Source organism: Exiguobacterium sp. UBA1053 (assembly GCF_002316465.1).
In the GTDB taxonomy this organism is placed as follows: Bacteria; Bacillota; Bacilli; order Exiguobacteriales; family Exiguobacteriaceae; genus Exiguobacterium_A; species Exiguobacterium_A abrahamii.
On sequence record NZ_DCDO01000003.1, the window covers coordinates 229431 to 287101 of the forward strand.

The following is a 57671-nucleotide window of genomic DNA, read 5'->3' on the forward strand; positions in this document are numbered from 1 at the left end:
TCCATTGCAAGTCACTGCCGACCTTATCCTCGATCATATGAATCAGTGTCTCCGTATCGAACCGGTTTAAGTTCTCGCGGACGAGTCCACCGATTTTTTGGTGATTTTGTTCAACGAAACGAACGAGTTGCTCCTTCATCCATTGATCACTGCTATCCTTGAACGTCGGATGCTGTTCCCAGTCGTCTAAAGCGCGCGAAAGCATCGGCATCGCCCGTTCCGTCCAGAAGGCATCTGACGTCAAGTAGCGTTCGAGTTCGATCAGACCAGCATCATACGCGCGTTCAATGACCGGAACGAAGTCAAACCGGTCGACCTCGCTTGCCTTCCAGGCATCGATTTTCGCTAGACGCTCTTCATCAATCGACAACTGTGCCAGATTTCGACGCAGATGATCAAGAATCGCTAAACGATTCGGGTGATGGACGTGTCGCATATCTTGAATGACCGTCAGCAAGACACCTTGAATGACAAGACTGAGTTTTTCTTCTGAATAGACTTTTTGGACGGTTCGCGCCGTCACCCGCAAGAACGTATTCTTTTCTTGATCGATCATCGCCGTATAGGCAAGGCGCCCAATCTGATCGCGGATGACGGGGTCTTCGAGCAGACGTTGCCCATAATCGAGTAACTGATCCATCAGCCACTCGTCGAGGCGACGTTCCTCGTTTAACTCCATCGCCCGTATCGCTAGCCGTTTTGACGGATACGCTTTGATCGTCTCCGTCACCCGTGTATTCGCAAACTCAAGAATCGCCTCTTTCGGTAGTTTCCGTATTAGACCAATCAACAGTTCGGTGACGGTCGCTCGAAAAGCAGGCAGAACGAGAATCGAACGTAAGATTTTGATGACACGATCTGCGAGCGTCATGTGCTGGAGTTTCGCGACGATACTCTCTTTATTGAGCAAGTCCGTCTCGAGCATATGAACGATTGATTCGATGACCCGTTCCCGATTTTTCGGCAACAGGTTCGTATGGGGAATCTTTAAGCCAAGCGGATGGCGAAACAACGCCGTGATCGCGAACCAGTCGGCAATCCCACCGACGAGTCCGGCTTCAAAACCACTCTGGAGCCAAAAGACCCACGCATTTTCTTTAAATGGCAATGAGACGACGAATCCGACCGCCATGAAAATCAACGAGACGGTCGCAAGCCGCCGTGTCGATGTTTTAGGTTGTTCAAGTGATGACACATCGTTTCCTCCTTCAACTGAGTCACTTATCTACCTTACGAACGGGACAAGGATTAGGTTTCGACACGAAAGAGCCCCAGTCATCGACTGGGACTCCCTATGTACTTAAAACGTGTATTCACCAAAACGGTCGCCATCCCATGTCGCGGTTGCCGTTGAGACAAAATAGACCAGTCCGTTGCCGAATGTATTTTCCATTAATGAAACGAGTTGTTGACCATTCGTCTGCTCGACGAACGCTAATCGGACTTCTTCTTTCCCTTGATAAATCCGTTCGTAGACACTTAAACCGCGTGCATTGAGAAACGTACGCGCCGACTCGAATTGAATCGGACCGACTTCAGGTCGTCGTTCCTGAATGAACGACTGACATTTTTGTTCGAATGTCTCCATGGTTCTTCACTCCTTCTCTCTTTCTGTTCATGGATATCATGTTCCCGACTCTTCCTCATCATAATCCTCAAATGTGAAAAAAGCGACAGATGCGTCGCTTCTTTCATCATTTTACGACGATTTCTCATAATCTGACGTCAAACTGTCGGGCAACATGAATCGCAGACGTCGTCGCCCCAATCGTCCCGGCACCCGGAAAGATCGTGTCCCCGATTGCAAAGAAGTGATTGATGCCCGTACGAAACGGCGCTGCGAACAAGAGACTTGTACTCGGACGTTGCGGATATCCCCCGACTCCACCATCCGGACGGAACGTATAGCGTACCCACGCACCGGGTCCACCCGGATGGCGTTCGATCGCCTGTTGCACGAAGCCAGGAAACTGTTGTTCAAGAATAGCTTCGAAGATCGCCGACATCACCTCGACCTGTTCGTCGTAGCGTTTCCGGTCCGTCTTATTAAACGTACCAATCGGAACATGACATGACATCGTCAGCGTCCGCTGACCGGCTGGTGCACGTAACCGGTCGTCCGGACGGGAGAGGGAGATGAAGGCATGACCTGAAGGTAAGGACGGATCATGAACTTGCCGGAATGCTTCGTCAGACAAAATGATCGACTCCGGAATCGCCGCATAATACGTAAACGTCGCCCATTGCTGTAGCTTTTCTTGTCGCTGATACGTCCGTCGTAACGTTCGTCGCATATCCGAACTGACGACTTCCCTGATGCCTTCAAGCGGAACTGCGCAGATGACAGCATCAGCAAGCATCAAGCGTCCGCGACGATCCTCGATCAAGAAACCATCCGGTGTCTTTCGAATCGACGTGACTTTTCGCCCAAGGAGACAGGTTGCCCCGCTCGCCTCGGCTATCTCTTTCAATTGCTCGGCCAGTCGGTATAATCCACCCGGGACATAATAAGCACCTTCATGGTAAATCGATAAGGCGACGGCTCCTAGTAAAGCTGACGCCTCCTGTCCTGTCTGCATGCTGTCGAGTAAGATCCCGTCGATCACTTGTGCGAACAGCGTATCCGCTAGTCGATGTTTGCGTAACAGATGACCAATCGTCAGCGGAAAATACGGTAAGAGGACGACACTTTTCGTGTGACGGACTAACCGCCGGACGTCGGCTAAATCTTGAAGTGGCAATGCCGGCAGTTCTGCCATCAGTGGACGAATTGCCTCGTGTATCTGCTCGATTTCAGCAAAGAATGCCCGAATCGACGATGCCTGCTCCGGAAAATGTGAAGTCAATTCGGTTAGAAACGCATCACGATTTTGATAATAATGAATCAATCGTCCTTCGATGCGAATCGTCATGACGACGTCGAGTGGCTTGACCTGGTGCGTCACTCCGAGATGATCGAGCACACGGGCATGAATGCCACCCGGTTCAAATCCCATCCCAAGGGTCGCTCCAACTGGATACGTCAAGTCCCGGCGCGTGAACTTCCCGGCTGATCCTCCCCATTCACGGCTTCCCTCAAGTACCGTGACGGCATGTCCTTCTTGTGCAATCAATGCCGCAGCCGTTAGACCGGCAATTCCTCCGCCGACGATGACGACCTGTTTCATGATGGTTCCTCCTCCGTGACTCGATTTTCTTTAAACAGGAAATTGCGGATTTCGCGGAAGACCGGCTCCCGGCGATGAATCGTGAAGTGATCATACTTATAGGATTTCGTCTGAATGTTATCCGTGTAGTTCTCGAGTGCAAACGAACTCTTCAACGAAATCAGATTGAAGTCGCCTCCTTTGGCACCAAACGAATAGACGAGTACGTCGCGTGGCCACGTCTCAAGCCGTTGGGTCAGATTGTTCATCGCTGGAGAACCTTTCGCAAGATCACGTATGGCAGGACTGTTCGTATTCGTGCCGAGTGGCGCAAGTGTCAAGCCAAGCTTCGCGTAATCGGAGCCGGCGATCGGTGAGTCGAGCGTCACGACTTTTCGGACGTGATACGGCATCTCCTCTTGGACCGTGTAGGCGACGACATCGACACCACCCATGCTGTGCCCAACGAGCTGAATATCGGCAAAGGTCGCTTTTTGTTTCGCATCGTAAGCTGCAATCGCCGCATTCAACCACTTTTGCTGATCGACAAGGCTTGCCTCATCATCTGCGAAGACGATTCGGACAAGTGGGTAGCCGGTCGATGATGGTTTGACGCTACAGGTCGCTTTCCCGGAACGGGTCACGTCACATCGACCGCCATCATCGGCGACTTTTTTATTCGTGAAGTTTTGAATCATCGGCACGAACGTCCGCTCCGTACCGAATAACCCGTGGACGAGGAACGTCGGCACGATTTCACTCTTTCCTTGCGTGACGATCTGACGCGTTGGTGGCGGCGCACTTGACGTATCTTCCGCGAACACCCACCACGCTCCTCCCCCGACAATCAAACAGACGAGGAGCGAGATGCTGATCGTCTTCAACTGTTGTCGGCGCAAACGACGGACACGGTGAAAGACCCAGTAGAGGAATAATCCGACACCGATTAATAACACGATACCGGTAATGATCCAACCTGTCGGATTCGGTACATACGCAATCAACTGTAGCTGGTTGGCTTTCGTTCCGTATAATTTCCATGACACATCATGGTAATTCGACCAGTCGATCTTTTCTCCATTTTGGAGACCGATCACTTTTGGACCGTGGAGCTTGATCTCGATATCGGCTTGACGGATATACCGATCGGCGAGTTTCTTGACTTGTCCTGTCGGTTGATAGCCTTTGATATTCAAACGATCGATACTGAGATCGATGTTCGTATCCAGTCGATACGTATCAAACCAAAAACCGTCCGATTTTTTCATGTCGAACTTCGTATCGGGTGGAATGAGAATTCCGCCAATCCCCGTCTTCCATTCGTCCTTGATCGATGTCATGTCCTTGAAGTTCGCGAATGTCTTCTGCATCCGGATCCCTTCATAGTCATCCTTCGTCTTGAACGCCTTCGCTGCATAGCCGTTCTTTTCTGCCTGTTTGACATAACTATTCCAATTCGGATTTAGATTCAATAAACGCGCCACTGGGTGTTCCTTTGCGGCATATGTCGTCTTTAAGGTAACACTCTGATCGGTATGGATCGTCGCATCATATTGGATGCGAATACAACCCCCAAGGAGCAGCGTCAGCATCAAAAATGAGAGCAATATCCCTTTCTTCTTCGTACTCATCAGGTCACATCCTTTCCTCATCTGTTATTCCCTATCTCGCAAAAGTAAAAACGGTCGACTTTGATTCTTTCGCCCGTGACGCACTTCAGGCAGTGGGTCATCGACCCACTGCCTGAAAGTATGCGGACCTGGTTCGTCCGTGATCGATATCAACCGATCAAGTTTAATTCACGACCGACTTTTTCGAAAGCTGCAAGCGCCGTCGTTAAATCTTCACGCGTATGTTCCGCCGTCACGATCGTCCGGACACGTGCTTTTCCTTTTGCGACCGTCGGGAAGGCGATGCCTTGAGCAAAGACACCTTCTTGACGTAAGCGGTCCGACAACTCGTGGCAACGTGCTTCATCCCCGACGATGACAGGTGTGATCGGCGTCGTCGACGTTCCGATGTCGAATCCAAGATCCCGGAGTCCTTGTTTAAAGAATTCCGTGTTTTCCCACAGACGATCGAAGAGTTCCGTCTCTTCCTCCATGACACGGAGCGCTTCCCGGTTTGCCTCGACGACTGCTGGTGGATGTGATGTCGAGAACAAGAACGGACGTCCTTTATGGATCAGGTAATCTTTGACGTGCTGTTCACACGCGACGTATCCCCCGAGGACACCGATGGCTTTTGAGAGCGTACCGACTTGCAGGGCAACACGTCCGTCAAGACCGAAGTGATTGACCGTACCGCGTCCCGCTTTCCCAAGCACACCTGACGCATGGGCATCATCGACCATGACGAGTGCGTCATATCGCTCGGCTAATTCAACGATTTCCGGAAGCGGCGCGATGTTTCCGTCCATCGAGAAGACACCGTCCGTGACGATAAGGCGCGTCCGCGCGTCTTGCGTTTCTTGTAAGGCCGCTTCAAGATCAGCCAAGTCGACGTGTTTATAGATTCGGCGTTTCGCTTTCGTCAGACGAATCCCATCGATGATCGAAGCGTGGTTCAACTCATCCGAGATGACGACGTCTTCCGGACCGAGCAGTGCCGATAAGACACCGAGATTCGTTGCGAATCCCGACTGGAAGACGAGTGCTGCTTCCGTATGTTTGAATGTCGCAAGTTCCCGTTCGAATGCTTGGTGCATCTCGAGTGTTCCGGCAATCGTCCGAACTGACCCTGTTCCAGCACCGAACGTGCGCGCTGCTTCCGCAGCTTGTTCAGCGAGACGTGGATGTGCGGCGAGTCCGAGGTAGTTGTTCGACGACAGTTGAATGAGTTCCTTACCGTCGATCGTCACGCGGTTATGTTGCGCGCTCTCAAGTGCTACGAGGTTGCGGAACGTGCCCGCCTGTTTCATCTCTTCTAGTTCTGTCCGTAAGTGTTCAAATCCCATTAATTCGTCCCCCTTGGTTGTAATACGACTTTCCCGCATTTCCCTTGACGCATCAATTCAAATCCTTCTTCGAACCGCTCAAGCGGCAACGTGTGTGTGATCAACGGTCGGACATCGACTTTTCCGCTCGATAAGAAAGCAGAAACCTGGCTCCATGTCTCGTACATCTTCCGACCGGTGATCCCTTGGACCCGGACACCTTTAAAGACGACGTGGTTCGTCAAATCGATTTCGACCGGTTTGACCGGCAGACTGAGGATGTTGACGTCTCCACCTGCTGTCACCATCTCGAATGCTTGACGAATCGCAACCGGATGACCACTCATCTCACAGACGACATCAATCCCGTCGCCGTCCGTCATACGTTCAATTCGCTCTAACACATCGTCATGACGTGAATCAATGACGACATCCGCCCCCATCGTCCGTGCGAGCTCGAGACGATACGGATTGACGTCGATCGCGACGACTTCCGCCGCACCAGCTGCTTTAGCGACGGAGATCGCCATCAGACCGATCGGACCACAACCGACGATTGCGACCGTTTTCGCACTGACATCACTCGCAAGAACCGTATGGACAGCATTGCCCATCGGCTCTTGGATCGAGGCAATCCCTGCTGGCATATCTTCCGGGTTGACCCAGAGGTTTTCTTCCGGCATGACGACGTATTCTGCAAAACAGCCTTGTGTATCGACACCGATGATCTTCGTGTTCTTACAGATGTGATATTGCCCACGAAGACACTGTTTACATTGATGACAGACGATATGCGTCTCCGCCGAGACACGGTCACCGAGTTTCAAACGTTTCGTGCCTTCTCCGAGCTCGACGACTTCGCCCGAGAACTCGTGACCGAAGACATACGGCGGATTGACACGCGAGGCTGCCCACGCGTCCCACTCATAGATATGCACGTCCGTCCCACAGATCGATGTTGCCTCGACTCGAATCAAGACTTCTCCACGACTCGGTACGGGTACCGGTACTTCTTTGAGTGCCGCACCGAACCCGCGCTCTTCTTTGACGAGTGCACGCATCGTTTTCGTCGTTGTCGTCTCTTCTACCGTCGTTACTAATTTCGTCATCTTTCCCCGACTCCTTCGCGGAAGTTCACGTTTATTTATATGTGGCGAACTTCCAAATGTTTAGCATCCCCAAAAAAACCAAACACATCTTTCCTCTATCTTACATGAATTCCGCTGCCAGTTTACCGAATGTTTCTTCGTTTAGCTCAAGATCCGCGTACGCGAGACCAGATTCTTGATACCCATCGATTTGTGACTGGTAATCAGGACGTGTTTCATCCTGATAGATCAATCCCATGACGAGTCCGTCGTGAGCATGAACGGTCTGTTTCGCAAGATCCAAGTTCGACGGATCGTATCCTTCGATATCGGACAGCTTCGTCAAGTTCTGTTTGAACCAATCGTACGTATTGACCTTGTTGAACGTGACACATGGACTGAAGACGTTGATGAAGGCAAATCCTTTATGTGCCGTCGCTTGCTCGATCAGTTGCGTCAAGCCCTTCAAATCGTTCGAGAAGCTTTGGGCAACGAACGTCGCCCCAGCCGTCAAGGCGAGTTCAACCGGTGAAACACTCTTTTCGATCGACCCTTTTGGCGTCGATTTCGTCTTGAATCCAGGTGCAGAAGTAGGTGACGTCTGTCCTTTCGTCAAGCCGTAAATCTGATTGTCCATGACGATATACGTCATGTCGACATTGCGCTTGAATGCATGAATCGTATGTCCCATGCCGATTGCAAATCCATCACCGTCGCCACCAGACGCGATGACCGTCAATTCGCGGTTCGCCATCTTGACACCTTGGGCGATCGGAAGGGACCGTCCATGAACACCGTGGAAGCCATACGTATTGATATAACCGGAAATCCGACCAGAACAGCCGATCCCGGAAATCAATGCCAACTCTTCTGGTTCGAGACCGACGTTCGCGACAGCACGCTGAATCGCTGCTTGAATCGAGAAGTCTCCACACCCTGGACACCAGTTTGGTTTGACATCGTTTCTAAAATCTTTAAAGGTTGCCATGATATACCCCTCCTACGACCTGCTCGACGACCTCTGCTGGGTAGAACGGGTCGCCATTGAATTTCAGGATATGCTCGATCTTCGATGCATGTCCACAGTTCATCTGGATCAGCTTCGCCAGTTGTCCCGTTGCGTTGTACTCGACGACGATGACTCGTTTTGCTCGCTCTAAGTGCGGCGTGACGAGCTCACTTGGGAACGGATGGACTTGACGGATATGCAAGTGATCAACCTTGATTCCTTGTGCTTCGAGTCGTGGCATGATCTCTTCGATCGTTCCACGTGTCGAGTTGAAGCCGACGAATAAGATATCCGGTTCTGCATGATGCTCCGTTACGAGAACGGCATCCTGTAAGCGGAACGTGTTCAGCTTACGGAGTCGCTTCGTCATTTGATCGACTCGGTTCTTCGTCGCTTCCGACGGCCGCCCTTCCTCATTGTGCTCAACACCCGTTACGTGGTGAATCCCGTGCTTAACGCCTGGAATGACACGTGGGCTGATTCCATCTTCCGTCACTTCGTAGCGTTTGAAGTACGCTTTTCCTTCAAGTTCCGGTAAGTCTTCCTGGATCAACTTTCCGCGACGGATTTCAACGCGTGACATATCCGGTGGCTCGACCGATTGTTTTCCAAGCGACAGCATCAAATCCGTCAACAGAATGACAGGACACTGGTATTCCTCTGCGATATTGAATGCTTCTGCTGCATCGTAGAACGCTTCCTCGACCGTTGACGGTGCCAAAACGACCTTTGGAATCTCACCATGCGTGCTGTAGATCATCGCCATCAAGTCAGACTGTTCCTGTTTCGTCGGTAGACCGGTTGACGGACCACCTCGTTGTGTATCGACGATCACGAGCGGTGTTTCCGTCATCCCGGATAACCCGATCGCTTCCGCCATCAATGACAATCCTGGACCAGCAGATGCTGTCAAAGCACGGACACCTGCGTAGTTCGCCCCGATCGCCATCGTGACTGCCGCCAATTCGTCTTCCGTCTGGACGACCGTTCCGCCGAACTGCGGCAGTTTCTTGATTAAGTATTCCATGATTTCAGATGATGGTGTGATCGGGTAAGCTGCCATCAGACGCGCTCCACCGGCGATTGCACCAAGGGCGATCGCATCGTTTCCGATCATGAACATCCGTTGTTTTCCGTCAGCCGGTTCCAAGACGAACCGCTCGCCCTCTCCTGCAAGTGCTTCGAACGCTGCTGCGCCTTCACGAATCGCCGCTAAGTTTTTCTCAACCATGTCTGGACCTTTTCGACCGAAAATCTGTTCGACGACGGCTTGGAAACGCTCCGGTGCAATGCCGAGAATCGCACTCGATGCACCGATCGCGACCATATTCTTCATCAAAGCCGTACCGAGATCAGCTGCGATTTCCGTAAATGGAATCGCATACAAGGAAGCGCGTGCTTCGTCCGGATTCGTCGGATTGAATTTCGCATCCGCGATGATGATGGCACCTTGACGCAATTCATGGAAGTTAACATCGATCGTCTCTTGATCGAATGCGACTAAAATATCGAGATCATCGGAAATCGTCCGGACTTCCTGTGTCGCGACACGAATCTTATTGTTCGTATGTCCTCCCTTGATACGTGACGAAAAGTGACGGTAGCCGTACAGGTAATAGCCGAGTCGATTCAAGGCAATCGCAAAGATTTCGCCTGTTGATTCGATCCCTTCTCCCTGCTGACCGCCAACTTTCCATGATAACTGATTATACATCGACGTTCGCTCCTTCTCTGTCCCCTGAAATGATAGTTCTCTCTATCCTCCCTCATGATACCGATTTACCGGAAGTAGTACAATGCTCCCTCGGTGGAAAGGTGAGAAAATTTCGCGGACGCAGCAAAAAGACCATCTACTCCAGTCGAGTAAATGGTCTACTTGCAAATAGGACCTATGTCCAATTCGTCATCGTGGTTCGATGATGAGTTTGATGGCGGTTCTTTCTTCCCCATCAATCAAAATGTCTGTGAAGGCTGGGATACAAATCAAGTCGATGCCAGAAGGCGCCACGAATCCGCGTGCGATGGCGACGGCTTTGACAGACTGATTGAGCGCTCCCGCACCAATGGCCTGAATCTCGACGGAACCTCTCTCTCGAATGACACCCGCGAGTGCACCTGCTACCGCGTTTGGATTCGACTTAGCTGATACTTTCAGGACGTCCATGCGTGTACCTCCCCATCCAGAAATGGCAATCAGTCGAAGAATACTGACTGATCCGTCAGATGAATCCGTTCAATCTTCGTTGCTTTTTTGGTTGTGTCATCGATATGAATCAAGACTCCATTAAGTTGTTCCCGTCCTTCGGCAACTTCAAACCGTGTTGGGAGCTGTGTCTTGAATTTTCGCAGGACATCTTCCTGGCGCATTCCGAGTACGCCGTTCAGCGGTCCTGTCATCCCGACATCCGTGATGTAAGCAGTTCCTCCGTCAAGGACACGCTCATCTGCTGTCTGGACGTGCGTATGTGTGCCGACGACAGCTTGTACTCGACCGTCGAGGTGATAGCCCATCGCAATTTTCTCACTCGTTGCTTCCGCATGAACATCAACGAAGATGGCATCGACTTTTCCTTCGACTTCCGCAATCAGTGCATCGACGGTACGGAACGGGTCACCGAGTGGTGGTAAGAAGACCGTTCCCTGGACGTTGATGACGGCAATCTTTTTATTACCTGCTTTGACGATCATCATCCCACGACCTGGCGTGCCTTCTGGATAGTTTGCCGGACGGACGATTCGATCCGCGTCGTCGATCCAGTCAAAGATGTCGCGGTTATCAAACGTGTGGTTCCCCATCGTGATCCCGTGGAATCCGAGTTCAAGGAATTGATGATAGATCGACTTCGTGATGCCGCGTCCGTGTGCTGCGTTTTCGCCGTTGACGAGCATGACGTTCGGATTGTACTTCGCTTTCAAGCGTGCTGTGAATTGTTGTAGGATATGTCGACCGGGTGCACCGACGACGTCTCCGATGAATAAAATCTTCATTACTGTTCCTCCGTTCATTAAAAAAAGTGGCGGTCGCCCGCCACTCCACTTATTTCGCGTATTCGACTGCTCGTGTTTCCCGAATGACCGTGACCTTGATGTGTCCCGGATAATCGAGTTCTTCTTCGATTTTTTTCCGGATGTCACTCGCCATCTTGTGAGCCAGTACGTCATCGACGACGTCAGGTCGAACGATGATACGGACTTCACGACCCGCTTGGATCGCAAATGATTTTTCGACACCGTCGAACGATTCCGAGATTTCCTCGAGGCGTTCGAGACGGCGGATATAACTTTCGAGTGTCTCTTGACGTGCACCTGGACGAGCAGCAGATAATGCATCCGCAGCTGCGACCAAGACGGAAATGACAGATGTCGCTTCCGTATCCCCGTGGTGGGATGCGATCGCGTTGATGACGGTTGGATGCTCTTTGTACTTCGTACCGAGCTCGACACCGATTTCAACGTGACTGCCTTCGACTTCGTGGTCGATCGCTTTCCCGATATCATGCAGAAGACCCGCACGTTTTGCAAGCGTGACATCTTCTCCAAGTTCAGCTGCCATCATACCTGCAAGGTGGGCAACTTCAAGTGAGTGATACAGGACGTTCTGTCCGTAACTCGTACGGTACTTCAAGCGACCGAGAATTTTGACAAGGTCCGGATGAATGCCGTGGATCCCGACATCATACGTCGCTTCTTCCCCGATTTCTCGAATCCGCTCGTCGACTTCACGACGGGATTTGTCGACCATCTCTTCAATGCGGGCCGGGTGAATCCGACCATCCTGAACCAATTTCTCGAGCGCCATTTTAGCGACTTCGCGACGAATTGGGTCAAAACCAGACAAAATGACGGCTTCCGGCGTATCATCGATGATCAAGTCGATCCCAGTCAAGGTCTCGAGCGTACGGATGTTGCGGCCTTCCCGTCCGATGATCCGACCTTTCATCTCATCGTTCGGCAAGTTGACGACCGATACAGTCGTCTCTGCGATATGTTCAGCGGCGAACCGTTGAATCGCAAGTGACAAGATGTTACGTGCTTTCTTGTCGGCTTCTTCTTTTGCTTTTTGTTCGATTTCTTTTTGAAGAATGGCTGCATCATGTAAAGCAGCCTGTTTCGTCTCATCCATGATGATCGTTCTTGCCTCGTCTTGCGATAAATTCGCGACGCGGACAAGCTCTTGACGTCCCTGTTCATACAGGTCCTCTACTTTGCGCTCTAGTTCTTCAGCTTGATGCTTCCGTTTCGCGATCTCTGCATCACGTGTATTGATTTGATCTTCCTTACGGTCGATAGCGTCAACACGGCGATCGAGTGTCTCTTCTTTCTGGAGCAACCGGGCTTCTTGTTTCGCTAGCTCTTGGCGACGTTCACGCAATTCTTTTTCCACTTCGTTACGAAGTTTGAATGCTTCATCTTTCGCTTCGAGTACTGCTTCTTTTTTCGTTGCCTCAGCTGATTCACGCGCACGTTCGACGATTTTGTTCGCTTCCGTTTCTGCGCCTTGAATTTTCGCTTCTGCAATCGATTTCCGCAAGAAGTAGCCTACGATGAATGCGATCAGCAAAGTGAGGAGAAGTATGACAATCCAAGTCAGTGTACTCATGGGTTCACCTCCCCTTTGCAAGGTGTTTCTTAGTTCATTTCGGTATTTCATCGAAGCTGTCTAAAAAACGTACATCTATATTGTAAGGATAGCACTCGTTCATTGTCAACGAACGGACGGGAAAGAATTCCACTGTTTTCCTCTTTTACACTAAAAAAAGAGAGGATTCGCATGCGAATCCTCTCTAAAACGATTTATTCAGCAAATAGATCTTCTGGTTGTTCTGCTTCGAAATCAACCGGCTCTTCGCGATCGACGAGACCGTGGTGTTCACGAATCAAACGTTCGACCTCTGCTGCGACTTCCGGATGCTCGACCATGTATTGCTTCGCGTTCTCACGTCCTTGACCGAGACGCTCTGAGTTGTACGAGTACCATGCACCACTTTTTTGAACGATATCGAGGTCTGTTCCGATGTCGATCAACTCACCGACTTTCGAAATCCCGAGACCATACATGATGTCGACTTCCGCTTGTTTGAACGGAGGCGCGATCTTGTTTTTGACGACTTTAATCTTCGTTTTGTTACCGACGACGTCCGTACCGTTTTTCAACGCTTCCGCACGACGCACTTCTAAACGAACAGACGAGTAGAATTTGAGTGCGCGACCACCTGGAGTTGTTTCCGGGTTACCGAACATGACACCGATTTTTTCACGGATTTGGTTGATGAAGATGACGATCGTCTTCGATTTATTCGTTGCACCAGACAGTTTACGAAGCGCTTGGCTCATCAAACGTGCTTGAAGACCGACGTGTGAGTCACCCATCTCGCCTTCGATCTCTGCTTTTGGTACGAGTGCCGCAACGGAGTCGACGACAAGAATATCGACCGCGCCAGAACGAACGAGTGCTTCCGCGATTTCAAGTGCTTGTTCCCCAGTGTCCGGTTGTGACAAGAGGAGCTCATCGATATTGACACCGAGTTTGTTTGCATATGCTGGATCAAGCGCGTGCTCCGCATCGATGAACGCTGCTTGTCCGCCTTGTTTTTGAACTTCTGCGATTGCATGAAGCGCAACCGTTGTTTTACCTGACGATTCAGGTCCGTATACTTCGATGACCCGTCCACGTGGGTATCCACCTGCACCTAGGGCAATATCTAATGTAATCGATCCAGAAGAGATTACTGATACCTTCTGATCCGCATTTTCTCCGAGTTTCATGATAGAACCTTTACCGAACTGTTTCTCTATCTGGCGTAGCGCCATCTCAAGTGCTGCTTTACGATCACTCACGTAGCAGGCCTCCTTTTAATTATCTTACTGAGATTATTGTACTTCTTTTGAGACCGAATGACAAGCATTTTACGAACATTTATTCGCATACTTGCACTTTGATCATTTTTCTCACTCTGGTGCTTTTTCGAGATGTTTCAGTAGAAGGAAATAGGTATCCTTGACGGCGCGCAGTCGAATCATGCCTCTATCGAACGAAGGATATTGCCATTCGACGATCCGTGTTCCATGTGCGTCCGCAACAGCACAATAGACCGTTCCGACCGCTTTTCCGCTGTTGCTCGTCGGACCTGCTTCCCCCGTCAAGGCGACGGCGATATCGGATTGATACAGTTCCCGTGCCCCTTCAGCCATCGCGATCGCGACCTCTTTACTGACAGCAGTATGCTCTCGTAATAAATCCTCTGGTACCGATAACACGGCTTGCTTCGCTGCATCATCATAAACGACGGCGCTCCCACGCAACACTTGACTCGCACCGCTGACATCAACGAGACCACTCGCGACGGCTCCTCCCGTCAGTGATTCGGCGAGCGAAAGTGTCAATCCTGCTTCTTGATACCGTTTTAGAACGACTTCCGGCAGACTCGTCTCGCCATATCCATAAAAGTACATGCCGACTTCAGCAAGGACGTGTTGTTCGAGTTCATCGAGCATACGATCGGCTTCCTGTTGATCGAGTGCTTTAGCCGTCAGGCGCAACCGGACTTCAGCGAGCTCCGCATACGGTGCGACCGATGGATTGGTCGCTTCCTTGATCAACGTTTCTAGACGGTCGTTTAAAGCCGACTCCCCGATTCCGAAGAATCGTAATGTCCGAGAACGGATCGTTTCTTGACCGAACAGATGACTGAAGTGATCTTTGAGGATTTGCTTCATCTCGCGTGGCACACCAGGTAAGACGATATATTGGTGATGCTCCGTTTGGACCGACATACCGGGAGCAAGTCCTGCATCATTACGTAAAACCGTTGCACCATCGATGATTAATGCTTGTTTTCGTTCGTTGATCGTCATCTCCCGTTGACGTGTCTTTAAAAACCCTTCGATTCGCTCGTACGCCGCTTGATCGAGGACGAGATCGCGTCCGAGAAGATCAGCGAGCACTTCTTTCGTCAAGTCGTCTTCCGTCGGTCCAAGGCCTCCTGTGATGACAAGGAGGTCTGCCCGCTGTTGTGCCTGACGGAATGTCTCTTGCATCCGCTCACGATTGTCACCGACGACTGTGTGATAATGAACGTCAATTCCGGCACTCGCTAACCATTCGGAAAGGTACTGTGCATTCGTGTTCGCGATTTCCCCAAGGAGAAGTTCGCTTCCGACTGCGATGATTTCTGCTTTCATGTTGATTCCTCACCTTCTTGAAGTATAAGAAAAGACTGTTCGGTATGACGAACAGTCTAAATTGATCCATCTTACATGGATTTCGTAATTAACTTAATGTTTTTCGAGAAATATTCGACGCCTGAGTAAATCGTCAAGATCAAAGCAAGCCACATCGTGATGTCTGCGAACGGAATGTTCCACATCGCAAAGATGATATCGTGCAACAAGTATGCCGTGATCGATGTCAGCTGGACCCATGTCTTGGCTTTGCCAGAGTTTCCGGCAGCAAGGACGATCCCTTCATCAGATGCGACGAGACGAAGACCCGTGACTGCGAACTCTCGACAGAGAATGATGACGACGATCCATGCTGCGACGAATCCAAGTTCCACCAAGTAGACGAGAGCAGCTGCAACTAACATCTTGTCGGCAAGTGGATCCATGAATTTTCCAAAGTTCGTCACTAATTTTTGTTTGCGAGCGATATAACCATCGAGCCAGTCCGTCAGTGAAGCAACAAGGAAGATGATAGCTGCAACGAAGTGTGAGACGGGAAGCTCGGCTCCCAGTACATCCCACTGTCCCCAGTTCGGATCAATCGCAAGTACGATGACGAACACGGGAATTAATAAAACGCGTAATACTGTCAATTGATTCGGTAAGTTCATGTAACGCCCTCCTCCTTCATTTCGTATGTAAATGACATGCCATCTAAAAGAAGGCACGCCGAATTACGGCGTGGCTACTTTCTTTAGATAGATGTTTTGGACGAGAAGCGAACGGTTCAGTTTCAGTTCTTGGTCATTGACGACGATTTTATCAATCCCTTTAATCGAACCGATCCGGATCCGGATCAAGTCCGTCTTCGCGTCCTTCACGACGATCGGATTCGGATCCGATGCGTTGATGTGGTCTGGCGCGAGTGCTTCTCCTTCAAGTGATGTATCACGTACACCAACGAATGGCGACGGAGAGGCATCTTTCTTGATTTGAATCGAGACACTCATCGTATCTTTCGTTGCGACTTCATACGTGACATCTTGACCAGATGTCGACTTCGCAGCAAGTGCCTCTTTTTTAGGTTCTTCTTTTGTTTCTTCCTGCTTCGCCGGTTCTTCCTTCGGCTCTTCTTCCGTCTTCGCAGGCGCATCCGTCTCTTTACTTGGTGCGTCCCCTTGATCGATCGTGACATCATTTTGCTTCGGTGCGGACGTCTTCGCCTCTTCGTTGCCGTCGAGGAACGTCTGCAGACCATAATACAAGGCAGCGCCGATCGCAAAGATTAGAACGATGATGATGATGTTCGGAATCCAGCGTTTTGCAACGCTCTTCTTCGGAGCACTTGATTTCGAATACGTCGCGCGTCGTGACAATTCGACGACCGGTTGTGCTTCCGGTTCCGGAAGATCACGTTTATAGGTCGTAAAGACTTCATCGACGTCAAGACCCAGTGCTTCCGCATATGTCTTGATGAAGGCCCGGGCGTAAAAAGCACCCGGCAATTGATCATAATTCCCTTCTTCGATCGCGACGATGTAACGCTTTTGAATCTTTGTCGTCGTTTGAATTTGTTCGAGAGAGACACCAAGTGCCTCCCGTTGTTCTTTTAAGTAGGTTCCGAGCTCGGTCATCGGTAACACACCTTCCATTTTTCATACTTATTCAAAGTTGAACCAATCATTTCCACCATGGGAACGAGGCAGTTCAGTCACAATGATTTCTTCAGTCGTGTTGCGTAATTCAATGATGTAATCAAAATCATCCCACGTATACTCGCTGGATTTGACGAACGCATCCGGATGTTCGACGATTTTCGTCGCCGGTAGACGCATGACTTCACGCAGGATTTGCCAGTGTCGCTCATCGAAATTACGTTGTGACACTAACGCATCGATGATGTAGACGTAATCACCCGTCCGCTCATCATCGAACAACGATGTTCGAACCGTCTGTTTAATCAACGTCGACGATAGGAACAGCCATTTCTTATTCGCACTGACACTCGCTGCGACGATCGATTCCGTCTTACCGACGCGTGGCATGCCGCGGACACCAATCAACAAGTGCCCATCCTGTTTACATAGCTCTGCCATGAAATCGACGAGAATCCCTAAGTCTTCCCGGACGAAACGGAACGTCTTTCGTTCATCACTGCTTTGATCGATATAGCGCCCGTGACGAATCGCGATTCGGTCACGTAGTTTTGGTTTTCGTAGTTTGATGACCTCTATGGTTGACATCGTCTTGAGAATAGCGGCGAGTCGTGGAATTTGATCCGGTTGTTTCGTTTGGAGCAACATACCGCGTCGTTGATGATCGACACCATTGATCGTCACGATCGAAATATGTAACATTCCCATCAACGAAGCAATGTCCCCGAGTATACCGGGACGGTTGACCTTTAATTCATATTCGAGATACCATTGCTCGAACTCACTCACGCGCCCATCCTCCTCTATCAATACGATTATCCATTCCTCATGTTAAATGATTTTTTGAAAAATGAAAAGCATTCCTGAACTGAAATTCCATCACCTACATCCACGCGCCATCTATTTTAAGGATGGCTCCGGACACATAACTTGATTCAGGTTGCACTAAGTAACGGATGGCAGAAGCCACTTCTTCTACTTTCCCGAATCGACCGGCTGGGATTTCAGCGATCGCTTGTTCCTTTTCATCTTCCGAGAAAATCGCGTTCATCGGCGTATCGATCCACCCCGGCGTGATCGCGTTGATGCGTCCGTGCATCGGTCCAAGTTCCTTGCTGTATGCCTTGACGAATCCGAGCTGTGCCGCCTTGCACGTCGAATAGACGACCTCACCCGCGACACCTTGTTCCCCTAATACACTACTGATGACGACGATCGCAAGCTTCGACGTGAACGGTTTCGTCCGTGTTACGGTTTGGCTGATACGCATCAACGCCTCGACATGGATTTTCCAAAGTTCGTGCATTGATGTTGCCGATTGATCGAGCAACAGACCGCTATAACTCGTTCCGGCACAATGGACGAAGGCATCAACGACAGGTAATGCCGCACAAAATGCCTGCAAGTCCTCCTCGTCTGCTAAGTTCGCAGTCAGGATGTGGTGCTCGCCTTGCCACTCCTCTATCATCCGTTCTAAAACCGCTTGCTGTCGATACGTCTGAAGCACCAATTCATGTCCGGCGGCAGCGAGTTGTTTTGCTGCCGCAAGACCAATGGCGCCACTCGCACCGGTGATGAGGATTCGCATCACGCGTACGGTTTGACGATTGAGATCGCCCGGTTTTCAATGGCGAACAACTCGTCGAAGCGGGCTTCAATCTCTTCTTTCGTAATCGAAGCAATCAACGTAGGAAGCGTGAACAGGTTCGTACCGGCAAGTGCGTGACGCGAGAACTGATTCGCGATGAATTCCGGTGAATTCAAGGCACGGAGGAACTTCCCTTGCATCATGTTCCGCTTGCGTGTGACTTCGTCTTCCGTAAAGTCAGGACGTGTTTGCAGGAGCGTCTCATACGCTTGGATGAACTTGTCTGGATCTTCCGTTTCCATCCCGAACGTCGCAAAGGCGAACTCTTCCTCACTCGAGTAATCAAAGCTGAACGTATCGTCAATCAGACCGTCTTCATACAGTTCCAAATACGTCGATGATGTCTGATCGAACAAGAGATGTAACAGCAGTTCACTCGTTAACTCACGGCGGACTTGTTCCTCACCGCGAAGCGATTCGTCCTTGTAACCGATCAATACCTTAGGTGTCTTAACGTCGAGCTCGAGTTCAAAGCGTGGACGATGTACGCCATGCGGCTCTTGACCGTAATCTCGTTCGATTGCCGGGCGATCCGTATAGTCCTTCTTCGCCTGGTTCGCCTTGATCAATGCCAGTGTCTCTTCCGGGTCGATGTTTCCGACGACGAACAACACCATGTTCGATGGATGATAGAACGTACGGTAGCACGTGTACAAATCATCGGCTGTGATTTGATTGATCGATTCCGGTGTTCCCGCGATATCGATCCGGACTGGATGCGATGCATACATCGATTCGATCAGACCGAAGAACAGACGCCATCCCGGATTATCTTGGTACATCTGGATTTCTTGCGTGATGATCCCCTTCTCTTTTTCAACACTCTCCGGCGTGAAGTAGGGATCTTGTACGAAATCGATCAACGTCTCGAGGTTTTGTTCGATCAGCGACGTCGCTGAGAACAAGTACGCTGTCCGCGAGAACGAGGTAAAGGCATTCGCAGAGGCACCGAGACGACCAAACTCTTGGAAGACGTCCCCTTTTTCGGATTCGAACATCTTATGCTCGAGGAAATGGGCGATGCCGTCCGGTACCGTGATCCATTCCTCCCCTTTTTTAAAGCGTTGATCAATCGAACCATAACGTGTCGTAAACGTCGCGTACGTCTTTTCGTACCCTTTTTTTTGCAACAAATAGACGGAGAGCCCGTTATCGAGTTGCTCGTGGTATACCGTTTCGTCTGTATCGTGATAGGTCAGTTGTTCCATCATGCTTCACCTCGCAATAGATATACGGCATCAAGATCGATTGCCGCTGATAATCGAACGACGTCTTCTCGTGTCGCCGTCTCAATGATATGAATCTCATCCTCCAGTGTCAGTCCACGCATCTTCGAACCATTCAACCAACCAATCAATTGACCTGGCTGATCAAGGATTTGACGACGCGCATTGATCAGCATCGCCTTCGTCTGTGTCAATTCTTCATCCGTGAACTGTCCTGCTTTCAAATCAACGAGTTGTTCCAAGATGATTTTCTCGGCACGTTCCGCTTCTTTCGTGTCGACCCCTGCATAAACATAGAGTGCACTGTTCAATGCCGCATACCGTGAAGCCGCATAATACGCGAGACTCTCTTTTTCACGGACATTCATGAACAGTTTTGAATGCGGGAAGCCACCGAACAGACCATTGACGATTTGCATCCGAATCGAGTCAGCAGATGTCGGATCGACCGCTACCCGGTAACCAAGATGCAATTTACCTTGCTTGATCGGTTGCGTTTCACTCGACCGTTTTACACCATTGACTGCTTTTTGGGCCGGAATGTAATGACTGATTTTTTCAGAATGCGATGGCAAGAATGATAGAGCGTCTTCCATTTCCTCCTTCGTTACATGTCCGACGACGAAGACATCAATCCGGTCGTCTTCAATCATCGAACGGTATGTATCACGCAAGGATGACGGGGTGATCTGTTCGAGTTCTTCGAGTGTTCCAAGCGATGGCAACGCGACGGCTTCACCTGGTGCCATTAATTCAAGAAGACGTTGCTGTGCATAGCGCATTTTATCATCATATAATGAACTGATCCGTAAGGCATGCAATCGTTTTTCTTGTTTGACGAACTGTTCACGGAAGCCACCTTCCGTCAAATCTGGATACAGCACCATTTGCTCGAGCAATTCGAGTGCTTCTTTTAACAACGACGGATGATGGACGAGTTCTCCCCGGACGACATCGAGTTGGAATGAGATGACATGCTCTTCTCCGAACTTCGACGCGTCTGCATAAAGTCCCGCATCATATAGTGTTTCAAGCGGTTCACGTAACGCTTTCATCGACGGATAAGCGGCTGTCGATTTTTCCATGATGTATGGTAGGATTGCACGGCTTGTCAGCGTCTTCGCTTCTAACGGTGCTGAAAATGTGACGAGAATCGTCGTCGTCTTGAATTTGTCGGTCGGAACGAGATGGTAGCTCGTTCCTTCCTTTTTCCATGTGCTAAATGACTGACTCATTGCTCTCCATCCTTTCGTTTGAATACATGCGCACTGCGGACATATTCAATATCTGCTTTTTGTTTGACGGCATTCTCGTAACGGGCTGCTGTAAAGAAGAAGTCACTGAGTCGGTTGATGAACGGTAACAAATGAGCCGCTTGAGGAACATCGATCATCGAACGTTCAACGCGACGACAGACCGTCCGTGCCACGTGTAATGTTGCAGCTGCTTCCGTTCCACCGGGCAAGATGAACTTATCGAGCGGCGGCGATAACTCCGTTAACGTGTCGATCCAACTTTCTAAATCAACCGTCGCTTCTTGACTCAAGCGTGACGGACGCGGTTCGACATACATTAAGTCACTGCCACAATCGAACAAGGCGTGCTGAATCACTGTCAGTTGTTCCCGCACCTCGATTGATGATGCTTTCGTCCGGGCAAGTCCGACGAAACTGTTCAATTCGTCGAGTTCTCCCATCAAGCTGATCAAACGATCATTTTTTTTGACTCTCCCACCAACGAGAGATGTTTCTCCTTCGTCACCAGACTTCGTGTAAATTTTCATTTTTCATTCACTCCTATAGCGAAAGGAAGCGACTCATAATGTTCGCTTCCCTTGTTTTTTCGGTAATCGGATCCGGAAGGTCGCTCCCTCTCCCAAGCGGCTGTCGACTTCGACTTCACCACCATGAGCTCGGACGACATTCGCCACGATCGCAAGACCGATTCCTGTACCCGTCTTGCCACGTGTCCGCGCTTTATCCGCTTTATAAAAACGGTCAAAGACGAACGGTAGATCTTCTTCTGGGATTCCATCACCCGAATCAATGACGGATAATGTAATGTTTTCCCTATCTTCATCAATCTTAATCTTGATTTCACCGTTCTCCGTATAACGCAGGGCGTTACCGAGGAGGTTCGTCAAGACTTGCTCCATCTGATCAGGGTCTGCTTCAAACGCGATGTTCGGACCAGAAACCGAGAAGGTAACCTGTTTATCGCGTCCCATCTGTTTGAACTTCTTGATCACCCGCTTTGCAAAAGGTATTGCTTCGACGAATTCAATCCGTAACTCCTGATATCCCGCCTCCATTCGCGCAAGATCAAGAAGATCGTTAACAAGTCTCGACAGTCTTTGGGACTCGTCATAGATGATTGATGCGAATTCTTTCGTCGCCTCGTCACTTTCGGTCATGCCGTCGACAATCGCTTCTGAGTACCCTTGCAACATGACGAGTGGCGTCCGTAATTCATGACTGACGTTCGCGACGAAATCAGCACGCATCTTCTCGAGCTGCTGCGCTTCCGTCATATCACGCAGGACGGCGACCGCTCCGATCTGTTCTTCTTGTTCGAGTAACGGACTGACGATGATGATGTAGAAGCGTCCCTCTCGTTCAAAGGAGACCGTCATCTCCGTCTCTTCACGCATGACCGTCTGGAATAACTCAATCAGTTCATCCGGTACGGGAGAACCTGCCAAAAAGGCTTCAGCTGGTGGATTCGTCGCGAGGAGCTCACCTGATTTCGAGAACGTCAGCACGCCATCTGCCATACAGCGTAGAATCGAGGAGAGTAAATGCCGCTCCTTGTCGAGATCCGTGACGTATTGATTGAGCTGACTACTCATTTCATTGAACGCAAGCGCTAAGTCACCGATCTCATCACGCGAACGTTGCGTCAGGCTCTGATCAAACTTTCCTTCACCGGCCTCAACGACAGCTTGACGAATCGTCCGCAGTGGTGCCGTGATTCGTGTCGAGAGGAAGAAGGCAAAGACGGTCGTCCCGATAATCGCTAACAGGACACAGAGCTGAATGATTTGACGTGCTCCCTCATTCGCCTGTTCGATGTTCGTCAATTGCTCGATCAAGTAGATCGTTCCGTTGCCACTGTCCGTAATGAGCGGTGCCCGATACGCGAGTGCTGCTTTTCCATCGAAGGTCTCATAGTTGCCGATCGCCGTCTCGCCTTCTTCACCATCAATTGCTTTCCAGTTCTGACGTTCGAGTTCCTTGATGATCCGGTTCGCCTTCGCTTGTGAGATATTCGCTTCGACGGAATCATCCTGCGTCTTTGCAATCAGTGTCGCGCCATAGATATCCGTGATTTCGACCGCAGTACTTGACCCTTCCTCGATGCCGGAGTGCGCCTGAAAGACGGTCTCGACTTGTTGACCGAGCTTTGCTAGGTGCCCCCGTTCCTGTTCGATATGGAACGAGTTGAAAAATTCAAGTAACAAGATCGTCAAGGCGATCAAGACGACCGAAACGAGTAACAGAATCGTTCCCCATAGTTTGATGACAACGCTTTGCAACCATTTCATCGTCAGGTCGGACTATTCTCGAACTTGTATCCGACACCCCAGACCGTCGTGATCATTTGAGCGGCGTTCGGAGACAAACGATTCAGCTTTTCACGAAGACGTTTGACGTGTGTATCGACCGTCCGTAGATCTCCGAAAAATTCATAGTTCCAGACTTCCTTGAGTAATTGTTCCCGCGAGAATACCTTGTCCGTTTGTTTTGCTAAGAAATACAGGAGTTCGTATTCTTTTGGTGTTAAATTGACTTCTTGTGATTCAACCGTCACGCGGTGCGCATCATTGTCGATCGTCAAGTGTGGGAAGACGATGACATCTTTTGTTTTCGCATCCGTGTGGAGGAATTTCGTCGCACTTGCCCGGCGAAGGATCGCTTTGACACGCAAGACGACTTCGCGTGGACTGAATGGTTTGACGATATAATCATCTGCCCCCATCTCAAACCCATGGACGCGGTTCGTCTCTTCGCCTTTTGCCGTCAACATGACGATCGGCGTCGCTTTCGTTTTCCGCAGTTCTTCACAGACTTGCATCCCGTCCATCTTCGGCATCATCAAGTCGAGGAGAATGACATCGTATTCTGTCTCAAGCGCCATTTCAAGCGCCGTCTCTCCATTGTCTGCTTCCTCGATCGTGAAATTTTCCCGCTCCAGATACATCTTCAACAGGCGACGAATCCGTTCTTCATCGTCGACGACTAAAATACGTGCTTCTTCTGACATGCTGTCTCCTCCTATGAACTAAACTCTACTCCTCTATCCTACTACTCTTTTAGTATACTATGAAACGAAAAGAATGGCTTGCTCTGGCTGATTTCTCCGAAAAGGCACACTTCGGTCAGACGCACACGAAAAAGCAGCGGACCGTTTCCGGATCCGCTGCTTGCTTTTTCTTATGCGTACGAGTGTAATCCTGCTACGACAAGGTTAACGAAGACGAGGTTGAACATGATGACGGCAAATCCGCCGACACATAACCACGCTGATTTTTTACCAATCCACCCACGCTGGATACGCATGTGGAGATAAAAGACATAGAAGAGCATCGTAATGAGTGCCCATACTTCTTTCGGGTCCCAGCCCCAGTAACGGCTCCATGCCATTTGCGCCCAGATCATCGCGAAGATCAGACCGCCCAGGATGAAGATCGGAAGACCAATCGCAACAGAACGATAGCTGATCTCATCTGCTGTCTCAAGATCAATCTTACGCGCAATCGGCTTCAAGCTCTCAGCAAGACGCTTGCGAAGAATGACGAAGCGAAGCAAGACGTATAAGACGACGCCACCAATGATCGACCATAAGACCGTATTGACTTTGTTCGCGTTCAAGAAGTTCGGTAATTCGATGACGGCACCTGAACCCGATAAGACTTTTCCGCCTTCAGGACCTGTCAAGACCGGCATCGCGTAGTCATGTGTCATCGTTGCACCGTTTTTCGCAACGTATTCGATCGTCGATGCAGAACCTGTTGCTTTGAACAACAGCCCAACTAAGATGTAACCGACAACACATGCGAGTGAGAACATGACGACTTCGAGCCACGTCCGTGTTTTCGATTCCTTACTGAAATCCGTCGCGTGAATCAGATACAGTAATCCCGTCGCGAAGCTGACGGCAAGAATCCCTTCGCCGAGCGCTGCCGTCGTGACGTGGATTTTGAGCCAAACACTTTGTAGTGCTGGGATCAACGGTTGGACTTCATCCGGGAACATCGACGCATAGGCGATGACGAGCAATGCAACTGGCATCGCAATCAAGCCAAGGACGTTGTTTTTGTAGATGGCATAAACGATCAAGAAACCAAGTACCATCATCATGCCGAAGAATGTCGTGTATTCATATAAGTTCGAAACTGGAACGTGCCCAGCTCCAGCCCAGCGCGTGAAGAAATATCCGAGCTGCGCGAGGAAACCGATGATCGCGAGCGTAAAGGCGATTTTACCAGAACGCGTCGGTCCTTTTTTACCACTCGTCGCTACAGCGAAGAATCCTGTACTGACGAGGTAGACGATGAATGATGTAAGGAGCAGGTTACTGCTCAACTGAAGCAAATTCATTTAGCTTCCCCCTCTTCCCGCAACTTTTGTCGATCCTCAAGTTCTGGTAGACCGACTTCCGTCAACGCGAGATTAGCTTCTTTTTGAAGCCCCAATGCATTTTTGTTCGTAAATCCAGCAATCTGGATCCGACCGTTCTTCTCTTTGAGCCAGAGACGACGGTGTGGCCAGTACATTCCGATCAATAGACCTGCCATGAAGATGATACCACCTGCAAACAGGAACGGTAGCGTCAGATCTTTTTTAATCCGGACACCCGAGATGTTCGAGAGTTCCGTACCCGCGAATGCCATTTTGTACTGGTTCTCATCTCCACCGACGTTCAATTTGATCCCAATCAAACTCCGTTCACCTTTCGGATGTTCCGGTGACTTGATACTAAAGACGAAGGCTGGATTGACTGGACGTCCCGAGTTCGTCGTTGGCTGACCATCTTTAACGACGAAGTCCGGAAGGAAGTCCTTCAGTTCGACTTCATATCCATCTTTTAAAGCATATGTTTCTTTCGGATCACGCAAGTCGACTTTGATCGTATCGACGACTTTGTCCGTCTTCTGGTTGACGATATTAAACGACATCGTCTTGAATTCCGGATCTGCCGCGTATTGTTCCTGGAAGACTTGATAATCATCGAATTCGAATGGGCGGTTGACTGCCGTCTCACCTGACTTGATTTCTTCAAGCTTCGGTTTGAAATCGGATGTTTCGCCGACTTTCTTGTACAGCGTCATCTTCGTATCATAGTTCTTCGGTACGTTTCCGCCTGCTGCTTCAAGTGACTTCTTGAACTTCTCATCGACCTTCTCAGGATCATAGAACTCGATGTTGAACGCTTCATTTTTCAAGTAGTACTGATTGTCCGTCGCCTCGATCGGCAACGTCTCTCCTTCGCGGAGCCAAAGCAATTCATCTTCGTGCATGCCTGGTACGACTCGAAGCATCGCACCACCGAAGAATAAGACGAGTCCGATATGATTGATGTATGGACCCCATCGACCGAAACGTTGCTTTTCAGCTAAGAGTGCTCCGTCTTGTCGACGGACTTTATAGCCTTTTTTCTCAAGCAACGGTGCGATCGCATCGATTTTTTTGACATCGCCAGTCGCTTCCGCGCCAAATCGCTGACCGTTCATGAAACGGTCCGACTGGATAACCGGTTGTTTCTTCAGTGCTCGGTAGAGCGGGAAGAATCGGTCGATCGACACGATGATGATCGAGAGTAATAAAAGCGTGATCAATCCGATATACCACCATGATTCAAATAGATTATGGAATCCTAACGTATAATAGATGTCACCTGCCGTGCCGTATTCCTTTTGATAAAACTCTTCCGGTGGTGTTGCCTGTGGAATATACATCTCTTGCGGGAAGATCGTTCCGACCCCACTCGCGATGATGATCAAGGCAATCAACCATAACCCGACCTTGACGGACGAGAAGAACGTCCATGCCCGGTCGATCCAAGATGGATTCTTACGTTTCGATCGAAGCTCCGCTTCTTCGTAACGCATGTCCAGTTGTTTGAAATCTTCTTGCTCCTGCATCCTTAAATCCCCCTTTGATGCCGTTACTCGTTCGCCTTCTTCACCATCTCTTCGAGCTTCGCTTGATCAATCTCACCTTCATATTTCTCGACGACTTCACCTTTTTTATTGATGATGAATGTCACAGGTAAGTTGTAGATCCCGTAAGCCTTCTCGACCGAACTGTTCGTATCCATGAGAATCGGATAGTCCGTTCCGCCAATATCCTTGATGAAGCTTGAGACACGAACTGGTGTTTCACCGACATTGACCGCTACGAAATTGACGCCTTGGTCTTGCATCATCTGATAGTTGTCATTGATCAATGGCATCTCTTTCTTACATGGTTCACAGAATGTTCCCCAGAAATTGAGTAAAAGTCCTTTTCCTTTGTACTCGTCCATCGAGTGCTGTTTCTCACCATATAGATCGACGAGTGCGAAACCAGGGGCATCATCGCCTGCCATGACACGACCGTTTTTATCACGTGTCGCTTGATCGACGAATTGCATGATGACGACTGCTCCGGCGAACAAGACAATCGTCATGATCATCAGACGCCAGAAGGAGCGTTTCTTCTTTTTTTGCTGGGCCGCTGCTAAGCGTTCTTCCGGATTTTGTTTCGTTTTTTTCATATTTTACCGCCTCCACCCATATTGTACTTGAAATCGCTTTACCGTTGACAAAATGTGAAATTCGTTAATCGTTTTGTCACAAAAAAAGAAAACTCAACCCGGAGGATGAGCTTCTCGCTTTACAAATTAACGTTTTTTTGTGTTCTTACGTCTTTTCGTAGGTGGAGCGGCTGGATCCGCTAGCTCACGCAATTGATTGACTTCTTTTTTTGAAAGTTCACGCCACTCGCCAGAAGTAAGACCTGCCAGTGTCAAGAAACCGAACTGTTCACGTTTTAACTTCAAGACTTCCGAACCGAGTGTCTCGACCATTTGACGGACTTGGCGGTTATGTCCCTCGTAGATGACCATTTCAAGAATCGCCGTGTTTTTCTTCTTATCAATATCGCGCATCTCGACACGTGCTTTCCCTGTCTTGAAACCATCCGGTAAGACGACACCTTTCTCAAGACCTTTGACGTGGAAGTATTCTGGTACGCCTTTGATTTTGACGATGTAACGCTTCGGCACCTTATATTTCGGGTGAAGCAAGAGGTTCGAGAATTCACCGTCATTCGTCATTAAAAGAAGACCACTCGTATTATAGTCGAGTCGACCGACTGGGAAGACACGGTGTCCAGGTGGTACGAGATCGACGACCGTCTTACGTCCTTTATCGTCTTCAACCGTCGAGACGACACCTGTTGGTTTATAGAGCATGTAGTAGACGTGCTCTTCCCGCTCGAGCTTCACGCCGTCTACTTCGACTTCCGCACGTGCTCCGACTTTCGTTCCAAGCTCCGTGATGACTTTTCCGTTGACCTTGACGCGACCTGCTGTGATCAATTCCTCTGCTTTACGCCGCGAAGCGACACCTGCTTGTGCGATGATTTTTTGTAACCGTTCCATTAATTCACTCTCTCCTCTAATGAAGGATCATTCCGGAAGAAGAGATCTCCATCCGATTCGAACGTTTCTTCGAACTCGAGTGGCGGTAACTCTTCAATACTATTCAGACCAAAATGGTCCAGGAAATGATCCGTCGTTTTATACAATTTTGCGCGACCGACACCTTTGGCACGTCCCGCCTCTTCAATCAAACCTTTTGCACTTAACGTATGGATGACACGCTCCGTCTTCACACCACGAACGACTTCGATGTCAGCACGTGTGACGGGTTGCTTGTATGCGATGATGACGAGTGTCTCCATCGCTGCTCGAGACAAGGAATCTTCTGCGAGCGAACCGGCATATGCCTGAATATATGGCGACATCTCTTTTCGTGTCACCATCTTAAAGACACCACCCGACTCCACGATTTGCAACACACGCTGCTCTGCTTCGAATGTCGTTTGAAGAGCCAGCAACTGTTCGCGTGCTGCCGCTTCACTGATCTCTAGCGCTTGACTGAGACCACGTGGATCGATCCCATCGTCTCCGACGACGAATAACAGGCTCTCAATGATTTGTTCATACGCCAATCTGACTCTCCTCCTTCACCATGCTCCGCAATAGGATATCATCGGTCATCTGTTCACAATCAATGACCCGTTGCTTCACGAGCTCTAGAACAGCGAGGAAGCTGACGACTAGTTCTTCGACTGTCGGTTGCTCCGCAAAAAAGCCGAAAAATGTCGTACGCTCCCGGGTCGCGACGTACCGGGCAACGGACTCCATCTGTTGTTCGAGTGACCGTTCTTCCCGTTTAACCGTCTTCGAGCGACGTACCTTCCAAGCTTCCCGTTGGCGCATTTTTTCATAGGCACGTAATAAATCACTCAGTGATAACGTACCATTATACTCTTGTGCATCCGTGTCGAGATAACGCATCAAATCCTCTGGTTGTTTCGAAAATAGCTCAAGGCGTGCCTCTTCCTTTTCTTTAAGGACGAGTGCTGCTTCCTTATACGCTTTATACTCGATCAACTGTTGAATCAGACCTTCTCGTGTCGGTTCTTCCTCGAAATCAGGAATCTCATCGTATTCCGTCTGTTCGATCGGCAAGAGTTGTTTGCTTTTCAGTTGCAACAGCGTCGCTGCCATGACAAGATATTCACTAGCAACATCTAGTTCAAGATGCTGCATCGCACGGATATAGGACACATATTGATCCGTCACCATGGAAACGGATATATCATAAATATCGATTTCTAATTTACCAACCAAGTGTAACAGCAAGTCCAGCGGGCCTTCAAACGCATCCATCTTTACACTGTATGATTCCATGATTCTCCCTGCCCATCAACGTTTTTTGCGCCTTAGTATACCATACAACTGGTGGGTTCGACTATGTTATATTCCAAGGAAGAGGTGATTCCATGAATCCGATTGAACGATTCGTATTTGAATTCAACATCCGGCACGATTACTTCGAGTGCCATGAAATCTTAGAGGAAGTCTGGCAAGAAGGACAACGCCAGGACGAGGCGCTTGTCGGTCTGATCCAACTGGCCGTCGCCCGCTATCATCACCGCCGCGGAAATGCGACTGGGGCACAGCGGACATATGTGAAAGCATTCGATAAAATCGAACGTCACCGGGCAACACTGATTGCGTCTGGGATCGACGTCTCATATTTGCTCGATCATCGCGACCATTTTACGGATAAGGTCTATCGACACATCCCGTTGCCTGTCTTTTCGGACGTCATCCGAGCCGTCGCACTTGAAGCGACAGCACCTGATCTCGACTATGTGACGCATAAACACCGTTTACGTGATCGTACGGATGTCGTCACGGCACGACAAGAAGCGCTACAAAACCGAAGAGACCGGTCCATCTGAGCCATGGACCGGTCTTTTTATTGATTTTTCCATTTGTCGACGAGGCGTTGCGTCTCTTCGGTCGCACCCGTAATATCCGTTCGAAGAAGCTTGGCTGCTTCATCGAGTAGGAGATACGACATCCGTTCTCCACGGAACGATGGTGATAATGCGATATGTTTCAATTCAGCATGGCCATCCATTAATTGAAACCCGATGACACCGACGAAATCCTCATCTTGTTTGTACAAATACAAGCGTTGGTCTTCTTCCTGTTCATAGGCTTGAACCGTTTCAAGCAAATACTTCGGATCCTTCACTTCGCACGAAAAGGCGATCAGCCCCATCGCGGTCCGTTCATTCAACTTCTTATATTTTACTAGCATGTGATTCTACACCTTCCTAATTTCAACAACTCTCAGGAGCATGAACGACTGAGACTCATTCATTCTACACCTTCTCACACAGAATTACTGCATTTTTTTCATAATCCATGAAAATGCAGGAGACTGTCACGTGACGTCCCCTGCATCTGAATCACGCTTGTTCTTCCATCACTTGGATGAAGGCACGCATGTAGTCCGGTAGATCGGGCGGACGACGACTCGAGACGATATGTCCGTCGACGACGACGGCTTCATCATGCCAAATTGCACCCGCATTCGTCATGTCATCCTTGATTCCTGGCGTACTCGTGACGTTGACACCTTTTAAGATGCCGGCAGAGATCAGCACCCAACCAGCGTGGCAGATTTGACCGATCGGTTGTTTGTTCTGGTCAAAATGACGCACCATGTTCAAAACAGAGTCAAAGCGGCGTAATAGATCGGGCGACCAACCACCTGGAACAAGAATCGCATCGTATTCTGCTGGATTGATCTCATCGAACGTCTTATTCGATTTGATTGGGACACCGTACTTCCCGATATATGTTTCATCCGCTTTCTCACCGACGATGTCGACGATTGCGCCTTCTTCACGTAAGCGATGGACTGGATACCATAATTCTAAATCCTCGAAGTCATTGCTGACGACTTGGATGATTCGTTTTCCTTCTAAACGCATGACAAACACTCCTTTTCGAGTTGAGTTCCCTTACTGATTGTACCCGGTTCTAAAAAAAGAAAAACTCCTCTTCGAACGTTCGAAGAGGAGAAAGAACTTACGCTTCGACGCGGATTTCTTTGATGCCAGCGCCTTGCTTCATTTTTTGTGCATGTTCGAGACCTGAAGTCACTTGTCCGAAGACCGTGTGTACGCCGTCGAGGTGCGGTTGTGGCTCGTGTACGATGAAGAATTGGCTTGATCCTGTGTTACGACCAGCGTGTGCCATCGAGAGTGAACCCGCCTTGTGTTTGTGTGGGTATGATGTTGACGTTTCACAAGGAATCGTTTTTCCTGAACCGCCTGTACCGTTTCCGATTGGGCATCCGCCTTGTGAGACGAAGCCTGGGATGACACGGTGGAAGTTCAATCCATCGTAGAAGTTCGAGTTTGCAAGGTTTTCGAAGTTTTCAGTCGTGATCGGTGCTTCATCGTTGAACAGTTCGAATTCGATTTTATTTCCATCTTCTAATAAGATATGACCAGTTTTTTGCATGTTTGACCAACCTTTCGTGCTTTTCAGCAAGAGATTCGTCACGATTCAAGATCGTGATTCCATGGTACAGTGTACCAAATTTCAAGGCGTCGTGCAGACCTTTTTACTCGACGGCTGCCTCTAACACATCGAGTGTCACCGAATCCGTTGCTTCGACACGAATTCGAATTCCATTCGCAAGTGTCGTGACAGGATCCGTATGCCCGAAGTCCGCATCGAGAATGATCGGGAAATCATAGCCCCGCGTCGCGCGCAGAATGATGTCTTTGAGCGGGAAGTCCGGGTCAAAATCGACTCTTCGCGGGAATCGTCCGACGACGAGTGCCGCAATCTTGTCATACGCACCCATGTGTCGCAATTGCGTGAAATACCGGTCAATCGTTTCCGGGGTCTCACTCTCGTCATCCTCAAGCATCAAGACGACACCGTCAAACGATGGCAAATAAGGTGTTCCGGCAAGCAGTAAAAGTGTTCCCGTGTTCCCCGTCAGAATCGGACCTTCTGCGACACCGGTCTTAACGATTGTGTACCCTGCGTTCACTTGATGTTCTCGTCTTCGGTCGTCTGCGACATCCCAGCGTAAAACCTCATCTGTCCACTCCTCAGACGCTTCGATCCGACCGATCGGCTCCGTCTGCATGAACGTACGTTTGAACGATTCTTCTGTATACGGATCAAGACCATCGAATTGACCGAACTGCGTCAGCAGTGCGGGTCCGACGAACGTCGTCAATCCTGTCTGCTGGTAGATCCCAGCAAACAGTGCCGTGATATCGCTGTAACCTACGAAGATCTTCGGATTGTTCCGGATCAATTCATAATCGAGTTCGTCGAGTAGCTGGTGTGAGTTAAACCCACCGATTGTCGAGATAATTGCCTTGATTGACGGATCTGCGAACGCCATATGTAAATCTTGCAGCCGTTCCCCGATCGTTCCTGCCGTATGACTATGAACAGCCGTTGCGTTCGGCATTAAGACGACCTCGAAGCCCATTTTTTCAAGTGTTGCGATACCGCGGGCGAGACGACGCGGTACGTATGCTGCGACAGCAGACGCCGGCGAGACGATGGCAATCTTATCCCCTTTTTGTAAGCGTGGTGGTTTCATGAGAGTTCCCCCTTTTCATTACAAGTATTTCCAGTATAACAAATCGAAAGGGGACCGCGTACTTTCATTTTTCCCCTCCATTTTACAGCTTCACGAAGAGCGAATCTCCGTTCTCAAGCAATTCTCCTTTTTCCGAGACATAATCGACCTTGACTGTCATATGTTGAAGAATCTTTTGTTCGCGCAACGACTTTGCCCACGCTGTGACCTGCGCTTTATCTTGTTCGTGTCGCTTGCGTGGAACGTCCACTAAGAGCGTCGGAGCGACTTCCTTCCGTAAATAAGCCTTTGAATCAAAACGCGCGTCACCTAGATGCTGTATTTTATCGTTGTCATAAAGTACGGTCACGCTCAATTGATTGTTCAGTTGTTCGAGAGTCGGCGACGGGATCCGTCGCTCTAACCGATCTTCCCAAAGTGACGCATGATACGAGTCAACGAACCTCCCCGACTCCTCTTGTTGATAGACGAAAAACTCAGTATTCGTTTTTTCGTCTATCGCGCGTGCGGCATATTCAAATGGAAAATTGCCCATGTTGTCGTAAAGACTACCGGTCACCTTCGCTTCCGGAAGATGCTGTTCTAAGTAAGTTTTTGCTTTCCGCTGTACTTCAGTCTCTTTCGTTCCATCCGAGTTCATGTCCTGTGTAAAAGCGAAAGTCATCAATAAGGCACTACCTCCGATGACTCCAATTAGACTGGCAATCCCGATTATCCAACGTTTCATATACTCCCCTCCCATATTTTTACACTTACAATTTTACCATAAAAAAAGTAGCGGACGAAGTCCACTACTTAAGTATTGCTGATTGGATTGCTTACTGGATAACAGCGTGAACGAGCGGGCGTTCTGCCGGTTTCGTTTCACTGATATGGTACGCGTGATCCATTTTTTCGATTGCTTGATCGAGTGTTTCTTTGTTTGAACGAAGTGTTGCGATGACATCGCCGACTTCGACACGGTCGCCGACTTTCTTGTGCAACGTGACGCTTGCTGCGTGATCGATCTCATCTGTTTTCGTCGCGCGTCCTGCACCGAGGATCATTGCTGCAACACCGACTTCGTCAGCGATGATTTCAGAGACATAACCTGCTTTTGAAGCGACGAATGTTTTTTCGTATTTCGTTTCAAGTGCTTTTGTCATGTCGTCAACGAGAGACGCGTCGCCACCTTGAGCTGCGATGAACTTTTTAAAGACGTCAAGTGCTGCTCCGTTACCGAGACGTGTTTCGAGATCCGCATATGCTTCGTCAAACGTCGGGTAGAAATCACCGAGGACTGCCATGTGTGATGCAATCGTCAAGGCGATGACTTTCAAGTCACGAACATCTTTCCCTTGAAGGACTTCGATCGCTTCCTTGACTTCGTTTGCGTTTCCGATTTCAAAGCCGAGCGGCTGATCCATGTCTGTAATGACAGCAACCGTCTTACGGTTGACACTCTTACCGATTGAAACCATCTCTGTCGCGAGTGCTTTTGCATCTTCAAACGATTTCATGAAGGCACCAGAACCTGTCTTGACGTCGAGTACGATGCTGTCTGCTCCTGCTGCGATCTTTTTCGACATGATCGAACTTGCGATCAATGGGATCGAGTTGACCGTCGCCGTGACGTCACGAAGGGCGTAGAGTTTTTTGTCTGCAGGCGTCAGGTTACCCGTTTGACCGATGATTGCCATCTTAATGTCGTTGACTTGTGAGACGAACGCTTCTTCAGAAAGCTCGACGTCAAAACCAGGGAACGCTTCGAGTTTGTCGATGGTTCCACCTGTATGACCGAGTCCACGACCGCTCATCTTCGCAACCGGAATACCGATTGACGCAACGAGTGGTGCGACGATCAGACTGATCTTGTCACCAACACCGCCTGTCGAGTGTTTATCGACTTTTTTCCCGTGGATACGTGAAAGGTCGATCACGTCGCCCGAGTTGACCATCGCCATCGTCAAATCAGCGATTTCACGATCTGACATTCCTTGATAGAAAATCGCCATCGACATCGCTGACATTTGGTAATCTGGAATCTCACCGTTCGTGAATCCTTCTACCATTGCTTGAATATCAGCTGTTGCGAGTTCGCCACCGTCTCGTTTTGTTGCAATCAAATCTACCATACGCATAATCTAGTTCCTCCTCAGGAGTGTTTTGTGAGTTTTATAAACAGTCGTTACATTTTTTTGATCGAACCGCGAACGAGTGATAGGAAGTGTGCCCGGACACGTTCTGTCGTTTCGATGACTTCATCATGATGTAACGGTTGGTCGAGAATACCTGCTGCCATGTTCGAGACACATGAGATCCCAAGGACTCGCATATCGGAATGACGGGCAACGATGACTTCAGGGACCGTCGACATACCGACGACGTCGCCACCGAGCATCCGTGCCATCTTGACTTCTGCTGGCGTCTCATACGTTGGACCAGTGTTTCCGAAGTAGACACCTTGACGGACACGAATTCCGAGTTCATCTGCTGTTTCTTGTGCGAGACGAAGTAATTCCGCATCATACGGCTTCGACATATCCGGGAAACGTGGTCCCATCTCATCGACGTTCTTCCCGATCAATGGGTTCGTACCGAAGAAGTTGATGTGATCTGTGATCAACATCAAATCACCTGGTTCGAACGCTTCGTTACAAGCACCCGCTGCGTTCGTGACGATCAATGTCTCGACACCGATCGCTTTCATGACACGGACTGGGAACGTGACCATGTCCATCGAATATCCTTCGTAGAAGTGGAATCGTCCTTGCATCGCAACGACTTGTTTCCCTTCAAGAGTACCGAAGACGAGTTGTCCCGCGTGTCCTTCGACCGTTGATACTGGGAAGTTCGGGATTTCATGATATGGAATCGCGATCGGATTTTCGATCTCATCCGCGAGGACACCCAGTCCTGAACCGAGAATCAATCCGATCTCCGGTTTTGCCTGCATCTTGCTTTCTAAAAACGAACGTGTTTCATTCCAGTTGACTGTCATCTGAATCGCTCCCTCGAATTATAGTTCTGTTAAAAAGCTTGTTCCATGTGCCGGCATCTTGACGGCGAAGTTTTCTGCGACCGTCGCTCCAAGATCAGCGAACGTTTCACGGATACCGAGCGGTTTTGCAACACCATTTTTATGGTAGGCAAGCAATGGTACGTATTCCCGTGTATGGTCAGTCCCAGCATGAACCGGATCGTTTCCGTGGTCAGCCGTGATGATCAAGAGATCGTCTTCGTTTAAGCGAGCAAACACTTCCGGAAGACGCGCATCGAACTCTTCGAGTGCTTGTCCGTAGCCTTGCGGATCACGACGATGTCCGAACAACGCATCGAAATCGACAAGGTTTAAGAAGCAAAGTCCGTTGAAATCACGATCGAGTTGTTTCACGAGCTGATCCATGCCGTCCATGTTCGACTTCGTCCGGATTGCATCCGTTACGCCTTCTCCATCGTAGATATCAGCAATCTTACCGAGCGAAATGACATCGAGTCCTGCCGTCTCGAGTTCGTTCATGACCGTCCGATCGAATGGTTTAAGTGCATAGTCGTGACGGTTCGCTGTCCGGACCCACGCTCCTGCTTCACCAAGGAATGGACGTGCGATGATACGACCGAGCATGTACGGGTCATCCCGTGTGATATCACGTGCGTATTCACAAATCCGGTACAATTCTTCTAATGGCACGACTTCTTCGTGTGCTGCGATTTGAAGGACAGAGTCTGCCGACGTATAGACGATCAAGGCGCCTGTCTCGACATGTTCTTGTCCGAGTTCGTCGAGAATTTCCGTACCAGAAGCCGGTTTGTTCCCAATGATCTTCCGACCTGAGAACTCTTCTAGGCGATGAATCAAATCATCCGGGAATTTTTCGAAGACACGGAATGGTGTATCGATCCGGAGTCCCATGATCTCCCAATGCCCTGTCATCGTATCTTTCCCTGCAGATACTTCTTGCATTTTTCCATATGCTGCAAGCGGTGCTTCTTCAGCTGAGATACCTTCGATCGGTTCGATATGCGAGAGACCGAGTTTTGCCATGTTCGGCATGTTGAGTCCGTTGCGTTCACGCGCGATGTGACCGAGCGTATGCGAACCAAGATCTCCGAACTGTTCAGCGTCCGGTGCTTCTCCGATTCCTACGGAGTCCATGACGATCAAAAATACACGTTTAAATGATTGAGCCATTTGCTGTTCCTCCTATATACGAGCTGTAGTTGTGCGATTCCCGTTACGATTTTTCCCGGAAAGGGACTAGACAAAACGCATCATTTGTCTGAAGTCAGACCTTTAAAAGATAGAACCATCATGCCCGTGGATGATGTTTCTTATACACGTCATGAAGTCGTGCTTTGTTAACGTGTGTATACATTTGTGTCGTCGACAAATCAGCGTGTCCTAGCATCTCTTGTACGACGCGTAAATCAGCACCATTTTCAAGTAGATGGGTCGCGAACGAATGGCGCAGGACGTGCGGTGTGATCTCTTTTTCAATACCCGCTTCCTTTGCCCGTCGCTTGATCATCTTCCAAAACCCTTGCCGTGACAAACGATCACCGCGACTGTTCAAGAAGACATCGTCCGTCTGTTGACCACCGAGACTATTGCGCGCGAGGTCAAGATATGTCCTGACACTTTCAATCGATGTCGTACTCATCGGGATGATCCGGGATTTGTTCCCTTTCCCAAGACACGACAGATACCCGAGTTCGAGTTGCAAATCGTTCAACTTCAGTTGGAGCAGTTCGCTGACGCGCATGCCTGTTCCATAGAGAAGCTCAAGCATTGCTGCATCTCGTCGTGTAAGCGGATCGACACCGACGACCGAATCAAGCAAGCGTTCGACGTCCGTTTGACTCCAGACGACGGGCAACTTCTTCTCCGGTTTCGGTAAATCAAGATGACGAGACGGATCATGTGTCGCAAGTCTCTCTTCGACCAGATATTGATGGAACGAACGGATCGAGCTCGTCGCCCGGCGAACCGTCGATCGTGACTTTCGTGCTTCAAGCAATCGTTCAATATGGTCGACGATATGATGTCGGTGAACCTGTTCGAACGAGGAAACTTCCGCTGTTTCAAGCGTCTGTAAGTATTGATTTAAATCATTTCGATACGCAGCTGCCGTATTCGCGGACATTTGCCGTTCAATCACTAAATAATTGATAAATGCTTCCAGTTGTTCACGCACTGAACTCATCCTCTTCGTTTACGAAATCGCTTACTTTCCCATCATATCAAAGGTGTAAACCGTTGTGAAGAGGTCTGACCTATAAAAATTGAAAAAGAAAAACCATCCGAAATTTCGTCGGACGGTCAGACTGTTTGTGTTTGCGATTGTTCCAACGCTTCCCGAGCATGGCGCTCTTGGCAGACACGGCAGACGCCATGGAATGTCAGGCGGTGATCCTTGATTTTAAAGTGGAATCGGGACACGATTTCTTTCTCTACTTCTTCAAGCATATCGTCTAAAATCTCTTCGACGGATCCGCATTCGATACAGACGAGATGGTGATGCGAATGACTCGCACCTTCTTGTCGTAAATCAAACCGGGATACGCCATCTCCGAAGTTGACCTTATCGACGACTTCAAGCTCCGTCAATAATTCGAGCGTCCGGTAAACCGTCGCAAGTCCGATGTCGGAGTTCTTTTCTTTTACAAGGAGAAAGACATTTTCGGCACTGAGGTGATCCGACTCATGTTCGAGCAGGACACGCACAGTCGCTTCACGTTGGGGAGTCAGCTTATATCCTTTACCGCTTAGCTGTTTTTTGATGCGTTCTACACGACTTTCCATCATAACGCCCCCTTTGTTCGAACTGATGCTATTATCATAGCTGATAATCAGTCTTTTTTCAAATTAAAATGATTATCAACTGAAAATCATTTAAATGAGAATCATTTTAAAGTACGAATTTGCCAATGCTGGATCGCCATGATCGTTTTCGCGTCAACGATCGTTCCGTTTGCAACGAGTTCGAGTGCTTCTTCGAGCTTCAATGTCTTATTTTCAAGGAACTCATCCTCATCGAGTTGACGATCACCGGCAGTCAGACCAATCGCTTCATAGATATGTACACGCTCACTGCAGAAACCAGGCGCACCGTAAAAATCAAAGACATGTCGTAACTCTTTCGCGACGTATCCTGTTTCTTCCTTTAATTCGCGTCCGGCACAATCAAGTGGATCTTCGCCTTTCTCGAGTTTTCCTGCTGGAATCTCGATCGATAGACTCTCGAACGCCTTCCGGTACTGTTCCACGACGATCAAATCACCTTGTTCATCAAAAGCAATGATCGCGACGGCACCATTATGATAGACCAATTCACGGACCGAGGTATTGCCGTTCGGTAACGTGACGACATGTTTCTCGACATCAAAGACTTTTCCTTCATAGATCACTTCACGTTCAATCGTTTTTTCTTCCATCGGATGTGTTCCCCTCTTCTATCTTAGTTTACGTTCTCTGTCATGATTAGTATGCCGTTTCCGACGTATTGCCGCAAGACTTCGAAATCGTCTTTTTCATCAGATATGATACACTAGAATGCAGAAGTTCCAAACTTATAGTTCATCTAAGAAAAGAGGGAATTGAACATGTCATTAGGATTAGGTACGATGACGATCTTAAAGCGCGGCCAGGAGGAAGCAACAGCAATCCTGCGGACGGCACTTGATGCTGGAATCACGCACTTCGATACAGCGGACGTCTATGCGAACGGAGCGGTCGAATCCATCATCGGTCAAACCTTCTCACAAGAGGATCGCAGTCGATTGTTCCTCGCCTCAAAAGGTGGGAATCGGATGAACGCGACCGGAACCGGTTGGACATGGGATCCGAGTTATGACTATCTGAAGCAAGCTTGTCTTGAAAGTTTGAATCGTCTTGAAACACCTTATCTCGACCTGTATTACGTCCACGGCGGCACGATCGATGATGACATCGATGCGTCGATCCGGGCAATGGAAGATTTAAAAGCAGAGGGGAAGATCAAGGAATATGGTCTGTCGTCACTGCGCCCGAATGTCATCGAATATTGGCTCGAGCATAGTAATTTCTCTTACTTGATGACGCCTTATTCGTTGCTCGATCGCCGCATCGAAGAGTTGTTGCCACGCTTAAAAGAGAAAAACATCCAAGTCGTTGCCCGTGGTCCACTGGCAAAAGGACTCTTGACACATGAGAGTGCTTCACGACTGCAGTCGGTTGATCGGTTCGAACAATTCGATAAGGAAACGCTTGAGGCGAGTCTACAAAAACTTCAAGATTTCCCGCTTCCTGCGCTTGCGTTGCAAGCCATCGATCAACAGGTCGACATCGTCCTTCCTGGTGCGTCGAGCGTGTCACAGCTTCAGGCAAACGTCCAAGCGATGAAAGAGTCGATCTCACAAGCTCAAATCGACCAGGCACTTGCTACACTACCGGTTCATCACTATACGGAACACCGGTGAGGTTTAACTCTTCATATCTCCGGGAAACTCCTTCTTTGTAACGTTCATACAGAGGAGGAGTTTTATTATGGCTCGTATTTTAATCGTATCAACAAGTGCAGATGACATGAATGGTCACAAAACAGGATTATGGTTCGAAGAGTTCGCAGCACCATACAACCTGTTTAAGGATGCAGGACATGATGTGACGGTCACTTCGATCAAAGGTGGCGACGTCCCGATCGATAAAGCATCGATCGTCAAAGAAATCTTGCCGAAATTCCAAGATGCACGCCGTGCGTTGCACGACACGAAAGCACTCTCGGAAGTTGATCCAGCATCATTTGATGCCGTTTACTTCCCAGGTGGTCACGGTGCAGTCGTCGACTTCCCGAATAACCCACAAGTGGCTGGTGCCATTGAAGCTGTCATCAAAAAAGATGGCGTCGTCGCATCGGTCTGTCACGGTCCAGCGGCCTTCGCGCACGTCATGATCGATGGCAAACCTTTCGTTTCAGGTCGTCAAATCAACGGCTTCACAGACGAAGAAGAAAAATCGACAGGTCTCGAAGATAAAGTACCATTCTTGCTTGAGACGACACTCCGTGGCGAAGGCGCTACTTTCCTGACATCGGATGCCGGTAAGGAATTCGCCGTCATCGATGGCAACGTCGTCACAGGACAAAACCCGGCTTCAAGTGAAGCGGTCGCGAAACTTGTCCTTGCGAAACTTGCGACACAAGCTTAATACGATACCTTTATACAAAATGGAGCAAACGACATAACGTCGTCTGCTCCATTTTTTTGGCGTGAATTACAATCGGTGAAGTGAATCCAATCGTTCGAGATCAGCTTCTGTCTCACGTGTTTTTTGTTCGAGTCGCTTTAACTCGTCCTCGAGTTGTTGCTGTTGTGCCTGTAGCGCAGATCGTTCTTCCTCCGTATAGGAACGTGCTACTTCTTTTTCTTTGAGATACCACCATTTTTTGACCTTTTTAGGTGGTGGTCCGAGTTCAATCTGTTGCTCGTGTTGTTTGACCTCATCTATTTGTTCAGCATGCGCCAATTGAAGCTGCTTCAATTCCGCCTCATAAGTGGCTTGTCTCGCTTCAAGAATTGGTGTGAGGTACGCGAGGATTTGCGCAGTAAAATCTCGCTTGACGACCCGTCGTAACACATCTCGCCGAAGGGAAGCTTCCGAATGACCTGAGGCATTCTCCCAAACGATTGAATCCGCTCGTTCTAGAATCTCCTCTTCTTCTGCTTCTCCGAGCCAACGTAATTTCAGCAATAATGGTTCAAGGAGTGCCTCTTCTACATACGCCGTAAATTGCGAATACGAGATCGCTTCTCGTATCAAACGTTCTTCATGTAAGTGAAATAAGGATTCCGCCTCTTCCTCAATCCAGTCTTCATAGTCATTAAAGTACATCGATTCTCTCCTTACTAAATCCTATTACAAAATAAAACTGGCTCGAATCCGCCATCTACATGACAGTCGAGCCAATATTGTTAGACGTTCGCTTCATTCTTTTTGATTTCCGCGATTGCCCAGTCACACCAATCCAAGTAATTCAACATCATACGCAAGCCGTACTCACTCGTCAAGGTCTCCCCTAGTGTCGCGCCGTTCTCAAGGTGGTCGTGACGCCAACTATGCATCATCTCGACGGCAAATTGATGGTGCCGCTTCGACTCTTCCAAATAAGCAACGGCTTCCTCAGGTGGGAGCAGATGCAAAAGCGACACCCGCATCAAGTTCTCATCCTTCATCTTCGGTTTGAATTCATTCGGTGTCCGTAACCATTCAACGAGCTCTGTCCGTCCTTTATCAGTGATGGAATAGACTTTCTTGTCCGGCAAGTCTTCTTGGACGATATGGACACTCGTTACGAGCTCTGCTTCTTCCATCTTCAACAACTCTCGGTATATTTGAGTATGATGTGCGGTCCAGAAGTGGATCATTTGTTTTTTGAAAGTCGCGCTTAAATCGTAACCGGTCGCTTCCCCTTGGGTCAGCAGCCCGAGTAGTGCAAATCGTAATGCCACTGGCTGCACCTTCTTTCCTTCTTTTGTATATATACTTAATTATCTCAAATATATCTTAATTTCGCTACTCTTGCGTCGAACGAATGTACGATTAAAAAAAGACCTACGAGCGAAATCACATTCGATCGTAGGTCTTCATGCGTTATTGCTTTTCCATTCGTTCTATTTACGTAATTGCTCGATTCCCTGTCGGACATGTCTCCAGTAAGAAAAAGGATGTGGAACGAATTGACGACGATCGAACCATTCGCCTGTCGTGTCCTGAATGCGCTCGATGGACATGTCCGCGATTCGTTCAAACTGCTCGATCGAAAAAGCAATCAATCGCTTCACCTCTGTTTCCTGGAGGACGTATGCGTCTATCGCTTGATCACTTCGAGCAAGAAAGACATGGCATCGCTCACAGTCCCAGAGCGACGCATCCCGAAACTCCTCTTCCTGGATGCCAAGCGGTATCAATTGATCAAACGTACATGTCAAACCAATCTCTTCCTCGAGTTCCCGGACACCATCCTCGACTGTCTCATCCGCAAGCAAGTGACCCGCTGCCGTGATATCAAGCATTCCTGGAAAGTCCTTCTTTTGTTCAGACCGTTGCTGGAGCAACACGACGTCCCGCTTTGGATCATAGACGAAACAATGAAACGTTTCATGCCACAAGCCGTTTGCGTGGACTTCTGATCGTGGACGAGGTCCGAGCAGGTTGCCCGCTCGATCCACGGTCATGATCATCTCTTGTTCACTCATCGCAACACCTTCGAAGCTTGATGGAATCGCTCCCCGACCGTATAGAGTTCAGCAATCAAGAAGACAATTGCGATCCAAATGATGGCGCTTGGGAACAGGATCATCGCTGTTAGGAATAAGAACCCTTCCGTTCGCTCGACGAGTCCCGGTTGATATTGAAACGACTTGTAGCCGTAATTTTCACTGACCGCTCCGATTGCAAGGAACATCGTCATCCCAATGACGAATGATGCGACGAGCAACAGAATAACGACCTGCGTTTCCGGAAATCGGAGTGCAAGACCAATCAGCACTGACAGCTCGACGATCCGGTCGAGCACAAGGTCAAGAATCGTGCCAATCGGAGTTGTCTTTTCTTTTCGTGCCATCGTTCCATCGATGACATCAAGCATGCCCGAGATCCACAACAAGACAATCGCCGTTCCCATCATGTCGTTATAGACGAAAAAGCCCGTCGCACCACCGATGATGCCGGAGATGATCGTCACCTGTGTCGCCGATAATCCAATTTTCTTAAATAAGGTCGCCCCTTGATCAAATAGGGGTTGAACGATTTTACGCGCACGCGTATCTAACATGTCACCCCTCCTTTCTAACGATATAGCCTTCTTTCTCATGAATCGTCTCGTCTGAAGAGAGCACGAGTCGTTCTCCGGATGCTCGTTCGACTTCGTAGAATCGAACACCGTATTGAATGAGTTCTTTCGTAATCGTAACACGTTCATCCGTCTCCTTCGTCGGTCTTGAGACCAAGTTGACTGCCGTCAACGGATGCCATGTTTCTTCAATCTGAATGCCTTCCCCAAAAAACGGGCTGGTCTGACTAAGCGTAATCGGCGTGCCATGATCGACGATTCGCCCCTGTTCTAAAACATAGACGATATCCGCCATCGCCATTGCCTCTTCCCGATCGTGTGTGACAAGGAGTGTCGTGACACCTTGTTCCTCGGTCAACTTCCGAATCAATGTCCGTAATTCCCGTCGTCTCGGTACATCTAGACTCGAGAACGGTTCATCGAGCAACAAGAAGTCCGGTTGACTCGCCAGCGCACGAGCTAAACTTGCCCGCTGCTGTTCGCCCCCTGACAGTTCGTGAACAGCACTTTTTCCTCTTCCCTCGAGTCCGACGCGATGTAACCAGGATTCGAGTTCGATCGGTGTTAATTGTTTGGCACCGAGACGGATGTTCTGTTCGACGTTCAAATGTGGGAACAACAGCGACCGTTGAAACATCATCGTCACACCTCGCTGATTCGGCGAAAGAACAGTGACATCTCGGTCGCCGAACTGAATCATTCCGCTCGTCACTCTTTCAAGACCCGCAATCAGGCGGAGAAGCGTCGTTTTCCCACTTCCGCTCGGTCCAACTAAAGCCACACATTGTCCAGATGCGATATTTAAATCGATATCAGACAACACATGCTTCGTTCCAAATCGTTTATTGACTTGTTGTATCGTGACTTCCATTTAAACGCCTCCGTACGATTCGTATCCAACTAGAAAAAATAACGGCTTGTCCAGCATAAAAGAGAATGGGCAACCCGATCAACCAGAGTGTCGCTAGACGCGCCGCCCCTTGCGAATTACCAGAATACGCCGGGAATACTTCGAGTGATATCATGCGGACGATCCCACCACCAATCAACGCAACTAGTGCATACTGACTGATCGTGATCACCGTGACGAGCAGCGTCACGGATTGTAACGTCGAACGAAGCATCGGTCCCGTCAAATAGAACCAACGCTTGAACCGGTTCCCCTCAATCAAGACCATCTGTTCAAGCATCCGTTCTCCGAGCGCTTGAAATCCGTTCGTGTACAAACGAACCGTATACGGCAAGGTCGGCAGAAGCAACACGAGCAGGACACCGAAAAATCGATCTGCCAAACCAAGACGGATCCATGTCAAATAAAGACCGAATGATAGCAATAACACGGGAACGAATAGTGGCAAACTAATCAAGAACTCTGCTATACGAATCCGTTTCCCCGTTTGAAAGGCAATCGCTTTTCCTGCCATGTATCCGAAGAGATGATTTAACAATACGACGGCACAAATCATCGCGACGGTCGTGCCGAGCGTCGCTTCTAGGCGCGGATTCCAATTCCACTCTCCTGGAATCAAACCAATTAAAGGAACGATGAACAGGAGTACAACGAATACAGTCACACTGATTTTTTTTTTCATTCGCTTCGCCCCCTACTGATCTTCGTTGCCAGTGGGCGTGTCAAACCAGTCATAAGCAATAGCAGGAAGAAGAGTCCTCCCGTCAAAACGACACTCATTGCAAAAGCGAGTGGTTGCTCCGATAAATCGCCTTGTGTATACAAATCGAACGCATAGACGCCAAGTAATTTTGGATAGGTCACGCCGAGCAGTGCTGGGATCTCATATGCGAACAGGATGAAGGCAAGCAAGATAAATGCTGCCTCAAGCATCGGAACGAGTAGGAAGACGCCCCGCGCATGCCAGAATCGGCGCACTGGTGATAAACCGAGCATCATACCGAGTTCTTGATAACGCGAATCAAGACGCCGGACCACCGGTAAGATATAAAAAAAGACGAACGGAATTTCTTTATACAGATACGTCAGGATGACACTAAAATAATTCCCTTCATGCGGTCCGATGACAGGCACATTACTCAAATAGAGAATCGCGAGGTATGCTGCTCCTAGATGAGGGATGAATAAAGGAATTGCAAGTAACGCAGCTAGTCGTGTTCTGCTCAAGAGCCGTGCGAGCACCATTCCAATGATCAGCGCGAGCACCGTACTGACGATGGCCACGTAACTACTGACGGCTAGACTCTCTAAAAAGACTTCATCCGTCAGTAGCTCTCGGTAGTCGGAAAGTGACGTCATCGAGATACTGACCCATAACCCATATAAGACCATCCCTGCCATCAAGAGTGCAGCAGGATACGCGTTACCGCGCCACACGAGACGGCCATTCCTTACGGATCATCTCGAAAATGGATGGGTCGAGTTCCGTCCGGACCTTTCCTTCAAAGACGCTTGGCTTTGGTGTCGACGGTGCAGCCGGTACATCAGCGAATTGCTTTTGTTCTGACGAATCAAGTGTCGATAAATCAAGACTTGTTCCGTCACCCCAATACGTCGCATCGTACTTTTTCAACTGTGCTTCTGGTGATAACAACGTATTGATCGCTACGAGTGCGCCCTTCGGATTCGGAGCGTTGAACGGTACGGAAAGGAAATGTGTCGACGCGATTGATCCATCCTTCAAGACGATTGGACGTGTTTCTTTCGGAAACGTTCCTGACTTCACTTCTTGTTCAGCTCGTCGTTCGTTGAAGCCCATCGTGAAATCGACGTCTCCCTTCGCGTATAACTGGTCGAGTTGAGCAAGCGTCTTTGGATACGTCTTCCCTTTTTTCCAGAGATACGGTTTGATTTCGTTCAAATAAGCCCATGTCTTCTTGAAGTCTGCTTTCGGATCTTTTAAAGTGTCATTCGATTCGACACCATACATGACATGGCGGACAAAAGCATTCCCCGTGAAGTCCGTCACTTCCGGATACGTGAAGCGTCCTGGATTTTCCTTGACCCATGACTTCAGTGCTTTCAAGTCGGTCGGTGGCGACTTAACGTCAGCTGCGTCATAGTGCAACGTATATTGAACTTTCCCCCATGCGGCTTCAAGTCCGTCTGTTTTCGTACCACTATCTGAACTCTGTGCGGCAGCATCAACATATTTCATGTTCGGGAGGACTTTTGTGATTTCTCCATACAGTAACTCATCTTTTTTAGCATTTAAAAAATTATCGCCATTGATCCAGACGACATCGATGACACCTTTTTCCTTACCTGCCTGTTTCTCAGCACGCAGTTTTTGAATGATATCCGCCGTCTCGATCGGGACCCGTTCTAACGTGATGTTGTGTTCCTTCTTCAGACGCGGTGCTACGTATTCATCGATGTAGGCATTGATGCCTTCATCGCCGCCCCACATATACATCCGGACCGTTGACTTTTCCGCTTCTTTTTCGATCGTCTGATAAGAAGTCCCTAAGACATTCTTCGGTTCCGGTGTCGCATCCGGTGTTCCACAGCCTGCGAGCAGCGTACCTAGGGCAAGAAAGCTGATTACCTTTGTTTTCATTTGTCGTTCTCCTCCGTCATCACTTTTTATCGAAGCCCGGTTTTCCTAACCACTCGATCAACCGTGGCATCACGCCGTACCCTTTTGCCGATAGCTCCATCCACCATGGTGCATTGACTTCACGTTTACGCCGCTCTATTGCTCGGACGACAGTCGAAGCTAGTCGTTCTTTCGATAGGACGATAGAAGCGACATTTTGCTCATACTTCCGGTCGACATCCGCACGGACAAAAAATTCTGTCGCGATTGGTCCTGGATTGACCGTCATGACGTGGATGCCTTTTGGACGTAACTCCAGACGTAACGCGTTCGAAAACTGCAACATCGCTGCTTTCGTCATGCAATAGATCGTTGATTTCGGTGTCGGCAACTTCCCCGCCTGACTGGCCACGTTGACGATCATGCCACCTTCTTTGAGTAATGGCAGACATGCCTTCGTTAAGCGAACGGGACTTAAGACGTTGATCCGGTGCATCGACTCAATCGTTTCAATCGAGGTATCGTCTAAGAAGCTGAATTCCCCGAAACCTGCGTTATTAATCAAAATATCAATCCGTCCATAACGATTTGCGAGTGTTTTTGCAAGAATTTCAGGCGCCTTTTCCAAATCGTAGACCAGGTAGTCTGCCTGGAGTTCAGATGCTAACGTTTGTAATCGATCCTCGCGTCGTGCAATTAAAATCAAGTTTGCGCCTTCTTTATGCAGAGTGCGCGCCAGTGCTTCTCCGAGTCCACTTGAAGCACCTGTGATGACGATCGTTCGGTTGATGAGTTGCATTAGACTTCCTCCGCTTTTGAATAGTAGAGGATACCTGATCGTTTCTCGACCGTGATCGCACCGCGGGCGACGAGTGTATCGAGACGTGCTTTCATCTCACTCATGACAAGAGGGAATGATTTTTTTAATCGGTTTCCATACGTCACTTGTGCTAATTCGAATAACGTATGTTCTCCCGTAAAATACTTCAAGAGCTGATCACCACGTGCTTTGCGTTGCATCAATCGTTCTTCGACGAGTACCGCAACATCTCGAATCGGAGCACCATGTCCAGTGTAGGCGATTCGAATCTGCTCACTTTGTAATTTTTCTAAGGAGTCAAGATACGCAAGAACGGGACGTTTTACGAGCACATCATCACCTGGTTGCGGTTGTTCGAGCAATGGATTCGGCTCGACCCGGTCGAGCAGGTGATCGGCCGCGAACAATACACCATCGTCACTTAGAATTCCGATTTGGTCACTTGCATGCCCCGGTAGTTCGATGACCCGGTATCTCCCAGACGGCGTAATCGCGTCGCCTTCTTTTAATGTAAAATCAAGTTGACCTTTTCCAAGCCATTTCAAGGCAGATTGATAGCTTGGTAACATCTCTTGAATCGCTAGCGGAACGCCAAACGATGTCGCCAATCGACGCAAGAATGCGTCCCCGTTGTTCAAGAAGGTCTCGTCCTGTTCCAAGTATGGGCGTAATCGCGCATGTCCATAGACGGGAATGCCTTTCTCTGAAAAGCGATGTGCCATCCCAGCATGATCCGCATGGTGATGTGTCACGATGACACGATCTAAATCCTCGACCTGAAGTTCATGTCGTGCAAGCGTCCGTTGCATCGTTTGCCATGCTTCAAGCGTATCCGGTCCACAATCAATGAGGATGTTTTCCCCTTCCGTTCGTAGTACATAGCAGTTCACGTCTCCAACCGGAAATGGTGTCGGAATCGGAATCGGGATGATTTCGTCTGATACAGTCATACCTACACGCCTCTTTTCTCTCGTCCATTTTCTTTCATTATAGAGAGAATGAAGCTATAGCGCCAAACTTTGTGCGTCAAAGGGTGACATTTGTTTTCTAGCTTACGTTAAAGCGCGAGAAATGGATGCACAAAAAACCGACCTTTCCGCAGATTGAAAGGTCGGTCAGAAACTTATTTTAAGTTGAGGACTGTTAATTTGTCGCGTGTCATCGAAGCTAAGCTACGTCCAACGCCTTGAACGCCGAGACCCGATGATTTCACACCGATGAATGGGAAGTGGTCAGGACCACGTTCCGTCCGACCATTGATTTGAACAGAACCTGTTTCAAGCGCATCCGCTACTGCAAACGCAGCATCGATATTCTCTGTGAAGACACTTGCTTGAAGACCGTATTCTGATTCGTTTGAGTATGCAATCATTTCGTCGACTGAGTTGACACGGATGATTGGAAGAACTGGTCCGAACGGCTCTTCCCAAGCAACACGCATGTCGCGTGTCACGTTGTCAAGAAGTGTTGGTTCGATCAAGTTCGCCGTACGTCCGCCACCTGTGACGAGCGTTGCGCCTTTGTCTGTTGCGTCCGTGATCAAGCCTTCGACGAAGTCCGCTGATTTCGTATCGATGAGCGGCACGACGACGCTGTCTTGTTCAGGTGAACCGACTGTCAATTTCGCGATTCGTGTCTTGAGTTCTTCGATGAGTGCATCCGCTTGATGATCAAGAACGAAGACGCGTTTGATTGCTGTACAACGTTGACCTGAGTAAGAGAACGCCCCACTGATGATATGATCTGCCGCAAGTGACAGATTCGCATCTTCAAGAACGAGCGCTGGGTCTTTTCCACCAAGTTCAAGGACAAGTGGAATCATTGCCGATTGACGTGATAGATGTTGTCCAGTGCCTGTACCACCAGTAAATGTGATCATGTTGATGCCCGGGTGAGCCGTCAAGTAATCACCGATGACCGATCCACGACCTGTGACGATGTTGACGAGTCCAGCTGGAAGACCTGCTGCGACGAGTGCCTCGACCATCAAGATACCGCTGATCGAACCTTGTGTTGCCGGTTTGAAGACGACGGCGTTTCCTGTCATGAGGGCAGGTGCGAGTTTCGCTGCTGCCAAGTTGACTGGGTAGTTGAACGGTGAAATCGCAAGCACGACGCCGAGTGGTGCTTTTTTGATGACCGCGATTTTTTTCGCGCTACCACCAGGGAACGAATCCCCTTGCATCATCTGACCGTCGAAACGGAGACCTTCTTCCGCTGTGTAGCGAATGATTTCAGCTGTCCGTTTGACCTCTTTGACGCCATCTGCACGTCCTTTACCGACTTCGCGCATGATGACTTCACCGATTTCGTCCGCACGTTTTTCGAGTTCCGTTGCCCAAGCGTGAAGCAATTCAGCCCGTTTGTTCGCTGGTTGTTTTGCCCACTCTGCTTGTGCCGCTTTCGCTGAAGCGATGGCACGATCGACTTCCGGTTTTGTCATCGCTTGGACGCGACCGACAAGATCCTCTTTATATGGTGAAGAGATTTCAATCGTCTCTTTTGATTCACTTTCATGCCATTGTCCATCTAGTAAAAATGTGTAGGTTGTTGCTGTAGTCATTCCACTCTACCTCCATTTATTTTTATCTCTCTCATTTCAGTGTGTGGCTGCATAGCTTATTGTAATCAATTGGTCTGACAAATGCCAAACTTTTTGCTTAACATATTATGAAAGCGATTACAACACTTTTTTTGTCAATTCAGAACTAGAATTTTTAGCGTAGCATGCCGATAACTAGTCAGAAGTGAAGTGAAGGTAATGGAAAGGGGCACAACCATATGTATAATCAGCACGATATTTTATTAGAAGCCGGCACGAACGAACTCGAGATCGTCATCTTCCATTGCGGACCATACACGTTTGGAATCAACGTCATGAAGGTTCGGGAAATCATCGTTCCGCTCCCGATGACACCACTCCCAGGTACACCGGACGCTGTTAAAGGATTGATTGAACTGCGTGGCGAAGTCATGACAGTCATCGATTTGCCGACGGTCATTGGTGTTCCACACGATGAAGCAACCGAGGATCGATTGATCATCTGTGAATTTAATGGGGAAAAAAGCGTCCTGCGTGTCGATTCCGTGACGGAAATCCGTCGTATCTCATGGGAACAGATCGATACACCAAACGAACTCGCTCGTGGCATTGAGGGATTAACGAACGGTGTCGTCAAAACGGGCGACAAAATGATCATCTTGCTCGACTACGAAAAAATCGCACTTGAGCTCTCACGCAAGGATATCTTCGCCCGCGAAGAAGGGCGTCGCGTCCAGTCCCGTGACCGGTCCGACAAAGTCATCTGGATCGCCGAAGACTCGGAAATGCTCCGGACGTTGATCATCGAAACACTCGAGGAAGCCGGTTACCATGGTCTGAAATGGTTCATCAATGGTAAGGAAGCTTTTGATGCGTTTGAGAACGGAAGCAACTGTGACCTCCTGATCACCGATATCGAGATGCCGAAGATGGATGGACTACACTTGACGAAACGACTCCGTGAAGATGATCGTTATGCGGAATTGCCAATCATCGTCTTCTCTTCCTTGATTTCCGACGATTTACGCCATAAAGGTGAGTCGGTTGGTGTCAATGCACAAATCACGAAACCGGAAATCGGTCGTTTGATCGAAACTGTCGATTCATACGTCTTATAAGAAAAAAAGCCGACAGCATGTCGGCTTTTTTGATCTATTCGATTGCTCAACGCAGCGCGTCAAGATTTTTTCCAGTAAACACATCGAGCCAGACGACACGGAATTCCACCATGCATTGCTCAATCCGATCGACGATTTCTTGTGTTCCGGTCATTGAACCAGATTCTGCTTCTTTTTCAAGCAGTTCGAAATCATCAGCTAAATCATCAGCGGCAACGGAATAGGAAGCACCTTTTAGCAAGTGAGCGAGCTTTTCAGTTTGCTCAGCATCTTGCTTGGCGACGGCATCTTTTAGTTCAGGAAACTTTCGATCGAACTGCGCGATATACGTTTCTCCGATTTTTTGAAGGAACGCGTGATCCCCACCCGCGATCGATTGAAGTTCTTCGAGCTTCTTAGCATTAAAAAAAGGCATGTCTTCCCCTCCTCTGTTTTCATCTTATCACTAATCTTCGTAAAAAAAAATCGGAGAATCATTTACACGCCATCGTTTCTATTTCTATAATGAGACAGTGAAGAGCAGGAGGGATAGACAATATGTTGACGATTTATCGAAGCGATGTCACCGGGGCAGTCAACGAGATACAGGAGTTCACGAAGGGTTCCTGGATCCATCTTGTCAATCCGACAAAGGACGAAGCCGACCAAGTCATCGCTGCTACGAATATTCCAGAGGATTTCATTTATGACCCTTTGGACGTGGAAGAAAAACCACGTTTTGAAAAAGATGAAGAAGGTCTACTGATGATTGTCGACGTTCCCTACATCGAAGAAGAATCATCAGGACGCCGTTATAATACGATTCCGCTCGGTATCATCGTGACATCCCGTCATTTCATCACCGTTTGTTCGCAACAGCTCGATGTCCTGACGTTATTCTCGAGTGGTAAGTTGCGAGGATTCCGGACGAATTACCGATCGCGCTTCGTATTCCAGATTCTCTATAAAGTCAGTTCCTCGTATTTACGTTTCTTGCGTCAAATCGATCGTCGTATGGACGAACTTGAGGAAGAACTTCAACGTTCGATGCGAAATCAAGAAATCTTTCAATTGATGAACCTTCAAAAATCATTGGTCTATTTCATGACGTCCTTGAAATCGAACGATGGTGTGCTCGACCGAATCATTAAGACACCGAGTCTTGAGAAACATGAAGATGATGAAGATTTACTGGAAGATGTCTTCGTCGAACACCGACAAGCAATGGAGATGGCTCAAATCTATAAGGACATCATCAGTTCGACGATGGATACGTTTGGTTCTGTCATCTCGAACAACGTCAACTTCGTCATGAAGTTCCTTGCCTCGATTACGATTGTCATCTCGATTCCGACGATGATTTCCGGGATGTTCGGGATGAACGTCCACGTTCCATGGGAAGGAGAAGTCATAGGATTCTGGATTGTTTTCGGTATGATGATCTTCTTCTCTGGTCTTGCCGCCTTCATCTTATGGCGGAGAAGGTTCTTTTAGTTCAAGTAGATTCAGAGCTTGTATGACTCAAAAAAGACTCAGCGACGGTGCTTCCGTCGCTGAGTCTTTTCATTTACAGGTTAATTGATTTCGACCGTCACGAGACATAGGTCATCCGCTTCATCGCTTTGATCCGGTTGAATCAACTGATGGATGTTCGGTCCTTGTTGTTCGATCAGATTCTGGATGGCATGGATTCCTTCATCAATGCCTTTACTGTAGAGTTCCATGAAACCATCCGTGTACAGGTAAACACATCCTGGTGAGACGATGTCGATCGTCTTACTCGAATACGTCGAGTCTTCGAACATACCGACAGGAAGTCCCGTATTCTCAAGCGGAATGATTTGATCATTCATGCGTAACAAACCAGGTGGGTGCCCTGCGTTCGCATAGCTGAGCTTCATCTCATCTAGGTCGATGTAGAGGTAAACGGCAGTGAAATAGATTTCTGTCTCGTCTCCCGGGAACAAACGACTCATCTGCTGATTCAATTCTTCAAGTACTTGTGCTGGATCACCAATCCGGTGCACGAGTTCGAACAAAATCGAACTCATTCCCATCGTGATCAGCGCAGAAGAGACACCGTGTCCCATGACGTCAAACAAGATGATGCCGTATTTATTCTGAGAGATGCGGTACCAGGCGTACATATCTCCCGCGAGCTTTTTAGAAGGGATATACGTCGCCATGATGCGGATCTCATCGTCTTCGATATTCGCACTGAGCACACTCTGTTGCAGTTTTTGCGCCAAATCAAAGTCTTCCTGTAATACTTTTTCATATCGTTTTCGCGCATCGATTGCTTGCTTCAGACCAATCGCGTTACGAACTCGCGCGAGCAATTCCGTTTTACGAATCGGTTTCGTCGTATAATCTGATGCTCCTGCATTCAGTCCATCAACGATATCTTCTTCGTTTGATCGCCCGGAAACGATCAGAATCGGTAATTCATCAAGACCAAACCGTTTTCGAATCAAACGTGTCGCCTCGATTCCGCTGATTCCTGGCATTTCGACGTCGAGGAGAACGACGTCCAACTGTTCGATGAATAACGGATCCTCCATCAATTCGATTGCTTCTTCCCCACTCATCGCCTTGACGACGTCATAGCCTTCATTTTCTAACAATCGCTCTAGGAGCATTAAATTCGTTAACTCATCATCTACGACCAAAATACTCATACGCCGTCACCTCGTTCCGTTTAACATGTTTATCTGACATCAGTTTAGCACACAACCTACAATTTCGTTTAGACGGAAGCTGCGTTTTCCGTCATACTAGAAAGTGAACGAAAGGAGGAGTGGACTATGTGGTTATATGTCGTCTCCATTCTCATCATCGTATTCGTCTTGGTCGCCTCGATCATCGTCATTTCGAAAGGATATGGCTACAAAGGCAACAAAGATGATATCGAAATCGATTATGATGAAATCAACCGAAAACTTCGTCACGAAAATGATGATGATTCATCCAACAAATGAACCTCTTAGACCATCATATCACGATGGTCTTTTTTATATTCATTTCAAATACATGTTATTTTTAAATGTTTTTTATTCACTCACAAGGGTATATCCATATCATGGTTAAATATTATCTCAAGGGAGTGTTCATCATGGAACCGAAGCTTCAACATGATCCACACGCAGCACATGCAGAACATCCGAATCGCCAGTTCGATCAGGAAGAATCATCAGGTCGTCAAATCAATCTCGTCACAGGGATGTTGCTCGGTGCCCTTGTCGGCGGTCTATTGACGCTACTTAGTTCTTCGTCTCGCCAAAATACGAAACAGAGTTTACGGGGAGCGAAAGATTCCGTCTCTACCCTCGCTTCTTCTATTAAGGAAGATCCGTCAGGTAAAGCATCACAAGTCATCAATCAAGTGAAGAGTGCTTCAAGCATCATTCAAGAAGTCGCATCTGACGTTCAAAATGTCTATGACAAAGTGAACACAGAGCTTGAAACGGTGAAATCAGATGCCTCGACGGTGAAAGAGACAGTAAATGAGACGAAAGGTGACTTGAATGCAATCAGCAATAAAGTCGTCGAAGCGAAGGATGTCGCACTCGGCAAAGAAGAACCACCTGCTGAGCATGATGCTTCCGACAAACAAGCAAATGATTCTCAATCTTCTGAGGAAAAACATAAAGGTGAAGGCATCTAATCATTCAATGCACTTCTTCTTTCTCCCCGACATGTTCAGCATGTCGGGGTTTTTAGCGTAGGAATTGAACAACGATCGCAACGCGTTCGCGCATTCCAAATCGAAGGACTCCTGAAAGTGGCGTTTCAGCCGGAATCGCATCCGTCTGTAAACCAAGTTGTTTCGCCTCTTGTCGCGCACGGTACAGATGAAAGTCTGACGTGACGATCGAGACGCGACGAACGTCCTTTGGCAACAATGCCTTTGAAAATTGTAGATTTTCCGTCGTTGATGTCGAGTCGGCTTCAAGGATCAACCGCTCTTCAGCAATCCCAGATGCCACCATCCCGCGACGCATCGCCTCTGCTTCTGAAATATCTTCATCTGGACCTTGTCCACCGCTCAAGATGAAGCGGACTTCTGAATGTTGTTTCCCATATGCCGCAGCTGCCTGAATCCGGTTATGTAGGATTTGCGACGGTTTTTCTCCTTTGACACCCGCACCGAGGACGATGACATACGGTGACGTCCCATCAGCGAGTGGCCGTTCCCCTTTATTAACGAAAATACCGACACTGTACCAGAAGGCGACACAAGCGACTAATCCCCCACCGACCATCCATTTGATGTTTCGTTTGTTAAACGTGCGTTTGATCATACCGTACGACCTCTCTACTAAAAAATGGCTTACGGTAGGCAATACGAATGGTTCTCCAAAAAAGTTTCAGCATAACAGGTTCGGACTCAATGAAAAAAGGCTGACTCAAAAAAGAATGACGCGTCTTTTCACGCCCTTTCCTCAGGCGAGACACAAGCCAGTTTTCCTGCTTTATTCAAGCAGGAAAGCGGGTCTTATTTGTCTCTGTCAGCGCAAAGATGCGCTTTTCCTTGTAGGAGTTGCGTGAAACGCGTCATTCTTTTTGTTACAAGATAGGGGTGGCAGATCATCATTCTGCCACCCCTATCTTTGTAGAGACTGACTGTTGAGTCAGCCCCTTTCCTATTCACTGACTCGTCATCAATTTCCCCAAATTGATGTTACGTATTCCGGATGATCGATGAACGGATTCCGGTTTTTTTGCCACTTCTCGAAGATGACATCGTTGCGACGTTTCTCGAAGCTATCAACTGGGTCAAGCTTATTCCATGCTTTCAGCGTCGACAATTTGCCGTGTAACGGGTTCGTACCATTATTGACGTTTTCTGAAGCTTCGAGATCGATTTCTCCGCCACCTTCATAACGAACCGCCATGTAGAAGATCATCCGCGCGATGTCACCTTTGACACGGTTCGGTGGTTCCCACGAATCGCTATCGCGATAGCAATCACATCCACTGTATTTCGTACCACCATTGTCGAAATCTAAATTCCCACGTGCGCTGTTGACGACAACGTCTTCCGGACGCAAGTGATGCAAGTCTGTTCCAGGACCGTTTGACGTACCAAAGTCACCGTGTGACTTTGCCCAGACATGTTCACGATTCCATTGACCGACATTCCCACCGTTACTGCTCTTTGAAATCGATTTCCCCGTGTATAACTCGATGACATTATTCGCATTGTTTGGATCTTGATCCGTTTCTTTCAGTGCTGTCCATACCGTGTCGTATGACACTTGTGTATGATTGTCGATGATATCGTGCAGCGATGCCTTCAACGCTGCCCCTGTCTTGCCCGCTGCTGGTAGATAGTACGCATCGATCGTCGATTGTGACGTGACCATCTGCGGACCAGCTGAAACTTGTTTTGGATCAACTGTTTTTGCTGTGACCGGTGTAAAGACGATTGACCCGAGCGCAAGTGTTGCGGCAAGCGCACCTGTGACCTTTGACTTCCAGTTCATGTGTGTTCCCCCTTAAATGGTATGTATGAAAGCGGATGTTACACGCTCATTTTCACACCGAATCCATTCCTGGTGGAAGATGGACGATAGACCTGCTTTTTTGAAGATGATTCATCGTTCAGAATATTCATCGAAAGGCAACGGTTAGATGGTCCTGATTTTTTTCATTCATGACGTCAATCCGATCAAAATAGTTCTTCAGAATAAATATTCTAGGGTCAAAAGTCACGAACAAAAGAGACTTACAAATAAGAATCCGGGACGATATTCCTCCTGTCTGAAGCTTCCCTATAATAAATAATGCAAGCGCTTTCACAAATCATAAGGAGGTCTT

61 protein-coding genes (1 of these 61 only partly in view) are annotated in these 57671 nt (G+C 48.7%); 7 read left to right on the forward strand and 54 right to left on the reverse strand.

From position 1 onward, the window contains the following. The 28 genes from B3G15_RS02165 to B3G15_RS02300 all read right to left on the reverse strand — a co-directional run. On the reverse strand, nucleotides 1-1195 hold the 5' portion of the coding sequence (locus B3G15_RS02165; protein ID WP_290715144.1) for a DUF445 domain-containing protein. The gene continues 74 nt to the left of window position 1, outside the view; the window shows 1195 of its 1269 coding nt (coding positions 1-1195); it begins with the start codon at nucleotides 1193-1195; its stop codon lies off the left edge, out of view. A gap of 105 nt (nucleotides 1196-1300) precedes the next feature. Then, nucleotides 1301-1588, reverse strand: a complete 288-nt coding sequence (locus tag B3G15_RS02170) for a hypothetical protein (protein ID WP_029341204.1) — start codon at nucleotides 1586-1588, stop codon at nucleotides 1301-1303. A gap of 124 nt (nucleotides 1589-1712) precedes the next feature. Next, on the reverse strand, nucleotides 1713-3167 hold the full coding sequence (locus B3G15_RS02175) for a phytoene desaturase family protein (RefSeq protein ID WP_290715148.1): 1455 nt from the start codon (nucleotides 3165-3167) through the stop codon (nucleotides 1713-1715). After that, on the reverse strand, nucleotides 3164-4780 hold the full coding sequence (locus tag B3G15_RS02180) for an alpha/beta hydrolase (protein WP_064300424.1): 1617 nt from the start codon (nucleotides 4778-4780) through the stop codon (nucleotides 3164-3166). Before B3G15_RS02180 ends, B3G15_RS02175 begins: the two co-directional genes overlap by 4 nt. A 146-nt stretch (nucleotides 4781-4926) precedes the next feature. Then, nucleotides 4927-6102 (reverse strand): glycine C-acetyltransferase, encoded by a 1176-nt coding sequence (locus B3G15_RS02185; RefSeq protein WP_023467709.1) that lies wholly within the window; start codon nucleotides 6100-6102, stop codon nucleotides 4927-4929. Beyond that, nucleotides 6102-7190 (reverse strand): L-threonine 3-dehydrogenase, encoded by a 1089-nt coding sequence (gene tdh / locus B3G15_RS02190; RefSeq protein WP_214857170.1) that lies wholly within the window; start codon nucleotides 7188-7190, stop codon nucleotides 6102-6104. Before tdh ends, B3G15_RS02185 begins: the two co-directional genes overlap by 1 nt. A gap of 100 nt (nucleotides 7191-7290) precedes the next feature. Beyond that, nucleotides 7291-8157, reverse strand: coding sequence for a 2-oxoacid:ferredoxin oxidoreductase subunit beta (locus tag B3G15_RS02195; RefSeq protein ID WP_023467707.1), 867 nt, complete (start codon nucleotides 8155-8157; stop codon nucleotides 7291-7293). Next, complete coding sequence (locus tag B3G15_RS02200) at nucleotides 8144-9892, reverse strand: 2-oxoacid:acceptor oxidoreductase subunit alpha (RefSeq protein ID WP_035398188.1); 1749 nt, start codon at nucleotides 9890-9892, stop codon at nucleotides 8144-8146. Before B3G15_RS02200 ends, B3G15_RS02195 begins: the two co-directional genes overlap by 14 nt. A gap of 189 nt (nucleotides 9893-10081) precedes the next feature. Continuing rightward, nucleotides 10082-10342 (reverse strand): stage V sporulation protein S, encoded by a 261-nt coding sequence (locus B3G15_RS02205; RefSeq protein ID WP_023467705.1) that lies wholly within the window; start codon nucleotides 10340-10342, stop codon nucleotides 10082-10084. 29 nt (nucleotides 10343-10371) lie between these two features. Then, the gene (locus tag B3G15_RS02210) at nucleotides 10372-11166 is read right to left on the reverse strand and encodes a TIGR00282 family metallophosphoesterase (RefSeq protein WP_023467704.1); all 795 of its coding nucleotides are present in this window, start codon (nucleotides 11164-11166) and stop codon (nucleotides 10372-10374) included. A 49-nt stretch (nucleotides 11167-11215) separates the two neighbouring features. Next, nucleotides 11216-12778: a ribonuclease Y gene (gene rny, locus B3G15_RS02215; RefSeq protein ID WP_023467703.1), complete on the reverse strand. Its 1563-nt coding sequence runs from the start codon at nucleotides 12776-12778 to the stop codon at nucleotides 11216-11218. A gap of 194 nt (nucleotides 12779-12972) precedes the next feature. Beyond that, on the reverse strand, nucleotides 12973-14016 hold the full coding sequence (gene recA, locus B3G15_RS02220; protein WP_023467702.1) for a recombinase RecA: 1044 nt from the start codon (nucleotides 14014-14016) through the stop codon (nucleotides 12973-12975). Nucleotides 14017-14127: 111 nt separating this feature from the next. Then, nucleotides 14128-15360 (reverse strand): competence/damage-inducible protein A, encoded by a 1233-nt coding sequence (locus B3G15_RS02225; protein WP_149427017.1) that lies wholly within the window; start codon nucleotides 15358-15360, stop codon nucleotides 14128-14130. A 71-nt stretch (nucleotides 15361-15431) separates the two neighbouring features. Beyond that, complete coding sequence (gene pgsA / locus B3G15_RS02230) at nucleotides 15432-16010, reverse strand: CDP-diacylglycerol--glycerol-3-phosphate 3-phosphatidyltransferase (protein ID WP_023467700.1); 579 nt, start codon at nucleotides 16008-16010, stop codon at nucleotides 15432-15434. A 63-nt stretch (nucleotides 16011-16073) separates the two neighbouring features. Next, nucleotides 16074-16973 (reverse strand): helix-turn-helix domain-containing protein, encoded by a 900-nt coding sequence (locus B3G15_RS02235; protein WP_050678534.1) that lies wholly within the window; start codon nucleotides 16971-16973, stop codon nucleotides 16074-16076. A gap of 27 nt (nucleotides 16974-17000) precedes the next feature. Beyond that, nucleotides 17001-17783 (reverse strand): DUF3388 domain-containing protein, encoded by a 783-nt coding sequence (locus B3G15_RS02240; RefSeq protein ID WP_023467698.1) that lies wholly within the window; start codon nucleotides 17781-17783, stop codon nucleotides 17001-17003. A gap of 94 nt (nucleotides 17784-17877) precedes the next feature. Continuing rightward, nucleotides 17878-18582: an elongation factor P 5-aminopentanone reductase gene (gene ymfI / locus B3G15_RS02245; RefSeq protein WP_215084644.1), complete on the reverse strand. Its 705-nt coding sequence runs from the start codon at nucleotides 18580-18582 to the stop codon at nucleotides 17878-17880. Beyond that, on the reverse strand, nucleotides 18582-19853 hold the full coding sequence (gene yfmH / locus B3G15_RS02250) for an EF-P 5-aminopentanol modification-associated protein YfmH (protein ID WP_290715176.1): 1272 nt from the start codon (nucleotides 19851-19853) through the stop codon (nucleotides 18582-18584). Before yfmH ends, ymfI begins: the two co-directional genes overlap by 1 nt. Next, on the reverse strand, nucleotides 19850-21103 hold the full coding sequence (yfmF, locus tag B3G15_RS02255) for an EF-P 5-aminopentanol modification-associated protein YfmF (protein ID WP_290715178.1): 1254 nt from the start codon (nucleotides 21101-21103) through the stop codon (nucleotides 19850-19852). The genes yfmH and yfmF overlap by 4 nt, the downstream gene beginning before the upstream one ends. Continuing rightward, nucleotides 21100-21651, reverse strand: a complete 552-nt coding sequence (locus B3G15_RS02260; protein ID WP_029341191.1) for a cob(I)yrinic acid a,c-diamide adenosyltransferase — start codon at nucleotides 21649-21651, stop codon at nucleotides 21100-21102. Before B3G15_RS02260 ends, yfmF begins: the two co-directional genes overlap by 4 nt. 33 nt (nucleotides 21652-21684) lie before the next feature. Beyond that, a complete protein-coding gene (locus B3G15_RS02265) occupies nucleotides 21685-23412 on the reverse strand; it encodes an ATP-binding protein (protein WP_290715180.1) in 1728 nt (575 codons plus the stop codon). A gap of 2 nt (nucleotides 23413-23414) precedes the next feature. Beyond that, nucleotides 23415-24131, reverse strand: coding sequence for a response regulator transcription factor (locus B3G15_RS02270; RefSeq protein ID WP_023467692.1), 717 nt, complete (start codon nucleotides 24129-24131; stop codon nucleotides 23415-23417). A gap of 170 nt (nucleotides 24132-24301) precedes the next feature. Continuing rightward, nucleotides 24302-25468: a c-type cytochrome biogenesis protein CcsB gene (gene ccsB, locus B3G15_RS02275; protein WP_023467691.1), complete on the reverse strand. Its 1167-nt coding sequence runs from the start codon at nucleotides 25466-25468 to the stop codon at nucleotides 24302-24304. Then, the gene (resB, locus tag B3G15_RS02280) at nucleotides 25465-27012 is read right to left on the reverse strand and encodes a cytochrome c biogenesis protein ResB (RefSeq protein ID WP_081637418.1); all 1548 of its coding nucleotides are present in this window, start codon (nucleotides 27010-27012) and stop codon (nucleotides 25465-25467) included. Before resB ends, ccsB begins: the two co-directional genes overlap by 4 nt. 23 nt (nucleotides 27013-27035) lie before the next feature. Beyond that, complete coding sequence (gene resA, locus B3G15_RS02285; RefSeq protein WP_023467689.1) at nucleotides 27036-27626, reverse strand: thiol-disulfide oxidoreductase ResA; 591 nt, start codon at nucleotides 27624-27626, stop codon at nucleotides 27036-27038. Nucleotides 27627-27752: 126 nt separating this feature from the next. Beyond that, nucleotides 27753-28514 (reverse strand): pseudouridine synthase, encoded by a 762-nt coding sequence (locus tag B3G15_RS02290; RefSeq protein ID WP_023467688.1) that lies wholly within the window; start codon nucleotides 28512-28514, stop codon nucleotides 27753-27755. After that, complete coding sequence (scpB, locus tag B3G15_RS02295) at nucleotides 28514-29086, reverse strand: SMC-Scp complex subunit ScpB (protein WP_023467687.1); 573 nt, start codon at nucleotides 29084-29086, stop codon at nucleotides 28514-28516. The genes B3G15_RS02290 and scpB overlap by 1 nt, the downstream gene beginning before the upstream one ends. After that, the gene (locus tag B3G15_RS02300; RefSeq protein WP_023467686.1) at nucleotides 29076-29831 is read right to left on the reverse strand and encodes a segregation/condensation protein A; all 756 of its coding nucleotides are present in this window, start codon (nucleotides 29829-29831) and stop codon (nucleotides 29076-29078) included. Before B3G15_RS02300 ends, scpB begins: the two co-directional genes overlap by 11 nt. 92 nt (nucleotides 29832-29923) lie before the next feature. Between B3G15_RS02300 and B3G15_RS02305 the strand changes: the two genes are divergently transcribed. Next, nucleotides 29924-30388, forward strand: coding sequence for a DUF309 domain-containing protein (locus B3G15_RS02305; protein WP_290715188.1), 465 nt, complete (start codon nucleotides 29924-29926; stop codon nucleotides 30386-30388). A gap of 17 nt (nucleotides 30389-30405) precedes the next feature. Here B3G15_RS02305 and B3G15_RS02310 read toward each other — a convergent pair whose 3' ends face one another. The 11 genes from B3G15_RS02310 to B3G15_RS02360 form a co-directional block, all read right to left on the reverse strand. Beyond that, nucleotides 30406-30753 (reverse strand): GNAT family N-acetyltransferase, encoded by a 348-nt coding sequence (locus tag B3G15_RS02310; RefSeq protein ID WP_023467684.1) that lies wholly within the window; start codon nucleotides 30751-30753, stop codon nucleotides 30406-30408. Between the two features lie 151 nt (nucleotides 30754-30904). Beyond that, nucleotides 30905-31432 carry a type 1 glutamine amidotransferase domain-containing protein gene (locus B3G15_RS02315; protein ID WP_035398198.1) on the reverse strand — a complete coding sequence of 176 codons (528 nt, stop codon included), beginning with the start codon at nucleotides 31430-31432 and terminating at the stop codon, nucleotides 30905-30907. 97 nt (nucleotides 31433-31529) lie between these two features. Continuing rightward, nucleotides 31530-31967: a peptidylprolyl isomerase gene (locus tag B3G15_RS02320; RefSeq protein ID WP_023467682.1), complete on the reverse strand. Its 438-nt coding sequence runs from the start codon at nucleotides 31965-31967 to the stop codon at nucleotides 31530-31532. Nucleotides 31968-32070: 103 nt separating this feature from the next. Continuing rightward, nucleotides 32071-33075, reverse strand: coding sequence for a S66 family peptidase (locus B3G15_RS02325; protein ID WP_290715192.1), 1005 nt, complete (start codon nucleotides 33073-33075; stop codon nucleotides 32071-32073). An 82-nt stretch (nucleotides 33076-33157) separates the two neighbouring features. Next, nucleotides 33158-33802, reverse strand: a complete 645-nt coding sequence (locus B3G15_RS02330) for a hypothetical protein (RefSeq protein ID WP_290715194.1) — start codon at nucleotides 33800-33802, stop codon at nucleotides 33158-33160. Nucleotides 33803-33893: 91 nt separating this feature from the next. Beyond that, the gene (locus tag B3G15_RS02335; protein ID WP_214747751.1) at nucleotides 33894-35195 is read right to left on the reverse strand and encodes a pyrimidine-nucleoside phosphorylase; all 1302 of its coding nucleotides are present in this window, start codon (nucleotides 35193-35195) and stop codon (nucleotides 33894-33896) included. Nucleotides 35196-35242: 47 nt separating this feature from the next. Next, on the reverse strand, nucleotides 35243-36055 hold the full coding sequence (locus B3G15_RS02340) for a purine-nucleoside phosphorylase (RefSeq protein ID WP_029341181.1): 813 nt from the start codon (nucleotides 36053-36055) through the stop codon (nucleotides 35243-35245). 18 nt (nucleotides 36056-36073) lie between these two features. Beyond that, nucleotides 36074-37246 carry a phosphopentomutase gene (gene deoB / locus B3G15_RS02345; RefSeq protein WP_055967084.1) on the reverse strand — a complete coding sequence of 391 codons (1173 nt, stop codon included), beginning with the start codon at nucleotides 37244-37246 and terminating at the stop codon, nucleotides 36074-36076. 118 nt (nucleotides 37247-37364) lie between these two features. Further along, a complete protein-coding gene (gene xerD, locus B3G15_RS02350) occupies nucleotides 37365-38249 on the reverse strand; it encodes a site-specific tyrosine recombinase XerD (RefSeq protein WP_029341179.1) in 885 nt (294 codons plus the stop codon). 125 nt (nucleotides 38250-38374) lie between these two features. After that, nucleotides 38375-38857 (reverse strand): Fur family transcriptional regulator, encoded by a 483-nt coding sequence (locus B3G15_RS02355; RefSeq protein WP_023467675.1) that lies wholly within the window; start codon nucleotides 38855-38857, stop codon nucleotides 38375-38377. Between the two features lie 101 nt (nucleotides 38858-38958). Beyond that, nucleotides 38959-39489 (reverse strand): NUDIX domain-containing protein, encoded by a 531-nt coding sequence (locus B3G15_RS02360; RefSeq protein WP_023467674.1) that lies wholly within the window; start codon nucleotides 39487-39489, stop codon nucleotides 38959-38961. A gap of 168 nt (nucleotides 39490-39657) precedes the next feature. On the opposite strand from B3G15_RS02360, the gene B3G15_RS02365 reads away from it, so the two are divergent. Next, nucleotides 39658-40512, forward strand: coding sequence for an aldo/keto reductase (locus tag B3G15_RS02365; RefSeq protein WP_023467673.1), 855 nt, complete (start codon nucleotides 39658-39660; stop codon nucleotides 40510-40512). A 67-nt stretch (nucleotides 40513-40579) separates the two neighbouring features. Further along, nucleotides 40580-41239: a type 1 glutamine amidotransferase domain-containing protein gene (locus B3G15_RS02370; protein WP_023467672.1), complete on the forward strand. Its 660-nt coding sequence runs from the start codon at nucleotides 40580-40582 to the stop codon at nucleotides 41237-41239. A 66-nt stretch (nucleotides 41240-41305) separates the two neighbouring features. Here B3G15_RS02370 and B3G15_RS02375 read toward each other — a convergent pair whose 3' ends face one another. From B3G15_RS02375 to B3G15_RS02425, 11 genes are all read right to left on the reverse strand, one after another. Next, on the reverse strand, nucleotides 41306-41923 hold the full coding sequence (locus B3G15_RS02375; protein WP_290715206.1) for a hypothetical protein: 618 nt from the start codon (nucleotides 41921-41923) through the stop codon (nucleotides 41306-41308). Between the two features lie 80 nt (nucleotides 41924-42003). Continuing rightward, nucleotides 42004-42540 (reverse strand): PadR family transcriptional regulator, encoded by a 537-nt coding sequence (locus tag B3G15_RS02380; RefSeq protein ID WP_023467670.1) that lies wholly within the window; start codon nucleotides 42538-42540, stop codon nucleotides 42004-42006. A gap of 162 nt (nucleotides 42541-42702) precedes the next feature. Further along, entirely contained in the window at nucleotides 42703-43287 is a 585-nt protein-coding gene (locus B3G15_RS02385; RefSeq protein ID WP_064300241.1) for an NUDIX hydrolase, read from the reverse strand. Next, complete coding sequence (locus B3G15_RS02390) at nucleotides 43284-43865, reverse strand: CDP-alcohol phosphatidyltransferase family protein (RefSeq protein ID WP_023467668.1); 582 nt, start codon at nucleotides 43863-43865, stop codon at nucleotides 43284-43286. The genes B3G15_RS02385 and B3G15_RS02390 overlap by 4 nt, the downstream gene beginning before the upstream one ends. A gap of 1 nt (nucleotide 43866) precedes the next feature. Further along, complete coding sequence (locus B3G15_RS02395) at nucleotides 43867-44754, reverse strand: ABC transporter ATP-binding protein (RefSeq protein ID WP_214857153.1); 888 nt, start codon at nucleotides 44752-44754, stop codon at nucleotides 43867-43869. Next, entirely contained in the window at nucleotides 44726-45475 is a 750-nt protein-coding gene (locus B3G15_RS02400) for an ABC transporter permease (RefSeq protein ID WP_290715213.1), read from the reverse strand. The genes B3G15_RS02395 and B3G15_RS02400 overlap by 29 nt, the downstream gene beginning before the upstream one ends. Then, entirely contained in the window at nucleotides 45472-46230 is a 759-nt protein-coding gene (locus B3G15_RS02405) for an ABC transporter permease (RefSeq protein WP_290715216.1), read from the reverse strand. The genes B3G15_RS02400 and B3G15_RS02405 overlap by 4 nt, the downstream gene beginning before the upstream one ends. Further along, nucleotides 46217-47413, reverse strand: coding sequence for an ABC transporter substrate-binding protein (locus tag B3G15_RS02410; RefSeq protein ID WP_290715219.1), 1197 nt, complete (start codon nucleotides 47411-47413; stop codon nucleotides 46217-46219). Before B3G15_RS02410 ends, B3G15_RS02405 begins: the two co-directional genes overlap by 14 nt. A 19-nt stretch (nucleotides 47414-47432) precedes the next feature. Next, entirely contained in the window at nucleotides 47433-48191 is a 759-nt protein-coding gene (locus tag B3G15_RS02415; protein WP_075642049.1) for an SDR family NAD(P)-dependent oxidoreductase, read from the reverse strand. Further along, nucleotides 48191-49162 (reverse strand): MBL fold metallo-hydrolase, encoded by a 972-nt coding sequence (locus tag B3G15_RS02420; protein WP_058265148.1) that lies wholly within the window; start codon nucleotides 49160-49162, stop codon nucleotides 48191-48193. Before B3G15_RS02420 ends, B3G15_RS02415 begins: the two co-directional genes overlap by 1 nt. A 173-nt stretch (nucleotides 49163-49335) precedes the next feature. Continuing rightward, on the reverse strand, nucleotides 49336-50775 hold the full coding sequence (locus B3G15_RS02425) for an NADP-dependent glyceraldehyde-3-phosphate dehydrogenase (protein WP_023467661.1): 1440 nt from the start codon (nucleotides 50773-50775) through the stop codon (nucleotides 49336-49338). 218 nt (nucleotides 50776-50993) lie between these two features. On the opposite strand from B3G15_RS02425, the gene B3G15_RS02430 reads away from it, so the two are divergent. Continuing rightward, nucleotides 50994-51872: a chemotaxis protein CheV gene (locus B3G15_RS02430; RefSeq protein WP_023467660.1), complete on the forward strand. Its 879-nt coding sequence runs from the start codon at nucleotides 50994-50996 to the stop codon at nucleotides 51870-51872. A gap of 46 nt (nucleotides 51873-51918) precedes the next feature. Here the strand turns inward: B3G15_RS02430 and B3G15_RS02435 are convergent, their stop codons facing one another. Further along, a complete protein-coding gene (locus tag B3G15_RS02435; protein ID WP_023467659.1) occupies nucleotides 51919-52287 on the reverse strand; it encodes an Hpt domain-containing protein in 369 nt (122 codons plus the stop codon). Between the two features lie 122 nt (nucleotides 52288-52409). Between B3G15_RS02435 and B3G15_RS02440 the strand changes: the two genes are divergently transcribed. After that, nucleotides 52410-53345: a magnesium transporter CorA family protein gene (locus B3G15_RS02440; protein ID WP_023467658.1), complete on the forward strand. Its 936-nt coding sequence runs from the start codon at nucleotides 52410-52412 to the stop codon at nucleotides 53343-53345. An 80-nt stretch (nucleotides 53346-53425) separates the two neighbouring features. Here the strand turns inward: B3G15_RS02440 and B3G15_RS02445 are convergent, their stop codons facing one another. Further along, nucleotides 53426-54529, reverse strand: coding sequence for a PP2C family protein-serine/threonine phosphatase (locus B3G15_RS02445; protein WP_035408959.1), 1104 nt, complete (start codon nucleotides 54527-54529; stop codon nucleotides 53426-53428). Between the two features lie 126 nt (nucleotides 54530-54655). On the opposite strand from B3G15_RS02445, the gene ytzI reads away from it, so the two are divergent. After that, nucleotides 54656-54829, forward strand: coding sequence for a YtzI protein (ytzI, locus tag B3G15_RS02450; protein WP_023467656.1), 174 nt, complete (start codon nucleotides 54656-54658; stop codon nucleotides 54827-54829). A 134-nt stretch (nucleotides 54830-54963) separates the two neighbouring features. Continuing rightward, nucleotides 54964-55515 carry a hypothetical protein gene (locus B3G15_RS02455; RefSeq protein WP_023467655.1) on the forward strand — a complete coding sequence of 184 codons (552 nt, stop codon included), beginning with the start codon at nucleotides 54964-54966 and terminating at the stop codon, nucleotides 55513-55515. 52 nt (nucleotides 55516-55567) lie between these two features. Here the strand turns inward: B3G15_RS02455 and B3G15_RS02460 are convergent, their stop codons facing one another. Both B3G15_RS02460 and B3G15_RS02465 read right to left on the reverse strand, forming a co-directional pair. Further along, entirely contained in the window at nucleotides 55568-56152 is a 585-nt protein-coding gene (locus B3G15_RS02460; RefSeq protein ID WP_023467654.1) for a YdcF family protein, read from the reverse strand. A 360-nt stretch (nucleotides 56153-56512) separates the two neighbouring features. Next, entirely contained in the window at nucleotides 56513-57337 is an 825-nt protein-coding gene (locus tag B3G15_RS02465) for an endonuclease I family protein (protein ID WP_149427005.1), read from the reverse strand. Between the last annotated feature and the right edge of the window lie 334 nt (nucleotides 57338-57671).

Coding starts and splice junctions, on each gene's coding strand:
- B3G15_RS02455 (WP_023467655.1), top strand. CDS start 54,964: ATGGAACCGAAGCTTCAACATGATCCACACGCAGCACATGCAGAACAT.
- ymfI (WP_215084644.1), bottom strand. CDS start 18,582: ATGCGAATCCTCATCACCGGTGCGAGTGGCGCCATTGGTCTTGCGGCA.
- B3G15_RS02390 (WP_023467668.1), bottom strand. CDS start 43,865: ATGTTAGATACGCGTGCGCGTAAAATCGTTCAACCCCTATTTGATCAA.
- B3G15_RS02260 (WP_029341191.1), bottom strand. CDS start 21,651: ATGAAAATTTACACGAAGTCTGGTGACGAAGGAGAAACATCTCTCGTT.
- B3G15_RS02355 (WP_023467675.1), bottom strand. CDS start 38,857: ATGGAAAGTCGTGTAGAACGCATCAAAAAACAGCTAAGCGGTAAAGGA.
- pgsA (WP_023467700.1), bottom strand. CDS start 16,010: ATGAACTTACCGAATCAATTGACAGTATTACGCGTTTTATTAATTCCC.
- B3G15_RS02400 (WP_290715213.1), bottom strand. CDS start 45,475: ATGAAAAAAAAAATCAGTGTGACTGTATTCGTTGTACTCCTGTTCATC.
- B3G15_RS02195 (WP_023467707.1), bottom strand. CDS start 8,157: ATGGCAACCTTTAAAGATTTTAGAAACGATGTCAAACCAAACTGGTGT.
- B3G15_RS02410 (WP_290715219.1), bottom strand. CDS start 47,413: ATGAAAACAAAGGTAATCAGCTTTCTTGCCCTAGGTACGCTGCTCGCA.
- B3G15_RS02300 (WP_023467686.1), bottom strand. CDS start 29,831: ATGGAATCATACAGTGTAAAGATGGATGCGTTTGAAGGCCCGCTGGAC.
- B3G15_RS02440 (WP_023467658.1), top strand. CDS start 52,410: ATGTTGACGATTTATCGAAGCGATGTCACCGGGGCAGTCAACGAGATA.
- B3G15_RS02175 (WP_290715148.1), bottom strand. CDS start 3,167: ATGAAACAGGTCGTCATCGTCGGCGGAGGAATTGCCGGTCTAACGGCT.
- B3G15_RS02425 (WP_023467661.1), bottom strand. CDS start 50,775: ATGACTACAGCAACAACCTACACATTTTTACTAGATGGACAATGGCAT.
- B3G15_RS02385 (WP_064300241.1), bottom strand. CDS start 43,287: ATGAGTGAACAAGAGATGATCATGACCGTGGATCGAGCGGGCAACCTG.
- B3G15_RS02445 (WP_035408959.1), bottom strand. CDS start 54,529: ATGAGTATTTTGGTCGTAGATGATGAGTTAACGAATTTAATGCTCCTA.
- resB (WP_081637418.1), bottom strand. CDS start 27,012: ATGCAGGAGCAAGAAGATTTCAAACAACTGGACATGCGTTACGAAGAA.
- deoB (WP_055967084.1), bottom strand. CDS start 37,246: ATGGCTCAATCATTTAAACGTGTATTTTTGATCGTCATGGACTCCGTA.
- B3G15_RS02360 (WP_023467674.1), bottom strand. CDS start 39,489: ATGGAAGAAAAAACGATTGAACGTGAAGTGATCTATGAAGGAAAAGTC.
- B3G15_RS02340 (WP_029341181.1), bottom strand. CDS start 36,055: ATGACAGTCAACTGGAATGAAACACGTTCGTTTTTAGAAAGCAAGATG.
- tdh (WP_214857170.1), bottom strand. CDS start 7,190: ATGACGAAATTAGTAACGACGGTAGAAGAGACGACAACGACGAAAACG.
- ccsB (WP_023467691.1), bottom strand. CDS start 25,468: ATGAATTTGCTTCAGTTGAGCAGTAACCTGCTCCTTACATCATTCATC.
- B3G15_RS02375 (WP_290715206.1), bottom strand. CDS start 41,923: ATGTACTTTAATGACTATGAAGACTGGATTGAGGAAGAGGCGGAATCC.
- rny (WP_023467703.1), bottom strand. CDS start 12,778: ATGAGTACACTGACTTGGATTGTCATACTTCTCCTCACTTTGCTGATC.
- B3G15_RS02465 (WP_149427005.1), bottom strand. CDS start 57,337: ATGAACTGGAAGTCAAAGGTCACAGGTGCGCTTGCCGCAACACTTGCG.
- B3G15_RS02325 (WP_290715192.1), bottom strand. CDS start 33,075: ATGAAACCACCACGCTTACAAAAAGGGGATAAGATTGCCATCGTCTCG.
- B3G15_RS02335 (WP_214747751.1), bottom strand. CDS start 35,195: ATGCGTATGGTAGATTTGATTGCAACAAAACGAGACGGTGGCGAACTC.
- yfmF (WP_290715178.1), bottom strand. CDS start 21,103: ATGAGTCAGTCATTTAGCACATGGAAAAAGGAAGGAACGAGCTACCAT.
- ytzI (WP_023467656.1), top strand. CDS start 54,656: ATGTGGTTATATGTCGTCTCCATTCTCATCATCGTATTCGTCTTGGTC.
- B3G15_RS02330 (WP_290715194.1), bottom strand. CDS start 33,802: ATGAAACGTTGGATAATCGGGATTGCCAGTCTAATTGGAGTCATCGGA.
- B3G15_RS02185 (WP_023467709.1), bottom strand. CDS start 6,102: ATGGGATTTGAACACTTACGGACAGAACTAGAAGAGATGAAACAGGCG.
- B3G15_RS02265 (WP_290715180.1), bottom strand. CDS start 23,412: ATGAAATGGTTGCAAAGCGTTGTCATCAAACTATGGGGAACGATTCTG.
- resA (WP_023467689.1), bottom strand. CDS start 27,626: ATGAAAAAAACGAAACAAAATCCGGAAGAACGCTTAGCAGCGGCCCAG.
- B3G15_RS02205 (WP_023467705.1), bottom strand. CDS start 10,342: ATGGACGTCCTGAAAGTATCAGCTAAGTCGAATCCAAACGCGGTAGCA.
- B3G15_RS02430 (WP_023467660.1), top strand. CDS start 50,994: ATGTATAATCAGCACGATATTTTATTAGAAGCCGGCACGAACGAACTC.
- B3G15_RS02170 (WP_029341204.1), bottom strand. CDS start 1,588: ATGGAGACATTCGAACAAAAATGTCAGTCGTTCATTCAGGAACGACGA.
- B3G15_RS02225 (WP_149427017.1), bottom strand. CDS start 15,360: ATGAAAGCAGAAATCATCGCAGTCGGAAGCGAACTTCTCCTTGGGGAA.
- B3G15_RS02370 (WP_023467672.1), top strand. CDS start 40,580: ATGGCTCGTATTTTAATCGTATCAACAAGTGCAGATGACATGAATGGT.
- B3G15_RS02460 (WP_023467654.1), bottom strand. CDS start 56,152: ATGATCAAACGCACGTTTAACAAACGAAACATCAAATGGATGGTCGGT.
- B3G15_RS02365 (WP_023467673.1), top strand. CDS start 39,658: ATGTCATTAGGATTAGGTACGATGACGATCTTAAAGCGCGGCCAGGAG.
- B3G15_RS02315 (WP_035398198.1), bottom strand. CDS start 31,432: ATGCGTTTAGAAGGAAAACGAATCATCCAAGTCGTCAGCAATGACTTC.
- B3G15_RS02395 (WP_214857153.1), bottom strand. CDS start 44,754: ATGGAAGTCACGATACAACAAGTCAATAAACGATTTGGAACGAAGCAT.
- B3G15_RS02290 (WP_023467688.1), bottom strand. CDS start 28,514: ATGGAACGGTTACAAAAAATCATCGCACAAGCAGGTGTCGCTTCGCGG.
- B3G15_RS02270 (WP_023467692.1), bottom strand. CDS start 24,131: ATGTCAGAAGAAGCACGTATTTTAGTCGTCGACGATGAAGAACGGATT.
- B3G15_RS02420 (WP_058265148.1), bottom strand. CDS start 49,162: ATGACTGTATCAGACGAAATCATCCCGATTCCGATTCCGACACCATTT.
- B3G15_RS02310 (WP_023467684.1), bottom strand. CDS start 30,753: ATGCTAGTAAAATATAAGAAGTTGAATGAACGGACCGCGATGGGGCTG.
- yfmH (WP_290715176.1), bottom strand. CDS start 19,853: ATGATGGAACAACTGACCTATCACGATACAGACGAAACGGTATACCAC.
- B3G15_RS02320 (WP_023467682.1), bottom strand. CDS start 31,967: ATGCAAAAAACTGGTCATATCTTATTAGAAGATGGAAATAAAATCGAA.
- B3G15_RS02235 (WP_050678534.1), bottom strand. CDS start 16,973: ATGACCGAGCTCGGAACCTACTTAAAAGAACAACGGGAGGCACTTGGT.
- B3G15_RS02210 (WP_023467704.1), bottom strand. CDS start 11,166: ATGAAGATTTTATTCATCGGAGACGTCGTCGGTGCACCCGGTCGACAT.
- B3G15_RS02305 (WP_290715188.1), top strand. CDS start 29,924: ATGAATCCGATTGAACGATTCGTATTTGAATTCAACATCCGGCACGAT.
- B3G15_RS02435 (WP_023467659.1), bottom strand. CDS start 52,287: ATGCCTTTTTTTAATGCTAAGAAGCTCGAAGAACTTCAATCGATCGCG.
- B3G15_RS02415 (WP_075642049.1), bottom strand. CDS start 48,191: ATGCAACTCATCAACCGAACGATCGTCATCACAGGTGCTTCAAGTGGA.
- B3G15_RS02200 (WP_035398188.1), bottom strand. CDS start 9,892: ATGTATAATCAGTTATCATGGAAAGTTGGCGGTCAGCAGGGAGAAGGG.